The sequence below is a fragment of the Streptomyces sp. NPDC043812 genome, assembly GCF_056436245.1.
In genome coordinates this window covers 224385-281215 of record NZ_JBWKCY010000007.1, presented here as the reverse complement: position 1 = coordinate 281215, position 56831 = coordinate 224385, and the positions used below count along the sequence as shown (strand labels likewise).

Below are 56831 nucleotides of genomic sequence, written 5' to 3'. Positions count from 1 at the left end.
GACGGTGCACCACCCGATCGACCAGCACCGCAGGGTCGTCGACAACGTCACGCTGCATGTGCGCCGCGGCGAGATCGTGGGCATCGCGGGGCTCATGGGCGCGGGCCGCACCGAGCTCGCGATGAGCGTGTTCGGGCGCACGTACGGGCGCTATGCGGGCGGCACCGTCCTCAAGGACGGCAGGGAGATCCGCACCAAGACCGTCCCCGAGGCGGTGCGGCACGGGATCGCCTACGTCACCGAGGACCGCAAGCACTACGGGCTCAACCTCATCGACACGATCGGCCGCAACATCTCCCTCAGCGCACTCGGCAAGGTCGCCAGGCGCGGCATCGTCGACGAGCACGAGGAGCGGCAGGTCGCCGAGGGCTTCCGCAAGAGCATGAACATCAAGGCGCCGACGGTCGCCGAGCGGGTCGGCAAGCTGTCGGGCGGCAATCAGCAGAAGGTCGTCCTCAGTAAATGGATCTTCGCGGGTCCGGACGTACTGATCCTGGACGAGCCGACCCGCGGCATCGACGTGGGCGCCAAGTACGAGATCTACATGGTGATCGACAAGCTCGCCGCCCAGGGCAAGGCCATCGTCTTCATCTCCTCGGAACTCCCCGAACTGCTCGGCATGTGCGACCGCATCTACACGATGTCCGCCGGCCGGCTGACCGGCGAGGTGTCGCGGGCGGAGGCCACGCAGGAAGTGCTGATGCGTCAGATGACGAAGGACAAGAGGTAGCAGGATGCGTACGAATCTGACGGCCCGGACTCCGGCGGACGCCCCGCTCCCGTCCGGTGACGGCGCTGGTCGCGGCAAGGCCGAGGGCGGGCTGCTGGGCCTGCTCCTGGAGGGCCTGCGCCGCAATATGCGGCAGTACGGCATGCTGATCGCGCTCGGCCTGATCGTGGCTCTGTTCACCGTGTGGACGGGCGGCGACCTGCTGCTGCCGCGCAATGTCTCCAACCTGGTGCTGCAGAACAGCTACATCCTGATCCTCGCGATCGGCATGATGCTCGTCATCATCTCAGGCCACATCGACCTGTCGGTCGGCTCGCTCACGGCCTGCGTGGGCGCGGTCGCGGCGGTCCTCATGGTGCAGCATCATGTGGCCTGGCCGATCGCGGTCGCCCTGTGCCTGGCCCTCGGCGCGGCCGCGGGCGCGATGCAGGGCTTCTTCATCGCGTATCTGGGCATACCCTCCTTCATCGTGACGCTGGCGGGGATGCTGCTCTTCCGCGGCGCCACCGAGATCGTCCTCAAGGGCCAGACGCTCGGCCCCTTCCCCAAGGGCCTGCAGACCATCGCCAACGGCTTCCTGCCGGAGGTCGGCCCGGACAGCAACTACCACAACCTCACCCTGCTGCTCGGCTTCGTCCTGATCGCGTTCGTCGTCATCCAGGAGATGCGCGACCGCAGGCGGCAGCAGGAGTTCGCGCTCGATGTGCTGCCCGCGAAGATGTTCGCACTCAAACTGACCGCCCTGGTCGCCGCCTTGCTGACCGTCACCTTGCTGCTCGCCAGCTACAAGGGCGCCCCCGTGGTGCTGCTGATGCTGGCTCTTCTGGTCGTCGGCTTCGGCTATGTGATGCGCAACGTGGTCATCGGCCGCCACGTCTACGCCATCGGCGGCAACCTGCCCGCGGCGAAACTCTCCGGCGTCAAGGACAGGAAGGTCACCTTCCTGGTCTTCCTGAACATGGGCATGCTGGCCGCCCTCGCCGGGCTGGTCTTCGCGGCCCGCTTCAACGCCGCCTCCCCCAAGGCCGGCACCAACTTCGAACTCGAGGCGATCGCCGCCTCGTTCATCGGCGGCGCCTCGATGAGCGGCGGCGTCGGCACCGTCCTCGGCGCGATCATCGGCGGTCTGGTCCTCGGTGTACTCAACAACGGCATGAACCTCGTCGGCGTCGGCACGGACTGGCAGCAGGTCATCAAGGGCCTGGTCCTGCTTGCGGCGGTCGGCTTCGACGTGTGGAACAAGCGCAAGGTCGGTTCGTAGGCAACGCAGAGGTATCCCACTCCCCCTTCTGGAGCCACGCATGGAAACGAGCAGACGCACTGTGATGGCAGCGGCCGCGGCGGCGGGACTCGCCGCGACCACCCTCGGCACCACCACCGCACACGCGCACGCCCCCGCTTCGCACGGCGGCCGGCCCGTGAAGGAGCTGTTCGGCAAGCTCGCCGACGGTACGAAGGTCTATCGCTGGTCGCTGGCCAACGGCGGCACCCGGCTGAAGGTGCTGTCCTACGGCGGCATCGTGCAGTCCCTGGAGACACCCGACCGGCACGGCCGGTACAAGAACGTCTCGCTGGGTTTCGACACCCTCGAGGAGTACGTCGCCTCCAGCCCGTACTTCGGCGCGCTCATCGGCCGCTACGGCAACCGCATCGCCCGGGGACGGTTCACCCTGGACGGCAAGGCGTACCAGCTGTCCGTCAACGACGGCGAGAACAGCCTGCACGGCGGGTCCAAAGGCTTCGACAAGCGGGTCTGGGACGTGGAGGCCTTCACCTCCGGCTCGGACATCGGCCTGGTCCTGCACCACACCAGCGGCGACGGCGACATGGGCTACCCGGGAACCCTCAGGGTCAAGGTGACGTACACCCTGACCCGGCAGGGCGACTGGCGCATCGACTACGAGGCCCGCACCGACAAGGCCACCGTCGTCAACCTCACCAGCCACGTCTACTGGAACCTGGCGGGCGAGGACAGCGGCACCATCCACGACCACGAGCTGAGCATCGCCGCCTCCCGGTACACCCCGGTCGACTCGGGCCTCATCCCCACGGGTGAGCTGGCGAAGGTCGCGGACACGCCCTTCGACTTCCGCCGGCCCAAACGGGTCGGCGAGGACATCCGGGTCGCACACCAGCAACTCCTGTACGGCAAGGGCATCGACCACAACTGGGTGTTGGACAAAGGCAGCACCAACAAACCGGAGCACGGCGCGATGCTGCGCGACCCGTCCTCGGGCCGCGTCCTGAGGATCGCGACGACCGAACCGGGCCTGCAGTTCTACTCCGGCAACTTCCTCGACGGAACGCTGGTCGGCACGGGCGGCACCATCCACCGCCAAGGCGACGCCCTGTGCCTGGAGACCCAGCACTTCCCGGACTCCCCGAACCAGCTAGCCTTCCCGTCCACGGTGCTGCGGCCCGGCGACACCTACCGCTCGACGACGGTGCACAGCTTCTCGGTGCGCTGACCGGACCGGCCCTCCGGGCACACGCCACCGCCGTGTGCCCGGAGTACAGGCCCGGCGCCTGGCGCGCCGACAGCAAAATCGCGAGGGAGGACTGCGCGGGTGAGCGTCACCAACTGGGCAGGCAACATCACCTTCTCGGCGGCGGATGCACATCGCCCCGGGACGCTGGACGAGCTGCGGGCGCTGGTCGCGGCCGGCGATCAGGTGCGGGTGCTCGGCACCGGGCATTCGTTCAACACCATTGCCGACGTGGACGGCCCGGAGGGGACGCTGCTCTCGCTTGCCGCGCTTCCCGCCTCGGTCGACGTCGACACGGCTGCGCGCACGGTGCGCGTCAGCGGCGGGGTCCGGTACGCGGAGCTGGCGCACCTGATCCACCGCCGAGGGCTCGCGCTGCCCAATATGGCGTCGCTCCCGCACATCAGCGTGGCGGGTTCGGTGGCCACCGGAACACATGGCTCGGGCAACGCGAACCAGTCGCTGGCCGCTGCGGTGCGCACGCTGGAACTGGTCACCGCCGACGGCTCCTCGCGCACGCTGAACCGCGGCGACGACGGCTTCGACGGGTGCGTGGTCGCGCTCGGCGCGCTCGGCGCGCTCGGCGTCGTCACCGCGCTCACCCTGGACCTGGAGCCCGCCTTCGAGGTGAGCCAGCACGTGTTCACCGAACTCCCGCTGGCCGCACTCGACTTCGCGGCGGTGAGCTCGGCCGCGTACAGCGTGAGTCTGTTCACCGACTGGCGTGCCCCGCGCTTCACCCAGGTGTGGGTCAAGCAGCGCTGCGACGGGCCGCCGCCGGCCTTCCCGTGGGCGGCGCCCGCCACCGAGCAGCTCCACCCGGTGCCGGGGATGCCGGCCGGCAACTGCACCGCCCAGCTGGGCGAAGCCGGGCCCTGGCACGAGCGTCTCCCGCATTTCCGGCCGGAGTTCACCCCGAGCGCAGGCGCCGAGCTGCAGTCGGAGTACCTGCTGCCCCGTTGCGACGCGCTCGCCGCGCTGCACGCCCTGGACTCGGTGCGGGACGCGATCGCGCCGGTGCTGCAGGTCTGCGAGGTACGTACGGTCGCCGCCGACACCCAGTGGCTCAGCCCGGCCCACGGCCGCGACACGGCCGCCGTCCACTTCACCTGGGTGCCGGACGCCACCGCTGTTCTGCCCGTGGTCGGCCTCGTCGAGGAGCGACTGGCGCCCTTCGGTCCTCGTCCGCACTGGGGCAAGGTGTTCCGCGTCCCGCCTGCCGAGCTCCGGACACGATATCCGCGGCTCGACGACTTCGCGGCGCTCGCCGACAGAGTCGATCCGTCCGGGAAGTTCCGCAACGCATATGTGCGCCGGGTCCTCGGCGCACTCGACTGAGCCGGCCCGCGTCCCGGCCGGCTCGTCGCCGCTCGCGGACCGCTCCCCGTGCCGCGCATATCACGCAACACCCGGTACTGCGGCGGACCGCGGGACGCAGTCGAGGATCACGTGGCCGAGTGCGGTCGTGTGCACATCGGCGACGTGCAGCCCGCTGTCGGAAGCCAGGGCTGAGTAGTCGTCCAGGCTGCGCTCCCGGCCACCCGCGAGCACCAGAGCGCTCCCACTGGTTCAAGGCTTGATGCTCACCACCACCCCCTCGCACCATCACCCTTCGCATAGCCGCAAGGAGGAACGAACCCGCGCCCCCGGAGGAAGACGCGCACCGGACGGCTGTCATGGACCGCCGCGCTCTCGGCCTCGACCGCCCGGGCCGGGCCGACGCGTCGCGTCCTAGCAGGCGGAGGTGTCACCGTCCCCGTTGGACGGGCGCAGGACGTGCGTGACGAGGTGTGCCGCTATCACTCTTGGCCGCTCATTACTCCCGGAGTAATCGACCGCCCCCCCTCTCCCCCGGCAGGATCGAGCACATCGACGGGAACCCCCGTCGGGATCCGGCCGCAGCTGCGAGGAGAGCACCATGTCCGTCAAGCCCACCGACACCACGGCGAGTTCAGCCACCACCGCGGGTTCCGTCGCCGAGGCAACCCGGGCAGCCGTACAGGAATTCCTTGCCGCCCGGCTGGCCGGGGACACCGGGCGGCTCGTCGCGATCTTCGCCGACGAGGTCGACTGGCTGCTCGCCGAGAACCCCGCCGTCCCGTGGATCCGCCCTCGGTCGACCGCCGCCGAATGCGCCGCCCAGTTCACGGAGCTGATGGAGCACACCGTGCCCGAGGAGGCGCGCGCCTCCGTCGACACCTTCCTCGTCGACGGCACCGACGCCGTCCTGATGGGACACGTGTCGGGGACCGTACGCGCCACGGGAAAGTCCTTCGACGGCCCGTTCGCGCTGCACCTCACCGTCGAGGGCGGCCGGATCACCCGGCACCACCTCTACGAGAACAGCCTGTCGATCGCCGAGGCCTGCGCCCCGTGAGCGTGCGGGCGGGCCCCCGGCGCCGCTGGCCGCCCCCGTCGAACACGGCTTCGCCCACCTCAAGAACTGACGCACACTCACCAACCTCCGCGCCGACCCCGCCCGCGCCACCCAGCTCCTGCGCGCACTGCTCGGCCTGACGAACCTCGAAGTCCACCGCTGACAGCCGACAAATGACCTTCAGCGCAGACTGCCGCCCACGACCAGCAGGAGCACCCCGACCGAACCTCACGGAAGAGAGGTTGACCAGCGACTTTCAAGATGGCGCACCCTCACTGGATCAGTTCGATGCGCGGATGGTCCGGGGACGCAGGGCAGGTGTGGAGTTGCAGGTTGTTGCCGCCGGCGATGCCGATGTTGGTGGGATTCCAGGGCGAGATGCCCAGGAGACGCGGGGCCGGGGTCGTCCGTTCCTCCTCGGCGATCCAGGTCTCGCCGGCGCCGTCCCATTCCCAGGAGGCGATGGTGAGGAGCGGGACCGCCTCGGTGCCGCACTCGGGGCAGGAGCGGTCGACGGGGTCGGTGGGGCTCCAGCGGGTCCAGCCGCCGGTCTTCCAGCCGGGGGCGTGGCAGAGGTTGTTCACGTAGAGCTCCTGCGGGTCGTCCGCGTACGAGCTGTACAGCGCAGAGTCGACCGTCTCCCAGCCTCGCCGTGCGCGCCAGCGGGGCCAGCTGAGGGAAGAGCACGGTCACGTCGACCGGCCGCGGTGGGGTGGTGGAACTCATCCGGGCTCCCGTTGGCGCGTACTGGGTGGAGTTTTCCTCGTGTGAGCTGTTGACAGGACAGGTCGGATCTCACCGGCAGGACGGTTTCCGACGTGGATGAGGTGCGCAGGCGGCGGAGGCGGATGAGGCTGCAGGCGAGTTCGAGCAGACCCTGATGGAGGTCGGCGCGTCGCTCGTAGCGGATGCGGAGCCGTTGGAACTGGTGCAGCCACGCGAAGGTGCGCCCGGCCACCCAGCGGACCTTGCCCAGCCCGGAGCCGTGGGTGGCGCCGCGCCGGGCGATCATGGGTTTGATGCCGCACTTCCACAGCAGGCGGCGGTACTTGTCGAAGTCGTAGCCCCGGTCGGCGTACAGGCGCCGGGGCTTGCGGCGAGGCCGTCCCCGCATGCCCCGGATCGTCGGGACCGCGTCCAGCAGTGCCACGAGCTGGGTGACGTCGTGTCGATTCCCGCCGGTGAGCGTGACGGCGAGTGGGCTTCCGTGGCGGTCGACGATCAGCCCTCGCACCCGGACCCCACCGGAGTGCTCGCCCGATCGCCCTGCGAGCAGCACGCACCATTGCGGGTTCACGCTCGTTGTTGCTTACGACAGCCGAACCGGCCATGACCACACCACCCGTCGGCAATCCTGCCGCGGAGCACGTCGAGCACCATGTCTGCCGCCACCGCCGGACCGCCCAGGACCCGCCATGAAATGCCCTCCCCCACCGGGGATCTGTGAGGAATACGCCCTTGCCGTGTCAGACAACACGCACCGGCCGTACCCTGCATCACAACACCGGCATTGCTCAACACCACATCCCCCACGCACCAGGAGCGCAACATGACACCGACAGCCAGCCCGGAGAGCAGCATCGAAGCGGCAACCGCCCTGCTCCGAGCCGAACTCCCACAGCTCGAGGACCAGCAGCAGGCCTTGGAGGAGGAACTTGCTGCCGTGTCCGAACGCCTGGAATCCGTACGGAGCGCCCTCACCGCCCTCAGCGCGCTGTCCGCCACAGCAGTCCCACAGCCCCGCACTCCCGCGGTGGAGCACCGAACACTCACCCCCACCGCGACCGAACATTCCCTCCAGACCACTGCGGAGGAGGATCCAACGCCCGAACCCGCACCGACAGTTGTCGCTGAGACCGCTCCGCAGAACACAACCGCACCTCGCAAGACACGTACGACCGCTGGCGGAACCAAGAGGAAGACTGCCCCCAAGGTCCCTGCCGCACGAACCTCCACACGTCGGCCGGCGAAGAAGGCCGCCACCGCCGTGACCAGAAGGAAGAAGACCGCCGCCGCGCCCGTCCCGGACACCAGCGGCCTCACCGACCAGGTCATCGCTGTCCTGCACCACACCCCCGACACCCCCCTGCGCGCACGCGACGTCGCCCAAGCCATCGGCCGCGACGACACAACAGGAAGCATCAACACCGTCCGCAGCACCCTCGACCGCCTCGTCGCCACCTCCCGTGCGCACCGTGCCGGCCGAGGCCTCTACCAGGCCCCCACCACCTGAACCCAGGCCCGCGAACGGCCGCTACCGATGCTCGGCTGCAGAACGGCAGCCACTTCACGCGCACACCAGGGCGCGACGCACAGTGCCGTAGCGAGGGTGTCCAGGTCGGTCGACACAAGCCGACTCCGGACACCCACGCCCCGTCTGCGCAGTCAATTCACCAACGGCGAGCGGGACATGCCGAGTCCCACCACCCCCGGCCGTTCATCCACTGATCGTGAGCCCCTTGAGGCGCGCCGTCTGTTCTTCCTGGACCCGGCGGGCTGTCTCCAGGAAGTCGATGATCGCAGCGAGCTGCTGCTCGTCGTAGCGCCGCAGCGCCGTCATTCCCGCCTCGCCGACGGGCCCGTACACCTCGCGCTCGGCGGCGCGGGCGGCCTCGGTGGCGGTGACCAGAACCCGCCGCCGGTTGACGGAGTCCCGGCTTCGGGTGACGTAGCCCGCTCGTTCGAGACGGTCGATGACGGTCGTCGTCGCCGCCGGGCTGAGCTTGGCCGCAGTGGTGAGCTCGCCGGCTGACACGGGCTCGTCGGCCAGGATCAGATCCAGGCAGCGCAGGTCGGTGCGGTTCAGCCCCAGCACGGCCGCGGCTGCTTCATCGAAGGCGTCGAAGCTCTGCTGGAGCTTCCTCATCCGCGCGGCGACGTCGGCCACGCCATCATCTTTCGACATTCGAAGCTTTCTGTTAGCGTAAGATTCGACAGTCGAAATGATAGCTCTCGGAGGACACCATGCCCACCAGCGACGAGCAGATCACGCAATTGTTCAAGCAGTTCATGCAGGCGTGGACCGACAATGACGCCGCCGCCTTCGGCGCCTGCTTCACCGACGACGCCGACTACGTCTCCTACGACGGCACCCGGGCGACCGGCCGACCGGCCCTCCAGGACAACCACGACCGCCTCTTCCGCGGCGTGTTGGCCGGCTCGGCGCTCGTCGGTGACCTGGAGACGATCCGGCACGTCGCCGCAGGCGTCGCCCTCGTCCACGGGACGGCATCGGTGCTGATGCCCTGGCGCTCCGAGCTGCCCAGGCGACGGCTGTCGCGGCAGACCCTCGTGGTCGTCCGCACCGAGCTGGGCTGGCGGATCTCCGCCATCCACAACGGTCGCGTGCGGCCGGTGACCATCCCCGCCCCGGACTCCTTCCCGTCCCGCATGTCACAGGCGATGAGCCGGATCGGCCGCCGCCTGGGTTTGGGCCGCCCCTCTCCCGGCACCCCGCGGACAACCTTGTCCGCCACCCAAGCCTGACACCGCGACGGACCGCTCAGGCCTGGACCACGCCGCCAACGTGGCCCACCGGAGCGGGCCCTCCAGGTGCCGGCGTCAGCCGACCCGCCGGGCCAGCACCTGTCCCGGCCAGGCCCCGGACAGGAAACGGTCGGTGGGGGCAAAGCCGTTGCGCTCGTAGAACGCGACCAGTTCGCCCCCGCCGCCCGCCCAGCAGTCGACCCGCAGCAGTTCCACTCCGGCCCGCCGGGTCTCCGCTGCGGCATGGGTCAGCAGCGCCGCCCCGACGCCCAGACCGGCGTACCGTCGGTCGGATACCAGCAGCCGGACGTACCGCTCGGGTTCCTCGGCCGGCGCGATCGGCATCTGCGGACTGGGCCCGGAGTCCAGCACCAGGGCTCCGACAGGTGTTCCGTCCAACTCCGCGATGTACGGGGCGTTCTCGGTCGTGTACCGCTCGACCCGCGCCACCCCGCCGGGCTTCTGCGAATACGGTGTCGTGCCCCACTGCTCGGTGTTTCCGCGGTCGTTCATCCAGGCCACTGCGCCGTCGAGCATGTCCAGAATGGCCGGTGCGTCGGCCAGGCTGCCGGGCCTGATCCGTATCCCATGTGTGGTGTCGTTCACGGCGGAAGCTTAGGCATGGCCAGCGGACCACGTGCGGAGAGCCCCCGAGTGGACCGAGGCCCGTGTGGTGCGCCGGAGTGGTCGCCCTCCACGGGGAACTGCCGGTCCGGCAGCTAGAGTTCCGCGTCGAGGACGTCGAGCCACGCCGTGCCGTCCACGCTCCCGTCGGATCGCGGCAGCGACAGCTCCGCCCAGATGACCTTCCCCCGGGGGGTGTAGCGGGTGCCCCAGCGTTCGGCCATTTGCGCGACGAGGAACAGGCCGCGGCCTCCTTCGTCCATCGTGGCCGCGTACCGCAGATGGGGCGACGTGCTGCTTCCGTCAGCCACCTCGCAGGTCAGGGTGCGGTTGCGCAGCAGTCGCACCCGGACAGGTGCGGTGCCGTAGCGGATAGCGTTGGTGATCAGCTCGCTGATCACCAACTCCACGGCGAAGGCGAGCTCGGACAGATCCCATTCGTCCAGCTTCTCGGCCACGGCGGCGCGCATCCCTGACACGGCGGCGGGATCGAACGGCATGTCCCATACAGCGACATGGTCGGGTGGTGTCGCCCGTGTGCGGGCGATGAGGAGCGCCACGTCGTCCTTCGGCCGGTCGGGCAGGAGCGCGTCGAGCACCGCCTGACAGCTGTCCTCCGGCGGCCGCTCGGGATGGGACGCCAGGGCCTGACGCAGCATCTCGATCCCGACGTCGATGTCCCGGGTGCGGTCCTCGATGAGCCCGTCGGTGTACAGGACGAGTTGCGTTCCCTCCGCCAGTTCCAGTTCAGCGGTCTCGTACGGCATACCGCCCAGGCCCAGGGGCGGTCCGGCCGGGATGTCGGGGAACGACACGCTCCCGTCAAGGTGGACCAGTGCGGGCAAGGGATGTCCGGCCCGCGCCATGACGCAGTGGCGGGAGACCGGATCGTAGATCGCGTACAGACAGGTGGCGCCCATGACCGCCGCACCGGCGGCCGCCTCCACCTCCTCCTGGTCGATGCGCCCGACCAGGTCGTCGAGGTGGCTGAGGATCTCGTCGGGCGGCAGGTCGAGTGTGGAGAAGTTGTGCACCGCCGTGCGCAGACGTCCCATCGTGGCGGCCGCGTGCAGGCCGTGGCCGACAACGTCGCCGACGACCAGCGCCACGCGAGTGCCCGGCAGCGGGATCACATCGAACCAGTCGCCGCTCACCCCGGAGAGCGCGGGCAGGTAGCGGTAGGCAACGTCCAGGGCACCCTGCTCCGGCAGGGCACGCGGCAGCAGGCTGCGCTGCAGAGTCGCGGCCAGGGTGTGCTCACGGGTGTAGCGGCGTGCGTTGTCGATACTGACCGCCGCCCGGGCGACCAGTTCCTCGGCCAAGGACAGATCGTCCTCCTCGAACGGCTGGGGCTCCTCCGAACGCCAGAAGTTGGCCATGCCCAGGATGACGCCCCGTGCCTGGAGGGGCACCGTGATGAGCGAATGGATGCCGTACTCGACGATCATCCGTGTCCGCTCCGGGTCCTGGGCATGCCAGCCGGTCGCGGCGGACAGGTCGGGCACCAGCTCCGACCGGCCGCTTCCGAAACCCCGTGCCTGCGGTGTGGAGGGGAGGAAGTCGATCAGGCGGTCGCGTTCATAGAGGGGATGGTCGTCCCGGATTCCGTGGACGGCGGTGCGGCGCATGTCCGTGCCCGCACCGGCCGGCTCCTCCCCGCGCAGCACCGGGTCGGAAAGATCGACGGTGACGAAGTCGGCGAACCGGGGGACGGCGACCTCCGCCAGTTCCTCGGCCGTGCGCACCACGCCGAGGGTGGTACCGATGCCCAGACCGGCGTCGTAGAGCAGTTTCAGGCGCTCGCGGGCCGTCTCCGCCCTGCCGGACAGCGCCCGCAGCTCCGTGGAGTCACGCAAGGTCGCGACCGTCCCCTTGGGGCCACCGTGGCGATCCGTGGGCCGTTGGTTCACCGCAAGCAACCGCTCCCCCGCCGGATGCACCTCGTCCGTGGCCACGCGGCCCGAAGCCAGCAGCTCCACCGTGCCGGGATCCAGGCTGTGCAGCTCCGAGACGTGGCGCCCCTCGGAGTCGGGGGGCAACTCCAGAAGCCGCCTGGCCTCGTCGTTCGCCAGCAGAAGCCGACCGTCGCTGCCGACGATGAGCACACCTTCGCGGACGGCGTGCAGCACTGCGTCGTGATGCTCGTACATACGGGTCATCTCGGCCGGACCCAGACGGTGGGTCTGCCTCCGCAGCCGCCGGGCCACCAGCGCCGTCCCTGCCGTGGCCAGGGCGAGAGCGGCCGCTCCGGCACCGAAGATGATCGGCAGCTGCCGGTCCACCACATTGGTCACGTTCTTGACCTTCAAGCCGGCGGACACCAGGCCCACGACCTTGCCCCGGCGATCCTGGACGGGAACGACCGCCTGCACCTCGTGGCCGAGCGGGCCGTCGACACTCTCTGTGTACACGCGGCCGGCCACCGAGGGCTCGATGGTGCCGACGAACCTCTTCCCGATCCGGTCCGGCTGGGGATGCGTGTAGCGGATCCCCTTCGTGTCCATCACCACGATGAAGTCGACCCCGGCCGCCTTCCGCCCCGCCTCGGTGAGGGGCTGGAGCACCTTGGAGGGATCGGGGGTCCTCAGCGCGGCCAGGACGCCCGGCGAGTGCGCGAAGGTCTCCGCGACGGCGATGGAACGGTGCTTCGCCTCCGTGCTGCTGTCGTGCCGGGACTGCAGCACCAGCGCCAGCACCGCGATCGCCACAAGCAGTACCACCACAGCCACCTGCAGGGCGAAAACCTGTCCGGCGAGGCTCCGGGGATGCTTGTCGGTCAGTGACCGAACCGGTGCGCTCCGGAATCGGTCGAAACGTGTGACCACATTGACCTTTCTAACACCGCGAGGTGCTCGGCGGCCAAACTGACAACAGCACGGCAACAACCGCCGCGAGACCCGGCACAGCCGCCACAGCGAGCCCGAACCACCGACCGGGGCTTCCCTGCCCCGCCGCGAGGCCTGGCTTGGTCGCTCGCCGGCCGCACATGTCCGCCCGCGGCACGCGGCTGCGAGATTCGGTGCAGCCGTCCAAGGCCGAACCTCCTGGTCACCCTCCTATGACATCTGAAGGAGATGAGTTCACCCAGGTCAGTTCGCCCGAATGCCCCACGTCCGAACCCTCACCCCCGCCGGCGGGCGCCTGGAGGGTGGGCAACGGCGGCAGCGTCGGAGTCGGTGCCGTACCAGCCGCGACGGAACGAGGTGCCGATGTTGACGGCGCTGACGGTGGTGAGCGCCTTGATCCGGTAGCCGGTCACCGCCGCGTTGGCGCTGTGCGTTCGAGCGGTGGGCGCCGGCGCGTCTCGGGTGGCAGACGCAGCTCAGTCCCACCAGCTCTCGCCGGCCTGCCACCGCTGTACCCACTCCAGGAAGCCCCAGGGCTTGTCCGCAGGCACCGGGATCGCGCCGACGTCCGCCACCATCCACACATTGCCGCGCTGCGGCCCTTTCGTCACCAGGAGCCAGAACGACTGGCTGTCCTCCGCGCCGAGCACGATCGATCCTTGCGAGAAGACGGCGTCGATCCTGGAGTCATCGTCGTCGGCCGAGTCGTCGTCGGCCGAGTCGTCGTCTTCCCAGAGCCATGCCTCCTCCAGTGGAAAAGGTGCTCCTGGTTGTCTTGGCCCGCCCTCGGGCCAGGACGAGGGTATTCGGCCGAGCGGCTGCAGGCCGCCGTCCCCGGCAGGCCCGATGCTGCATCCGTTACTGATCTCGGCGATGAAGGACCGGTACGGCTCCGGGAGGTTCACCTCGTTCTCCTGCTCCCATACCGCGACCGCTTCATTGCCGAGTGCCGGCTCGCGCCACTCGCCGGGGAACGCGGAACGCAGGAGGTCGAGAGTGGCGTCGTCAGGGCGCTGATCAGGTGTCACGGTCACAGCGGCATGTTCGCAGGAGCGACTGACGCCACGGTGCCGGGGTGCCCACAGTGCTCAACTCGCCCATTGAGGATGTCGCACTCCCGGACCCCACGCCCGAGCACGGCGGGCACCTCGTGACGTATCCCGCCCTGCCCTGCGCCCAGTTCACAACGCCGCCCAGCAGTAGGGCAGCGAGCATCACGCAGGCGAGCACCGTCGCCGGCACGGAGTGGTGGTCAGGAGGACGGTCCGGCTGCTGATGCGCATCCCCGGTCGGACGGTCCGGCGACCGATGTACTGCGCGAGGTGGGACTCGCGCTCGCGGCGACGCGCGTCCCTACCGCAGGTTTCGTTCGAGGGCGGCGATGTATGTCTTCATCAGGTGGTCCCGGACGCCGTCCGAGGCGGGGGCGAGCAGGTCGGCGGTGAAGCCCTTCGCCCGGTCCAGCAGCCCTCCGACCAGAGGCATCCTGTCGCGGACGGTGCCGCTCGCGTCGATGTAGCGCAGGGCATTGACGTGGTGGAAGGCCGGCTCCGGGGGGAGTTGGGCAACGATGTCGTTGTTGTTGACGAAGCGGTACATGCGGTCGGCGAAGGCGGTGTCGTAGGCGCGGGCCAGCATCCGGTCGCAGGTGCGGGGTTGACCGAATGTGTAGACGCCGTCGGCGGTCGTGTTGGGTTCCTCGAAGTGCAGGCGGGCGGCGGCCAGCATGGCAAGCGCGCCGCCGAGGCTGTGCCCGGTGAACCACAGTGTCTGGTCGTTGTCGCGGAGATCGTCGAGGGCGCTGCGGACCTGGGGCCAGACAGCGTCGAGGGCCTCGCCGAAGCCGTAGTGCACGAAGCCCGTTCGGTTGGGGCCGGGGACCGGCGGCGTGGTGCCGTCCGACAGCCAGTCCCGCAGTTCCTCCGGCTGGGTTCCGCGGAACGCCGTGACGATCATCCGTGGGCTGGCCATGGTGTAGGCCTGTGTGTCCTCGAGCGGAAAGGGGGGACGGAAGGTGGTGTGGTGGTGGCGGATACGGTCGAAGCCCCATGACCGTGCAGTGGCTTCGATGGTGGGCTCGTCCTTGTAGGCCAGTTCGGCCGCACGGGCCATGCCCAGCGCGTGGCCGATGCTGTAGCCGGTGGAGGCGTGGTCGATGACGGCAGTCGTCATGACGAGGGTTCCCTTCAGTACGAGTGACTCCATGATCACCAAGCGTGACCATAGGCGACTCACGAGCGCAGGAGGTGGACCGACCTCTCACCCGTGTCGCCGATCCCCCCTTCTGCCGCGCGGCTTCACCGCAGCCCGTGACACCGACGGCCGCCTCGTCGAACGCGTTCCTCGACTGCGCGGCACGCATGAACTTCAGCGACGAGGACGGCGGACCGCGGGCCACCTGGCAGGACCCCGAGCCGGGATTGACCGCTGCGACTCAACGCCACTGCACCGAGCACGAGATCCATCACGTCGCCCGCAGAATCTGCGGCTCATCGGCATCGTTGCCTTGCGGCCGATGCGGTCTTCATCGCCGTGCATCGGTCCCGGTGCACCGGGACGCTTCCCCTCAGCCGACGGCGGCAGTGGACGGCTGAAACCCGTCGCATGCCGTTCAACTCGTAGCTCCCCAACGGTCCGTCGGGCTGTCGCCAGGAGTATCCTGGGACTTACCGAGAACACTTCGTACACCGGCTTCCAAGCTCGTGTCGTTCTCGGCGATTCACAAGTCCGGGCCGGCCATGACCGGCCCGGGGCAGGGTCGGCGTCATGACCGCGACCATTCTTTATTCGCCAGCGGCCGAGGACCGGCCCTCTTCCTCTGTCCTGCCGCTCCGCCTCACGCTGGCGCCGGCCGGCTCCGCCCCTGCGCTGATCGATGGCGCGTGGTGGCCCCGATCCCGCGATCTGGCGGCCGAGCTTCCTACGCTGACGGCCGTACTGGACCCGCTGTGGGGGCGGATCACACGCGTCACGGTGAACCCCACCTTCTGGCCGACCGTCCCCCGCAAGGTGCCCGTCGCCGGGCGTGTGGTGCACGTGGGCTGGTTCAAGGCCGAACAGGACCCCCACAAACTGCTCCTCCTCTCCTACACCACCGGCCGCTGGGACCTGCTCGTGATCCCACCTGAGACGAGCCCCGGCACAGCCGCCCACTTGATGGCCACAGCAATTGACCCGGCGCGGAGTCTCACTGCGAGCGGCCTGATCCAGGAGGCAGAGTTCTTCCGGATCGCGGCCGAGGCCGACTGGGACTCGACCCGGGAGAGAGTCTGGGATTCCGAAGGCGGCCATGACGACGCACGCCGCACGGCTCCTCGTAGTCCTGTCGGCGCAGCCACCGGCCACGCCCCCGTTCCGGCGGAAGGAATGTGAGGGGCGTGGAGTCCTTCGCAACGGTGATGGTGCTCCTCGCGATGATCGCCCTGGGCGTGCTCGCGATCCGCCTGTTCACCGCGCGCAACGACGATCCCACAGCGACCTTGCCCTCGGACCGTTCGCGGCCGCTGGGCAAGGGTTCGGGACGGGCCACCGATTCGGGACGGGCCACCGCAGCACGCACCGCGACGGGCAGGCTGTGGCACCGCCGGTCGCGGCATCGCGCCGAGGAGATCCCGCCGAACAACCGGTCAGGCAGCGGGGGTCCGCACGAGGGTGGGGCGTCATGACTGGCGCTCCACCGCTTCCTGCACGGCTCCTGGACGACACGAGCAATCAGCCAGTGGGTCCGGGTATCGCTGTGCTGAGGATGGGTTGCACCTCGGCAGAACAAGGCCTCACTGACTCCGGCGTCACCCCCGCCCGATGAGCGTCCGCCACACCGGCTGCATGGGCGCGCTGCGCAGCCGAGGCCCCCCGACCGCCACAAATCGCCGCGTTCCCGTGTCCCGCTGCAGACCGTCCACCGGCAGGGATCCCATCCCGGTATGCCGGTCAGCCACCCGGCCGGCAAACGGCCGCTTCTGCCCGTCTCTTTCCCCCGGGCCGCGGACTATGCTGCAGAGAGACGTCGACGGTCCCGATCCCGACGCGCACTGCTTTGGCACAGATGCCTGCGGGCTGCGGACTCCCGTCCGGCCACCCGGCGCATCCCCCGAGGAACCAGCTGGACCTCTGCCTGGAACACAGGCTGCTGGACCGGCCGTTCGCCTGCCTGCATGAGAGTACGACCGTCCACGGAACGCGCAGAAGCAGCCGGGAATCCGGTACCTCATGCGCGGCCCGGTCGGTCTCCTGAACCGAGGCGCTATGTCCCTTCCACAGCTGACCCTCTTCCGGCACGACAAGAACAGCCGAGCGTTGATCACCCTGACCGGTGAGATCGACCTGGCGACGGTGCACCTGGTCCGCCACTCGCTCGGGCAATGCCTGCACGACGGCATCCGCACCATCGACGTCGACCTCACCACTCTCACCTTCTGCGACGTGACCGGCCTCAACGCCTTCCTCGACGCGTCGCAGGAAACCGCCAGGGCCGGCGGTTCTCTGCGGTTGCACCACCCGCCCCCCGTGCTGGCGAGGCTCCTCGCCGTCACGGGCACCGGCACCCTGCTCCTCGGCCTCCCGGACGTCCTCCGCGAGCGGCCGCCGGTCCTGCCACATGTGTCCGGCTCGCAGCCCATGAACCGGAACGCTCCCGTCCTTCCGGCGGGTGTGCTGTGAGGGAACGGTCCCAGTCAGGGCGGCAGCAGAAACCCGATGCCCGCGAGCCGTACGCCATGGATGCGGTACGCCTACGTCGACTGAACCGCTGGCAGGCCGATGGCGTGAGGGAGGACCTGGCCGACCTGTACGTCGAGTCCTCCGACACGGCCGCCGGTGAGGAGTACCGCAACCGCCAGGACTTCCTGCGCCGTCTCACGGACGATGTGCGCAGGCCCGGGTTCGCCATGCTGATCGCGGAGGCGACGGCCCTTGCAGGATGCGCCTTCGGGTTCCCTCTGCAGCGGGACAGTTCCTGGTGGCGCGGCTTCGACGGCGCGTTGCCGCGGAACATCGAGCAACTCACCGCATCCGGGCACGTCTTCGCCATCACCGAAATCGTGCTCCACCCGCACGAGCAGGACCGTGACCTCGCCCGCCGCCTGCAAGAACGACTACTCGTCGACAGCCATGCGTCACTCGGCGCCACCCTGGTGCCTGCGGCCGACCGTGCAGCCCACGCCGCCTTCCGGTCCTGGGGCTGGCAAGACATCGGAGAAGTACACAGGCCACCCGGCCGGGCAGTGTTGCGGGCAATGGTTTTGCCCCTCGGAAAGCGAACAGCCTCCACCCCGGACGGCCTCGCGCACAATGCCCGGACGCAGCGGCCCGAATAGCCCGGCGGGAGCGGCTGGTGCGCAGCGGTCGGAGCGCACGGACGAACCGGTGGGACGGGGCCGCTCGGACTGTGCGATCGGGACCCGGGATCGGGGGCATCGGAACCGAAGGCCAGGGTCCTGACCGGGTGTGACATGCCGCCTTTGGAGTAATGGGTTCGATGGTCCGGTCGGCGGTGTCAGCCTGTGCGGGTCAATCGCGGTCGTGGCAGGAGCCCTCGGTGTACGGATCACGTGCGTGGACCCTCGAGCGGATCCTTCGGTGACCGCCGGAGGGACCGAGTGCGTGTCGGGGCGTACGTCGAGTCTCGGGGACACGGGGAGCCGGGTCACCGACCGAGGCGTTGACAGCGTCGACTCCTCCCGGCACACGACTCCCGCAGCCGAACCTGAGGCCGCCCGATGAGTTCCCGAACCGGCCCGGGACGAAGGGATGCAGGCAGCGACGATGGAAGGTGAGCGAAAGCCGAACAGGATCGGAGTGGACCGATCGGAGGGATTCGGTGAACGGTTGCTGGGCGTGCTGCTGGACCGGGCACACGAAATGCCGCCGCATCTGATCGCCCCGCTCGTCGCGGAAGAAGTCGCCAGGGTCGGTGGCCGGAACGTCTCCATTCTCCTGCAGGACTACGAACAACTGCTGCTGGTACCCCTGCCGGGCCGACGGCTGTCAGTCGGGGACCCCGAACCGATCGAGGGCTCCCCCGCCGGCGATGCGTTCCTGAACCGCAGGGCCGTAGAGGTGCCACAGGACGGCAGTGCGCGGATGTATCTGCCGCTGCTGGACGGCAGTGACCAGATCGGGGTCATGGTCGTCACCCTCGACAGCGTCGACGACGACGACCGGCGGCTGCTGCGCAGACTCGCAGGGCTGGTCGCCGACATGATCGTCACCAAGGACGCCTACACCGACCAGTTCTTCCTGGCGCGCCGCCGCGCCCCGATGAACGTGGCCGCCGAGATCCAGTGGTCGCTGCTGCCCCCGCTGTCGATGACCGTCCCGCAGGTCGAGGTGGCCGGAATCCTGGAGCCCGCCTATCAAGTGGCCGGCGACAGCTTCGACTACGCCCTCAACGACGAAATCCTGCACGCGGCCATGATCGACGCGATGGGCCACGGCCTGGACGCCGCGACCATGGCAACCGTGGCCATTGGCGCCTACCGCCACACCCGACGCGCCAACACCGATCTGTCCCAGGTGTATACGTTCATGGACCGGGCCATCAACGAACAGTTCGGGCCCGATCACTTCGTCACCGCCCAGATGATGCAACTCGACATCGCCACTGGCCATCTGCAATGGGTCAACGCCGGCCACCCGGCACCGCTGCTGATCCGCGACCGCGCCGTGGTGGACCGGCTGGAAAGCCCCACCACGCTGCCGGTCGGCTTCGGCGGCGAACAGCCGCAGGTCAGCGAGCGGATGCTGCAACCCGGCGACCAACTGCTGTGCTTCACCGACGGCCTGATCGAGGAACACCAAACCGGCGGGAATCAGTTCGGCGAGGAACAACTCATCGACTGCACGAACCGCATCGTCCGTGACCACACAGCAGTACGCGCGATCGTGCGCAGCCTGTCCCACACGCTGAAACAGGAACGCGACGGCATCACCAGCGACGATGCGACCATCTTCCTCATCGAGTGGCGCGGCGGCGACGCCGATCACCTCGCCACCTTCGACTGATCGCGGTCCGGGGTGGCCGCCCAGGAGGTTCAGGAGGCGCAGGCGGTCGTGGTAGACGGTGCTGATGGTCGGCCCACCACGTACGGAAGTCCTCGTCCTGGACGGACCGCTCACCGAGAAGCTGAGCCAGAACCCGAAATGACGGCATGGCGTCGGCACCGCTGCCGTGCAGGCGAGGACCGTTCGTTGTGCCCGCTGACCTGGGGCCAGTAGGTTTGTGCCGTCGAGGATCAAGCGGTCTGGAGTCTGCGCACGATGCGAGAGCACGCACGATGACGAGTCCAGCCTCTGGGGTCGGCGGGTTGGCCGGCTCACCGGAATCCGAGCAGGCAACCGGCGAGATCATCTTTTTGAACGGCACGTCGAGCTCGGGCAAGTCGAGCATTGCCAGGGAGCTTGTCGGAGTCCTTGATGAGCCGTGCTTTCACATGCCCGTGGACGCGTTCCATGCCATGCGATCAGGACCTGAGATGACACCGAACCAGCTCAGTGTCGTGCTCAAGCGCACCTGGATGGGGTTTCACCGCGCGGTGGCGGGCATGGCGGCGGCGGGCAACATCGTCGTCGTGGACCACGTCTTGAGCGAGCCGTGGCGCCTCCACGACTGCCTGGCTCTGTTTTCCCCTCGGGACGTCGTCCTCGTCGGAGTGCGTTGTCCTTTGCCGGAGCTGGAACGCCGGGAGAAGGCGCGTGGTGATCGTCCGGCAGGGCTGGCTGCCCGCCAGTTCGAACGCGTCCACGCCCACGGCATCTATGACATCGAGTGCGACACGGGCAGTTCGAGCCCGGCCGAGTGCGCTCGGGAGATCAAGGATTTCCTTCTCCGACGGACGATCCCCACGGCGTTCGAACGTATGAGGCCAGGGAGTCTCGCCCGACCCGCAGTTGGACGAGACCAAGCGCCTTTGTCGTCCTGACCAGTCGCTTGTGAGAGCCGTGAGCCGCCGCCCGGTGTCCCTGATGTGAGTCGGCTTACGGCCTGCTCTTCGGATCGTGCGCGTGTGGTGGCGAGCGCCTGTCCGCTCTGTCCGGGACCGTCGCTGTACGAGAACTGGACCGGGAGTCCGCCTGAGGGACGGGACATGCGCTTCGCTGACAGAAGGTGTCAGTGAACCTCCGGACACTCGTGCCATGATCCTCAGTCACCACCCCCGCCGGGACGAGCGGTTGCTCGTATCCGCTGCCTTTGCCACCGCCCTTGGGAACAATGTCCAGCTCATCGTCGGTGCACTGCTCATGATCAGGGAGCAGCAGACCATGATGGCCGTCGGCTGGCTCTTCATCGCCGTCGCCGGTCCGCAGGCGCTGCTGTCTCCCTTCTTCGGACGACTGGCCGACCGCTTCGACCGGCGGACCCTGTGGATCGGCTGCGATGCCACCAGTGCGGCGCTGGCCCTCGGGCTGCCGCTGTGGCTGGCCTGCGGTGGTGCCGCGGGGCACGGGATCTACGGCGCCAATCTGGGTCTGGCCGTCGTCAGCGCCCTGTTCTTTCCGGCCAGCTCCGCCCTGATCAAGGAACGGGTCCCGGCGGACCGGCTGCGGCGGTTCAACGCGCGCTACGAGATGGGGACCCAGGCGGGGATGCTGCTGTCGGCGACGGTCGGCGGGCTGTCCGTCCAGGCGTTCGGTGCCGTGCCGCTTCTGGTCCTCAACGGCGGGACCTTCATGGTCTCGGCGCTCTGCGTCGCCGCGATCGCCCGCCGCCCGGAACGGGCGGCGGATGCCACCACCGACGGGGAGCAGGCGCCCGTCCCGGCAGCGCCGCGCGGGCCGCTGCGTGTACGCCGCTTCATCCTGCTCTACGCCCAAGGCAGCGTGGTGGTCACGGTCTTCAACGCGCTGCTGCCCACCGCCGTCATTGGCGAACTCCACCTGGGTGCAGCAGCGTTCGGCGCCGTGGATGCCCTCGGCTGCCTCGGATTCCTGGCGGCCACCGCTGCCTACCGGATCGTCAGCAGGCGAAATCCGGACGTTCGCATCGCCGTCGTGGGCTTTCTGCTCTGCAATGTCGGCCTGGTGCTGCAGAGTCAGTTCGGGATCGTCGGCTACCTCGTCGGGGTGCCGCTTGGTGCGTTCTTCTTCGGGCAGGCCAGGATCGCCTCCCGCACCATGCTGATGTCCTCGGCCGACGATGCCTCGGTGGGCAGGGCGTTCGGGCTGGCGAACGGTGGCGGGCTGGCGGCCACGGTCGGGGTGATGGTCCTGGTCGCGACGGTCACCGACCACAGTGACACGCGCTACGGCTTCGCGGTCCTCGCCGCCCTTGCGCTGCTGGCGACCCTGTCAGCCGGACTACTGCTGAGGGCGCCGGCCTCCGCCCGTCCGTATGCATCCGCCGGGCGGTACCGGTCGAGCACGGCCGCCGCCGCCTCCGCAATCCCGCGGCGCAGCTCCTCGGGGGCGAGCACCTCGATGTCCGCGCCCAGCGACAGCAGCGTCGGCACCGCTTGGTCGACGGACTCGAGCGGTACCGTCGCCGTCACCCAGCCGGCGGCGTCCGGCGGCCCCGCCGAGGATTCGACGGCGCGGACGAGTGCCGCGTCCAGGCGGTCCGGCAACGCGGACAGCAGCGCCGGAGCGATCCGGACGGAGACCTGAAGCCGCAGTCTGCGGGCGTCGTAGGCGGTGAGGTAGTCCCGCCAATGGGCGGCCAGGTCGAAGCCGTCGGGGCGCTCGAAGCCGTCAGCCCCGACGTCCAAGCGGAGGATCGACGACACCCGGTAGGTCCTCACCGCGCCTTCCACCGCTGCGACGAGGTACCAGACGCCCGCCTTGAGGACCAGGCCGTAGGGGTCGAGTTCGCGCTCGACCTCCTGCGGTTCGGCCCAGCGGCGGTAGCGCACCTGTATCCGCCGCTGGTTCCACACGGCATCGGCAAGCACCGCGAGAGCGGACGGTGAGTCCTGCTCCCGGTACCAGCCAAGAGCGTCGAGGTGGAACCGCTCACGGATCCGGCCGACCCGGTCCCGCAGCGGGGCCGGCAGGGCCGCGGTCAGTTTCAGCTGCGCGGCCGCGAGCACCTCGCCCAGTCCCAGGTCGGCCGCCGCGTCCGGCAGCCCGGCGAGGAACAGCGACTCCGCCTCGTCGGCGTGCAGCCCGGTGAGCCGGGTCCGGTAGCCGCCCATCAGCTGGTATCCGCCGCCGTGCCCGGCATCCCCGTAGACCGGGATGCCCGCGCCGTTCAGCGAGTCGATGTCCCGATAGACGGTCCGGACCGAGACATCCAGCTCGTCGGCGAGCTCACCGGCCGTCAGCCTGCCGCGGTTCTGCAGCAGGAGGACGAGGGAGAGGAGCCGGGCCGCACGCATGTACCGATCATTCCAGGTCCGCGGGTCGGTTCCCTCGCTTCCGCACAGCGAAGTGACGTGCTGCTGCATTCGGAGTTCTGGACGTCAGCTCCGGTCGGGACGGCCCGCGGGTTTGCGGTTCGCCGCAGGAGGCTGTGCGTAGGATCCGGGAAATGATCGAAAACGGCGGACCGGTGGTCGCATTTCATACCGTGAACCACACGGGCAGCGGACATGTTTCTCGGCAGACGGCGCTGGCGCGGTATGTGCGGCAGCGGCACGCGGATTCTTCAAGTGCAGCGTGGCGGCATCGGTGTCCCCGATCTGCTGGGCTGCGCCGATGTGGTGCTGTGCCGGGGCGGCTACGGTTCGATGAACGAGACCGCAGCGAGCGGCGCTCGGGTACTGGCGTATCCGGCGGATCGCGGCATTGACGATCAGGGTGAGCGGGTCAGCCAGTTCACGGAGCGGGGCGTGTGCGAGATGATCGTGAGCCTTGACCCGGCAGCGCTGGGAGCGCAGATCGCCACAGCCATCGGTACTGACCGAAGGAAGACAACTGCGCTGCCTTCCGACGGGCTTGCACGCCTGGCAGACCGTATTGCTCAACTCGCCCACTGAGGAGGTCGGTCTCCCGGGCCCGAGGCAACTCCTGCACTGCGTAAGGCAGTCCATGATCGGGTTCCCGGAGATACGGAGATACGGACCAGTGCGGTCCGGGCTGTCGCTGCACCGAGAGCCCCGCGCCCGGCCTGGCACCGCGATGGCGTACGCGGAGTAGGACATCGAAGCCGCCCTACCGGAATCAGGCGAACGGCGAAATGCGGTTCCCGAGGTGACGAAATGGTCCGCACCCCTGAGTTCGCGGGGCGGCCACCACGGGAGCTGTCCCGTCTCATCGACCTCGCAAGCACGAAGCGTCGATTCCGATGAACCAGTCAGCCTTCGGTGACCTCGGTCAAGGTTCGACGAGATGGGACACGTGCTGCACGTTGTCATCCGACGCGGTCGACAAGCGCGCAGGGGGCGGGATCACGACCGACGATGCGATGCTCCGCCTGATCGGGTGGCGCGGCGCCACCGCCGATCGCGTGACTGCCTGTGAACCAGCACCAGCGGATCCCCACGTGCACGGCCGGGTGCCCGCGGTCCGGTCGTCGCCCCAGCGACGGCAGCTGATGATGGAGGTACGGTCAAGCGCGCGGAGCTGATCATGACGGGTTGGTTTATCAGGGACTACTCCCAGGACGATCTCGAGGCGGTGATTCGCGTCGATTCGGAGAGCGGCACCACCGGAGAGCCTCCGCTCTTCCAGCTCTCCGACGCGGTGACGGCTCTCCAAGCCGCTCATCCTGCCGTGGTGGCGGTGGCGGACGAGGTGGTGGTCGGGGCCGCGGTGAGCAGGGTGGAGGGCGACAGGGCGTGGATCCTGCGCATCTGCATGGCGCCCACCTGGCGGCACAGGGGGTTGGGCAGTGCCCTGATCACAGCCCTGGAGCACCGGCTCTTCGCCGAGGGCGTGCACACGGTGCACGCGGTCCTGCCCGAGGCGGAGACCGGTGCCGATGCTCTGCGGAACAGCGACTTCGACGCCCGATCGGGCCTGGTCTTCTTCGAAAAGCGCGGGCCGGTGACCCCCCAGGCGATCAGCATGCTGTCCTCCCTCGGAGCGGAGCTGCCACCCGGGGGGCTGTGGCAGAAAGTCGCGGGCATGCAACGGGAGAAACAGCTCATCGAGCGCCGCCTGGTCCTGCCGCTGGCCCATCCCGAATTGGCCGCCCAGCACGGAGTGGAACCGCCGCGCGCGGTGATGCTGTTCGGTCCGCCCGGAACAGGCAAGAGCACCTTCGCCCACGCGATCGCCAGCCGCCTGGGGTGGCCCTTTCTCGAACTGTTCCCCGCACGCCTCGCCGCCGAGTACGGGCTGGCGGCCGGGCTGAACCGACGCTTCGACGAGATCGCCCAGCTCGACCACGTTCTGGTCTTCATCGACGAGGTCGAGGAGGTCGCCGGCGCACGCAGCGGCGCGGACGCGACCGCGGTCGGCATCGTCAACGAGCTGCTCAAGGCGATCGTGCGGTTCCGAAGCCAGGACGGCCGGCTTCTCGTCTGCGCCACCAACAACGTGACCACGCTGGATTCGGCTTTCCTGCGGCACGGCCGCTTCGATTACGTACTGCCCATCGGCCCTCCCGACCACAGCGCCAGGACAGCCCTGTGGGAGAGCTACCTGTCACGATCGGGCGCGGAGGCCGACAGCGCGGCACTCGCATCCGCCAGTGAGGGGTTCACGCCCGCCGATATCGCCCACGTCGCCCGAACCGTCTCGCAGGGTCAGTTCGAGCGCACCTTCGACACCGGAACCCGAGCCCACCCCACCACCGACACCTACCTCGAAACCATCGGCAAGACGCAGCCCACGGTCAGCAGCGGCATGGCCCAGGAGTTCGCCGACCAGAGCGAGAGGTTCGCCCGTATCTAGCGTCCCGGTCTCGGAGCATCAGTCACATCCCGGGAGCGCGTGGCCCCGGCGGAAGAGGTCGTGCCGTGTCGGTGCCGGCCGCGTGCTGCGTGCTCCCGTGCCGTCCGACTCGGGCAAGACGGTCCACCGGTCTTCGCTTCCAGCCGCCGCGAAGCGTTCTTCGCGGGAGCGGCACGACGCCGCGTGACTCGGGTACGCGCGGCGGGTCCCCTCGGCCACGCCTACCTGTCCGGCGGATCTTGTGGTTTCGAGTGATCGGTTCGTTGCAGTTCACTCGCTGGGCCGCACTATCAGCTCCGTTCGCTAAGGTCTGCGGCCATGACTGAGACCACAGCCGAAGCCTGGCCGGAACCTCCGCTTGCAGGCACCGAGGCAGCAGCCATCCTCGGCGCCCTCGAACGCCAGCGGGCTACGCTGGCCTGGAAGTGCTCTGGCCTGGATGCTTTTGGCCTTCAAGCCACAGTCTGCGCATCCACCATCACTCTGGGCGGCCTGCTCAAACACCTGGCGCACGTAGAGGACAGCCACTTTGCCCGGCTGTGGCTCGGCTCTGCCGTCGGCGCTCCCTGGGACACGGTCGACTGGGACAGCACCCCCGACTGGGACTACCGCTCCGCTGCCGAGGACACCCCCGAGCAACTGCTCGCTCTCTGGGAGGAATCAGTCGCCCGCTCCCGTGCCATCGTTGACAAAGCACTCAGCGCGGGCGGGCTGGACCAGCTCGGTACCTACACCACCCGTAGCGGCGAGCGCCCCAACCTCCGTCGTATTCTCCTGGACCTCATTGAGGAGTACGCCCGCCACGCCGGTCACGCCGACCTCATCCGCGAATCCGTCGACGGCCTTACGGGCGAGGACCCGCCGAGGTGAACCGAGGTACCTCGTGGCGGGATGTTCTGCCGTCATCATGCTCACCGCTGATAAGGGCGAGTTCCTGCCGAGTGAGGAGCCATAAGCGGATCGCGGCAGTGGCCACGGTGCCGTGGAAGACGAGGGCCCTCTTGTCGTAACGGGTGGCGACGGCCCGGGAGTTCTCGATTCGGTTGATCGTCCGCTCGACCTCGTTGCGGCGTTTGCAGATCTCGCTGCCGAAGCCGGTGGGCCGGCCGCCCTTGCTGCCGCTCCGTTTCCGGTTGGCCCGCTGGTCCTTCGGTTGTCGAGGCATCCGATCGGTCATCCCGCAGCCCTCTCACCAGAGAGAACACCGCCTCCGGCGAGGTCGGACAGGCGGCCGCCCGCCCACTTTCGATGCGGTGGCATACAAGCAACGCAACGCTGTTGAACGCTGCATCAACCGTCTCAAGCAGTGGCGCGGCCTCGCCATGCGGACGGACAAGCTGGCCATGGCCTACGAAGGCGCGCTCCACCTCGCAGCCATCCGGATCTGGACACGGCCACGCAAAGTCGAGAGTGCCTCCGGGCTCGGCGGCGTCGCTCGTGGTCACTCGCCGATGGCCTGTATCTGCTCCCAGTCGGTGGGAGTACCCGGGCCTCCTTAGGGCTCGACGTACTGGCAGAGCGTGCCGTCCGCAGGACCTTTGGGCGGGGCGTCACCGAACCATGCGGCATCACATTCGCGGCAGACCCACAGGCGACGGCAGTCCTTGATCAGTCGGAATGCCGACATGTTGCCTACATTGCACCGAGTGCACAGAGCCACCAAGTGCTTCCCTTCAAGCGACTCACGCTGCCGCGCAACTATCGCAGGAAACCAAGAACCCGCTGTCATAGGCCTCCGTCAGTTGCACAGCTAGGGCGTGTTCTCTCCAGCCAGGCGGGGCATCGAAAGCCCTGGCTCGGCGCCGATTAGTCCGAGGAGAGGGCGCGCCCGAGTCCGTTGCTCATCGGCGCGGAGGACGCGAACGGCCCCGACGCAGCCGGGGCCGGCGCGTTCTGGGCCGTGTGGCTCCGGGCGGGTGCGTGCCTCCCGGTGCTCGAAGCCGGGCTGGAACCTCCGGGGTCACGCCGTCGGGAAGAAGGCCAAGGGGAGAGAGACGCCGGCGCGGTCACCGTCGTCCTTGCGGTCTGCTGGACAGCGGCACTTGTCCTTGCGGTCAGGGCGGTGACAGCGGCACTCGTCCTTGTTCGATTCCGTCCCTACCGCCACGTCGCTGGGGCTGAGGCCGACGGGGACGGTGTCGACGACCGTATTGTCGTCCGGGTCGATCACTGACACCGTGTTGCCGTTGCCGTTGACCACGTAGACGCGCTCACCGTCCGGGGTCACCGCCACATCGGTGGGGGCGTCGCCGACGGGGATGGTGGCGTCGATGGTGTTGTCGTCCGTCTCGATCACCGACACCGTGTCGTCGTTGAGGTTGGTGACGTAGACGCGCTCACCGTCCGGGGTCACCGCCACCCCAATGGGGCGGTCACCGACGAGGAGGGTCGCGACGACTGTGTTGTCATCCGTGTCGATCACCGACACCGTGTCCTCCTCGGCGTTGGTGACATAGACGCGGTCACCGTCCGGGGTCACCGCCACACCGTGGGGGCTGTCGCCGACGGGGACGGTCGCGACGACCGTGTTGTCATCCGTCTCGATCACCGACACCGTGTCGTCGCTGAAGTTGGTGACATAGACGCGGTCACCGTCCGGGGTCACCGCCACCCCAATGGGGCCGTCGCCCACAGGGACGGTGGCAACGACCGTATTGCCATCCGTCTCGATCACCGACACCGTGTCGTCGCTGGTGTTGGTCACATAGACGCGCTCACCGTCCGGGGTCACCGCCACACCGTTGGGGAAGGTGCCGACGGGAACGGTGGCGACGACCATGTTGTCATCCGTGTCGATCACCGACACCGTCTCATCGCCCACGTTGACGACGTAGACGAAGGTGCAGGATGGGCTCGCCGCCACACCGTTGGGAGCCTCGCCGACGGGGACGGTCGCGACGACCATGTTGTCATCCGTGTCGATCACCGACACCGTGTCGTCGCTGAAGTTGGTGACATAGGCGGCGTCGCACGTGCCGGGCCGGCTGCCGGGATCGGCAGCGGCAGGCGCGACCGCCGTGACGGGCAGGGCCAGACCGGCCAGGACCACGACAGCCCCGGCCACCAGCGGCCGTGTCCGCGCCCGCCACGACGACCTTCCTCGGCGCCCCGGCGCGCCCTCCTCCCCCGGACCACGCTCATCCCGCCGGCTCGCGCCCACGGCAATACCCGTCATGAAGGCCTCCTCCAGCAGACAGCACGCTGTACCGGCCTGCCCGGGCAGCGCAGGAACCAGACCGGCACAAGTCACCGCTGGAACCGCAACGACGTTAAGCACAGCAAGAGGCACGGAGCATTTCCAAAGCCGCAAAAAGCGGGCAGGTTGGGCCATCCCGGCGACCGCACTCCAGACACCAGCTGACGGCACGCCACAAGAGCCACGGACAACCCACGGTGTGGTCCTTCGCGGAGCGCCAGGGCCGGCCAGGCGCCCATGACAATTCCGCAGGAGAGCTACTCACATGTGACCCCACCTCCCGTACGGGATCGCTGTTACCGAACGCTTCGTGAAAACGGCGACGCCTGCCCCACGAGCAACGCACCAGCACTGACCTGGAGCTACGAGGGGCGTCCGCCCCGCGCCTCAACACAGCCGCGCCCTACGGGCGAGCCGGCCGCGTCGGCAGAGGCCGCGCGCTTCGATGGGAAGGTGCGAAGCATCACGCGGCGGATCCTGGCCAACGGATTCGGCCTGCCCAGCGGCCTGCTCGGCCGCCTCGGCGGCCGACTCATGGCCCACGGCAACGCCGACACGGAACGCCATGCCGTCGCCCTCGCCGCACCCGCCGAACAGGACGTCGTCCTCGTCATCGGCCCCGGCGTCGGCCTCGCAGCCGCCGCAGAACACTCCGCCCACGTCATCGGCATCGACCCCTCCGACGTCATGCTCGCCATGGCCCGCCGCCGCTGCGCACCCCTGATCACACGCGGCCGCCTCCGCCTCTCCCCCGGCACCGCCGCCTGCACCGGCGAACCGGACGCCTCGGTCGACCTCGTGATCTCCGTCAACACCCTCCAGCTCTGGCCCGACGTCCCCGCCGCCCTCGCCGAACTCCACCGCGTGCTGCGCCCCGGCGGGCGCATCCTCCTCTCCACCCACGAGAAGTGGCTCCCCACCGACGTCCCCACCCTTGCGGCCACGGTCCACGCCGCCGACTTCACCTCAGTCCGCACCTGGACGTGGGAGCCCCCGACACGCATGGCGTCGACGGCGGTGCAGCTGAGCGCGGTGCGCACCTAGGTTCCCGAGCAAGTCCCCACGTTCACGTGTGAGCCTGAGAGGGTGAGTCCGGGTAACCGCGCGACGTCGATACGATCACCGGATGAACGAAACACGCAGCGGCGATGAATCGGCCGTGCGCATGCCCGACCGGGCCACCGATGCGCAACTCGCTCTGGAAGCCGCGCAGATAGCCGTCGGATGGGTGTCGGCCAACAGTCCCTTGACAGAGCAGCAAGGCCGGCAGCTGGTCGGCATGCAGAACGCGGGGTCGGCTCAGGGCGAGATGGTCGTATGGGGCAGAGTCCACGCCTGGGAACGGGAACTCGTAGCTGTCCTGGCCGATGCCGACGAAAGCGACGAGGGCCGACGCCGGGTGGCAGAAGCGAAAGCCGCAGCGACGCAGGCCATGCGCGACATGATGCTGCGAGCCCTCCCGAGCGGGGACGAGAAGTGGCCCATCGGCTACGGCCCGCGCGATGTGCTCCGGTGGTTTATCGAAGGCAACAAGCTGCAGGAGACGCCGCCCTCGGCATGACGCGCAGGGCTTCCGCCGCTTGCGCCCCGTGGACGGTCGACGGACGGCCCGCGCGTCGGCAGGGCCTACCGATGCACTGACGACTGGCACCGGCGGTCGGTGATCCTGGGGCTCGCGGCAGTGGCCGTTGCGTTGTCTAGCGAATCACGGTGATGTCCGGCAGGGGGCGATCCCAACTGCCTGTCAGCTCGATCAAGAGCCGGCGTGCCAGCAGCCTGGCTTCGTTCCAGCCGGCATCCGACTCGAGGGCCTCCGGGGTCCAGCGGTGGGCTTGCTGCTGCCCGCTCATGTCCGTGAAGAGGGAGTCGATTGCCCTCAGGCGTGCCATGACGTCGGCATCGAGCCGCCCGTCCTCGGCCAGTGGGGCGGCAGTCCGGAGTGCGTGCTCGAAGTCCAGCGCCAGGTCGTCCGTCTCGACGCGATACTCCTCGATCCACGCCTGCTGGGTGACGGACTCGGCCGCGAGCGTGGTCAATGACGCAGTCAGAAGTCGCCAGCGGATGGAATCGTCCGGGGTGGTCACGACGAGATCGTCGCATGAACTACCTGGTGAGGCGACGGAAATCGATCCCGGGGATGCATGGGTGTTGGTCATCGCTGCTCACGTCCTGAAAAGGATGCGGAGGAGTCGAGTTCGGCTCGGCCGTATCCGGCCCGCTTGTTCAGCTTGAACCTCGTGACCCGACCCGAGCTCCAGCGACGACCCGCAACCGTGACCGGTCCAACCGAAAGCCGACTGACGCTCTGCTCCTCACGCGCTCCCACATCTGCGGCAACTGGCCCCGCCAGGGGGCGAAGTCGACGGCGGAGCGGCTCGTCGACCACCTCGGACCGAAGCTCGCGCTCCAGCCGCCGCGGCGCCGCTTCTGCACCGCAGCCGTGCTGATCGTGGACGGCGGGTACTTCTTCGGCTGACATGCGCCGGCGACGGGGAGACGCAGGTCACATTCGTCCATGTCACAGGGGGCCGGGCTACCCCGTCTCAGGGGTGTAGCCAGTGACGACCACAGAGGAGCACACCATGGACGCGCGACTGAACTTCTTCACCGACCCGACCGCCGGCAAGGTCCTCAAGTACCTCATGTCGGCGGGTAAGGCGGTCAAGGACTCGCCGCTGCCGGCCGCGACGCAGGAGCTGGTGGCGCTTCGCGTGAGCCAGATCAACGGCTGCGCCGTCTGCATCGACATGCACACCAAGGAAGCCGCCGCTGCCGGTGAGACCTCGGTGCGGCTGAACCTGGTGGCGGCGTGGCGGGAGGCGACGGTCTTCACCGAGGCCGAGCGTGCCGCACTGGAGCTTGCGGAGGAGGGGACCCGGGTCGCGGATGCGGCCGGTGGGGTCGGCGACGAGGTGTGGGCGAATGCCGCCAAGCACTACGACGAGGAGCAGGTCGCCGCCCTGGTGATCCTGGTCTCCTTCATGAACATGGCGAACCGGCTGAACGTCATCACCCAGCAGCCTGCCGGCAACTACGAGCCCGGGCAGTTCCACTGAAACGGCATCAGTAACCGGGCTCGAGGGCCGACTGGGGCCCCCGGGCCCCAGTCTCAGGTCATTACTGTGGCCTGCCGGTGGTCCGGATGATCACCAGAAGATGTTCGCGCCGGCGAGTACGGCCGGCGGGAGGGCTTCAAGGGGAAGGGAGTCGGCGTGAGCAAGGTCGAGGAGTTCGAGGAGCTGCGGCCGCTGCTGTTTTCGATCGCCTACCGGATTCTGGGGAGTGTGGGCGAGGCCGAGGACGCGGTGCAGGAGACATGGCTGCGCTTTGACGGCTCGGCGACCCGGCCCACGTCGACCAAGGCTTTCCTGTCGGCCGCGGTGACGCGGATCTCGATCGATGTGCTGCGCTCCGCGCGGGTGCGGCGGGAGGCGTACGTGGGCCCGTGGTTCCCCGAGCCGCTGCTGAGCGATCCGTATCAGGATCCGGCGCGGTCGGTGGAGCTGGCCGACTCGGTGTCGATGGCGGCGCTGCTGCTGCTGGAGCGGCTCAGCCCGCTGGAGCGGGCGGTGTTCGTGCTGCGGGAGGTGTTCGCCTTCGGGTTCGACGAGGTCGCCGCGGCGGTGGGGCGGTCGGAGGCTGCGTGCAGGCAGCTGCTGGTGCGGGCGCGACGGCACATGGAGGCCGGGCGGCCGCGCTTCGAAGCGGTCCGCAATGAGCGGGAGGAACTGGCGTCGCGGTTCTTCGATGCCCTCCGCGAAGGTGACGTCGCCGGTCTGCAGGAACTGCTCGCCGCCGACGTATCGATGGTCGGCGACGGCGGGGGCAAGGCCCCGCAGCTGGCCAGGGCCGTCATCGGTGCCATGAATGTGGCCCGGCTGCTTGCCTCTGTCTTCCCCCGGTTGGCCCGGATCGACGTGACGTTCGAGCCGCACGAGATCAACGGCCAGCCCGGCGCAGTCTTCCGCGACCGGGACGGCAAGGTGGTCCACATCCTGGCCCTCGAAGTGCTCGACGGGCAGATTCAGACCATCCGCGGGGTGATCAATCCCGACAAGCTCGGCCACCTCGGGCCGGTCGCCGACGCCTGGGCCGTCGACCGCGAGGTGAAGCAGGCCCATCGGCAGATGAATTGACTGTCGCCGTGGCCGCCCCATTCTCTGCGAGGTTTCGCGGGTTCCAGTGGGGTCATTGGCGGCTGACCGTACGGGTCACGCCCGTGACGATCGTCGTCGCCAGGATCCAGCCGGTGATGATCAAGGCGTACGACAGCCACTGGTGCCGGCCGTCAGGGGCGAACGCCGGTTCCTGGCCGAAGTTGATGATCGGCAGCAGCAGGTCGAGGGTGTAGAAGACGGGGTTGAAGTCAGGGGCCTCGTCCGCCTTGATGGGGCGTGGGTGGTCCAGGGCGTACGCGATCGACCCGATGGTCAAGAGGGACAGCAGCCAGACGGCCGCGCGCAACGGGCGGAAGCCGTAGCCGACAGTGGCGTCCTGGACGTACCCCCACAGCCGGCCGTACCAGGTGAGCGTGGTGCGTCGGCGGCGCTGCTTGGCGAGTTGGACGAGCCGGGCCGCGTCGTCGTCACCGACGTGCCGGTAGGCCGCCGTCAACTGCTCATAGCCGTACGGCTCATACCGGTCGCCGTCCCGCTCCAGCATCGGAAGGCGGCGTTCGGCGGGCTCGTGCGGGGTGAGTACGGTGTACGTGAGATTGCTGAGATACACCTGGTCCGGCAGCATCTCCGGTTCAAGGGTCAGGATCTCTATTTGAGAACGTCGCAGATTCAGGGCGCCCTCGATGCGATCGCCTCTGCGTAGCCAGAGTTCACCGATGACACAACTGCTCGCACGTAGTGCCGTGTCGCCCGGATGCGACAGGTGGGCGTGGAACAGGTCGAGACGGCCCGATATACGCGAGCCTCGAAGCTCGATCCGGCCCTGCGCTCGTACGCACCGCGCCCGTACATGGCCTCCCACGGTGAGGTTCTGCGCGTCCAGCGCTGTGCCATCGGGCTTGTTGAACTCGGCGTCCTGAACGTTGATCCGCCCGGCGACGGAGGCGCCAGTCAGCCGTACCTGTCCGCGGGCGCGCATCTCTGGCGCCCACAAGTCGTCCCCGATCGCGGCCTGGTTGAGCTGCAGCACCGGCTCCGTGTCGTCCGGCGCCGTGAACTCCGCGCGTTCCATGAACAATGCCCCGGAGATCTGCGCCCCACCGAGCCGCACCGGCCCGCGCATCCGGCAGTCCGTCATCCGCAGCACCCCCTCGACCCGCAGGGACGCCGAGGTCAAGCCCGGCAGAACGGACTTGCTCAGGTTGAGCTGACGCAGCTGGGCTGCGTACAGGTCGGGAACATCGTCGAAGTGGCATTGGCTCAGCCGTACGGCGGCGTCGATCGTGGCGTACTTCAGGTCCAGCACGCCGGTGATCCGCGCACCCATGATCTTGAGCGCGGAGATCTCACCCTCCTGCGGAGCCTTGAGCAGCAGCGCCCGCAGCACAGTCGCCCGTACGGTCCGCTCGGCGCCCCACGTGTTGCCGAGCGCTGGATCCTCGTCGTCGGCGGCGCGGAAGTCCACGGACTCGCCTCGCGGAAAGGCACGCCATACACGAACCTCGGCCGGCGTCAGATCGTTGGTCTCGCTCACGCCGGGACTCTGACGTGCGGCGTTCGAGCTGTCAACTGCCGTACGGAGCACGCCATGCGGCCCGACGCCTGACCCCCGACCGCACGAATGGCGCCTCCCGCCGTGTGGCAGGAGGGCGCGCAAGGGAGGCAAGGGCCGCTGTACTCCCTCACCCCGCTGACACTCCTGCGGAGACGCGGACGGAGGGCGCGCAGGGCCTCTGCTGCTGCGGTCGCGCCGCCTGTGGTGATCAACAACGTTCCGACCGGCGTCACTTGACTGCCAGCGTCTCCTGCAGCCAGTCGAAGACGACCTCGCAGTGCTGCTGCGGAGCCATCGGGGAGCAGTGCAACTGCGCGCCGGTGGCCGTGGTGAGCTTCACGTAGTCCTTGGGACCTGTCAGCTTGTCGAACATCTGGCGCGGCTGGCCGGGATAGAACTGCTCGTAGTCGTAGTCGAGGACCAGCGTGGGCATCTTGATGCGGCCCACGACGTTCGTGATGCCCAGCGACTCGATGAGCTTGGCCGGGGTGTAGAAATCGGTGAACATCTTGCCCTCGCGGGCGTCGAGCATCGCCGGCACGGAGAAGGGCTCGATGCGCTTCCTCAGCGTCGCGGCCGCTGGCGGAGGCAACTCCGGGACGACCTCCTTGTTCCAGATGCTGTTGGTCTCCTCCTTGTCCGGGGTGAGGATCTTCCGGAGCTCCGGAGGAAAGCCCAGCCAGGGCGCGAGCACGCCGGGCATCGCCACCAGAGCGGCGATCCTGTTCTCGAAGGCCGCGGCCCGAGGTGCCAGGTTCCCGCCCATGCTCAGCCCGGTCAGGGCGATCTTGCCCGTGTCCACGTCCGAACGGGCGACCAGCCAGTCGACGAGCGGCGTGACCACGGTCTCCCAGCGCGGCGTGAAGACCACCTGGTCCACGAAGAGCAACTGCCCCTGGCCGGGCCCCTCGTAGACGAGTGCGTTCCAGCCGCGTTCCAGAGCGGCCTGGACGCCATAGGTCCACATGTCGACACTCTGACCGTCGCTGCCGTTCGTGAGGATCACGGTGGGACGCCGCCCGCGGGAGTCGTCCGGCCGGAAGAACCACACGGGCAGCGGTGTCTTCCCGTACGGGATGTTCGCCGTGACCGGTGCCGGGTCGCACAGCTCGCAGAACTGGTCCCAGGCGCCGCGCCCGGCCTTGTACAACAGCTCCTCGCTGCCGGGGGCGTCGGAGCCGAGTACGAAGAACAGCGCCTGGCCGTAGTACTGCGCGGCCCGCAGCGCACGGAAGCGGGTGGTCTCCGTCCCGGCCTTGCTGCCCTGGGGCGCCTCCATCAGCTGATCGCCGAGTTTCTTGAAGGTCGCGGTGTACGTCTGCGCGGAGAGGCCGGCCTTGTTGATCGCGTTCACGGCGGTGAGCACCTCGCCCACCTCACCGGCGCCGTAACCGGCCGCACCGAGCGCGAGAAGCCCGTTGAAGTTGAAGGCCGGGTCCTTGAAGAGGGTCATCACCCCGGGCGTGGGGCCGCCCGCCGGGGTGGAGGCCGACGCCGAGCGACTGGGAGTGGGGGCACTCGCGGGCAACGCGCCCGTCGGGGTGCACCCCGCGGCCAGCACGGCCCCGGCCCCGCCCACGAGCCCGGCAAGCGCCGTGCGGCGGGTGGGTCCGGATGCTCCATCGCTCGATGCGTACGTCATGCCAGGGAAACCTACGAGCCGCACGTCCGGGCCCCAGGCCGCGACACCCTCCGTTCCCCCGAACGGCTGGCCGACACAGCCCGCGCCCAGCCTCACGCCTGTCCCTCGGGGCCCTCCGAGATCCCGGACCGCTGAGGGGCCGTACGCAGGCGCTTGCCCCTCCTGCCCGTCACCAACTTGACCGGGATCAGCACCGCCCACCACAGCTTCGCGCCGGTCGGGGAGACGAATGCGAGCGGCACGGCGACGGCGAAGACCAGCACCGTCGAAGCCAGATCTGCCACATCGTTGCGCGCGACGGGATCGGGCAGCGCGGCACTGCCCAGCCAGGGGCGCTTCCACAGTACGACCGCCAGCGCGAGCTGCGCCGCCCCTACGGCCGCGACGGCGCCGGAGTAGATGGCCACCGACTCCGGCAGGTCCCCGTACTCGGCCAGCAGGGTGGTGGGGAAGGGCATCAGCGCGATCAGCCCCAGGCCGAGCAGCCCGACGGTGAGGACCGTCCCGTCAACTTCCCGCGCGTAGCAGAAGATCTGGTGGTGGCCCCGCCAGAACGCCGCGATGACCAGAAAACTGAGGGCGTACGCCCACACGTTGGGCACCACATCCGCCAGCGCCTGCTCGAAACCGGCGGGGCCAAGCCCGGCGGGCAGCGCGATGTCCAGCGCCAGCAGCGTCATCGCGATGGCGAACACGCCGTCCGACAGCGCGAGGAGTCGGGTCGCGCTGCCCTCGGTGTCCCGCACTCGCTGGTGACCGTTCACAACGCCACTCTAGGGTCAAAATGTTCTTGAAACTCCCGATTTGATCGCTTGAACGTGTCAAGCCGCCGAGAAGTCTGCGGTGGAGGTCGTCGTGGAGGGCAGCCAGGCTTTTGCTCGCCGACGGTGGAGGCACATCACGAGCCCACGCCTCGATGGGCAGGTCGTTGAGTAGTGAGCCGCGACGGATCAGCAACCATTCGCGCAAGCGATGCACGGGCCCGGAGCGACGAGGGGTGCGCTCCGGGTCGGTGCCGGAGCCGTCGGCGTCTCAGGCCCGTTCGGCGTCGACCTGTCGCCAGAACGCGTCGACCCTTGCGTCGAAGAGGTCCGGGGACTCCTGGAAGGGCTGGTGTGCCTCACCCGGCAGCACCTCGAAGACGCCACCCGGGATCGCCTCGGCGACGATCCGGCCCAAGCGCGCAGGGACGGCGATGTCGAGCTCGCCGGCCAGGACGAGGGTCGGAGCGGTGATCCCCGGCAGACGGTCGAGGGTGTCGTGCGTGACGAAGGCTTCCAGCTGACGCTGGAAGGCCTGTGCGGACTGCGGAGGCGGGAAGGCGAGTGTCTCGTCGATGACCCGCTCCACCATGCCGTTCTCGTGCGCCCGGGGCGTGTAGATCCAGAGCAGGAACGCCTCGAGCATGGCGCGCTCGTCCGGTGCGTCGGTGACGAGCCAGTGCCAGAAGCGGGCCATGGACCGGAAGTACGCCTCCGGCCGGGCCCACGTGCTGACGAGGACCAGGCTGCGGACGAGTTCCGGGTGGCGCAGCGCCAGCTCCTGCGCGATCATGCTGCCGCCGGAGAAGCCCGCCACGTGCGCGTGCTCCACCTCGAGCGCCCGCAGCAGCGCTGCGGCGTCGTCGGCCAGCATCGGCAGGGACAGCGGGGCGTCGGGCAGCGGTGTCCGTCCCGATCCACGGTTGTCGTACGCGGTGAGCCGGTAGCGGTCCGAGAGCCCGTCGAGCTGCGCCTGCCAGGCTTCCGCGGGGTCGCTCAGTCCGGCGACCAGAAGGACGTCCGGCCCCCGGCCCCGGCGCTCCACCCGGGGGCGACAGCGACACACCATCTGCCACTGACTCGGGGAGCCGGGCGACCGCCCTCGCCACCGCGCCGTCGAGCCGCTGCTTGACGCCGGAGCCACTGCGCATGGACGCGATCTCCTCCGTCTCCGACCACGTCGCGCTGAACGAGTACTACCGCTCGCCATCGGGGTTCAGCACCGCCTCGGCCATGGCCATCGACCGGCAAGGATCCCGAAGGGTCAGGAGGTCAGGAGGTCAGGAGGTCGGGAGGTCGGGAGGTCGGGAGGTCGGGAGGCGAACGGGCAACATCATGAACAGTCATGGGCGCATCGAAGCCGACGCCACTGACGCTCTGCGCCCTCTGAACTTGGCGAAACGACCTTCACGTACAGTGCGGCCAAGACTCGCCCTTCGGCAACGGCTGTTGCCCTCTGGACGCCGTGGTCAGCGACGGGAAACGAGGTAGAGATTCGGATGCAGGCGATGGTCGACGGCGCTGGGATGCTGTCCGATGCGCGTCTGGCTGCGTACAGCACCGTTTCCACGTCCCTGGCCCTGCACAGTGATCGAGGACTGCGCGAACTTGTGGACACCGCTGCACCGCTCGGTTCCGGTATCGGTGGCAGTTCGGCGCTACTGGAGATTGCAAGTACGCCGGTCTTCGTGAAACGGGTCCCCCTGACTGAGGTGGAGCTTCGGCCTGACCATGTCCGGTCCACGGCGAACGTGTTCGGGCTGCCCGTCTTCTGTCAGTACGCCATCGGTGGGCCAGGCTTCGGGGCGTGGCGGGAGGCTGCCGTCCACACCATGACCACCAACTGGGTGCTCGCAGGGCAGTATCAGGGGTTTCCGCTGATGTATCACTGGCGAGTGCTGCCGGACACGGCACGGGCTCTTCCGGAGGAGCTGGCCGACGTGGACCGGGTCGTGTCCTTTTGGGGAGGCGGGCCGGAGATACGTCGTCGACTCGAGGCCCTTGCGGAGTCCCCGGCGAGCCTCGTGCTGTTCCTGGAGTACATCCCGCAGACGCTGCATGAGTGGCTCACCGAGCAGGTACGAGTCGGCGACGAGGCGGCCGGTCGCGCCTGTGCCCTCGTGGAGAGGGAACTGGAGGCAGGCACCTCCTTCATGAACGACCGCGGTCTCCTGCACTTCGATGCCCACTTCGAGAACATCCTGACTGACGGCCGGCGCCTCTATTTCGCCGACTACGGCCTGGCTCTGTCGTCCCGCTTCGACTTGTCCCCCGCCGAGGCCGACTTCTTCGACAGGCACCGGACGTACGATCGCGCGTACACACTCAGCTACTTGGTGAACTGGCTGATCACCGGCCTGTACGGGCACGAGCGGGCGGAACGGGTGGCGCTGATACACGCGTGTGCCGAAGGGGCGCGGCCTCCTGCGGGTCCGCCGGATGCCACGGCGATCCTTGCCCGTCACGCACCGCTTGCGGCACTCGTGACGGACTTCCACGCGAGGCTGCAGCACGAGAGCCGTGAGACTGCTTACCCGCTGGCGGCAATCCACCAGATCCTCGAGTCGCGCCACGGCTGAGAGCGCCGAATGTCGCCTGCCGAGCCCGCCGGTCTCGGTGCGTTGGCGTCTCATCGCATTTCAGGGAGCCGATGAACGTCGCCGATCAGTAAACGTAGACGTACTGATTGAGGACGTTGAACGAAGGCGACGGATGACTCTTGGTGGTGCCGTTGGGGTGCACCCAACGCGACAGATGTGTCGCAGGCGTGGAGCCCACTTGGATGTACCGAGGTAACGATCACTCCGCTGATCTGGGGTTTTTGCGCTGGTTGGCATTGAAGCGCGCCTTCTTCTGACGATTCCCACACGTGTTCATGTCACACCATTTGCGAGTGCGACTTTGGCTGGTGTCGAAGAAGGCGGCTTGGCAGGTCGGTGATGCACACAAGGCCAATTTTCCGTCTCGTTCGCCTGCGATGATGCTGATCGCGTCGGCGGCGATCACGCTGAGGGCATCTTCCACGCAGGAAGGCGAGCTGAGCCGCCATCGCCGCTTGCCCTCGGGCGTCAGGATCGCCGCGGCCCGACCCTGAGCGCTGCAGTCATTGATGACTTGGACAGCAGACGCAGGGAGAGCGTCCTGGATCGCGGCCGCTGTCGCGGCGGCGTGAATCGACTCCCTCAGTTCCCGAGCGAGGTCGAGCTGGGCAGTGGTGCAGGAGTCCACGGCGAGGCCGTTCACTGCCAGCCAGTCGACGAGTCGGTGCGGCGTGGGAATGCGCTCCACAGCATCGCCATGACGCTCCGACAGAGTCCCCGTGAAGCTGGTCGCCAGCACGTTACCGAGGCGGAAGTCAGGGAAGCCAGCACGCATGGAACCACCTTAGCTGGTTGCAGCGCGGCTCGAAGAACTGCTAGAACCGTCTTAGCCGGTTCTGAAACGGTCGTAGCCGGTTCCACAACGGCCAGGAGGTCTCATGCCCCGTCCCACCAGCGACGTGCAAGCATTTGAAACCCACGCACCCGACGCCGACCTCGACGATCTGCGCGCGCGACTGGCCGCGGCACGGCTACCGGAGGCCGAGACGGTCTATCGCGCCGCGCCCGACCCTCGCCGATGGGAACAGGGCGTTCCGCTCGCCGACCTCGTCGATGTCGTGAACTACTGGCGCACCGGGTACAACTGGCGGTCGTTCGAAGAGCGCCTTGACGGTATCGGCCAGTTCCGCACGACCATTGATGATCTGGGAATCCACTTCCTGCACCGCCGATCCGCGCGCGCAGATGCCACTCCGCTGCTCCTGACGCACGGCTGGCCGGACAGCATTGCTCGGTTCATCGATGTCGTAGACGAGCTGGCAGATCCGAAAGGTGCAGACGCGCCGGCGTTCCACGTCGTGGTCCCGTCGCTACCCGGCTTCGGCTACAGCGACAAGCCGACCACCACCGGTTGGGGAACCGAAAAGATCGCAGCCGCATGGGTGGAACTGATGGGACGGCTCGGCTACCGCAAGTTCGCAGCCCACGGCGGTGACTGGGGAGGCAATATCACCACGGTCCTCGGCGGCAGGTTCCCGGAGCACGTTCTCGGCATCCACACAACGTTCGCGGAGGGACCGCCCGGGCTGACAACGGACGGGCTGACTGCGGCCGAGCGCAAGTGGACCGAGGAAACCCGCGATTTCTGGCACCACCGCGCGGCGTACGCGAAGCAGCAGGCGACCCGACCGCAGACCATCGGCTACTCGCTCGTCGACTCACCGGTCGGGCTTCTTGCCTGGATCCTTGACAAGTTCGCTGAGTGGACGGACACCGAAGACAGCCCGTTCGAGACGATTTCCAGAGACAGCGTTCTTGACAACGTCACCCTGTATTGGCTGACGCGGACCGGCGCATCGTCGGCCCGCATTTACTACGAAAGCCACAACTCACTGGACCCCGAACTTCGGGTCGACGTCCCGTCGGCAATCAGTATGTATCCCCGCGACATCGAGAAGTGTCCGCGCCCCTGGGCACAGGAGCGGTACCGACAGATCGTCCGATGGAGGTCGCCCGAAATCGGGGGACATTTCCCGTCGCTGGAGGTTCCCGAGTATTTCGTCAAAGATCTGCAAGAGGGCCTCGCGGCAGTGCTGGCCGCCAATCGGTGAACCCGGCTCGGCGACCCGGCACTCGATTCACCGCCTGATCCGGCTCAAGGCGTTGCCCGACGGCTTCCAGACCGAGTTCATCGAGACGGCAGAACGTGGTCAGACAGGGCGCGGCGAAGACAGCGTGGAGCATGTCGAGGTCTTTCGGATGGGCAGTGCAGGAACCTCCATCCTGGAAGGCCTCCACGCCTACCCGCCAACACCCCCGACTACACCCTCAACTGCGAAGAGCCGCGTTGGCCAACCCATAAGGGGTGACGGTGTGTCAGGTCTGGTGGGTGGCAAGGTAGTCGGACCAGCCGTCTCCTGCGAGCCGTGCCCAGCGGTTGGCGGTGACGGGGCTGATGCCGACGAGGTCGGAGACCACGATGGGCCGGGGGGCGGACCGGATCGTGACGGCAGCCGCCCCGGCCCCGTCGGGGGTGGGGGAAACGGGGGCGGCCAGGTCATGCGTCGCGACCGGGTGTCAGCACCAGGCGACGGAGTCGGCGGGGTCCTTGCCGACGTTGACGTTGCCGCCCCAGACCCACGCGGTCCGGTACGTTGCGGGGGAAGCGCTGTCGAAGACCGTGCCCCTGTACCAGATGTCGGTGGTGTAGCCCCCCGCCGTGACACGGTCGCCTTCCAGGTAGCAGACGCCGTCCATGTAGAAACGGTCCACGGTGGGTCCGGTGTTGGCGACCACCTCGGCCCGGAGGAAGGGGCCGGTACGGATGTTGCTGTTCGGCTGCAGCGACACGTAGAACCCCGAGGCCCCGGCGTGGGCGTTCCCGGTGGCGACGCCGGTCAGGGTTGCGGCCCCGATGAGCGCGAGGCCGGCGGCGGCGAGGCGGGTGCGGTTCTTGGGCACGGGTGCTCCTTGATGTGTCATACGTGGCGAGGACGTGCTGCTTCGTCCGGGAGACGGCCCCCGCACGCCCGGGCGTATGAGCGTCGGCTCGACGAATTCGTTCCGGCTTCCGAGCAGGGGGCGCTGTTGCTGTTGGCATGATGCGGTGCGAGTAGCAGGGTCCATCCGGGCCCGCGTCACAGGAAGGCAGTGCCGTGACCGTTCTCGACTCCCCGATCCCCCGGTTCCACCTGGCCATGCCGGTCGACGACCTGGCCGCCGCACGCCGCTTCTACGGAGAGGTGCTCGGGCTGGAGCAGGGCCGCAGCGCGGAGACCTGGGTGGACTGGAACCTGCACGGCCACCAGTTCGTGACCCACCTCGCGCCGGAGCGCGCACAGCGCGTGCACAACCCGGTCGACGGCCACGACGTCCCGGTGCCGCACTTCGGGCTGATCCTGACGATCCCGGAGTTCCAGCAGCTCGCCGAGCGGCTGCGCGCGGCAGGCACGGAGTTCGTCATCGAGCCCTACGTGCGCTGCGAGGGACAGCAGGGCGAGCAGCGAACGATGTTCCTCCTCGACCCGGCCGGCAACGCCCTGGAGTTCAAGGCATTCGCCGACGACTCCCAGGTCTTCGCCACCTGACACCGGCGTTCCGCACCCTTCTCCCCCGTCCCCTTTCCGTGGCTCAGGCGCGGTGCCCGCCGCAACACGGTTCTCGGATCAGTTCACTCAATCGGCAGATCTCGGCGTGCACGGAATCCGCATACGGGGATGTCACCCCTTGGCGTCACCTGACCGAACACGTGACACGGCACGCGTCATCGCTGTCAGCCGGCTCGGCCTCCCCACCATCTGCGGCCACGTCGCCGTGCGCCCTGGTGGCCGACCGCTGTTCGGCAGGCGCGTGCGGGCGTGCTTCCTCGGGCCATGCTGTACGGCGCGCCGCGCTCTTCCTCCCGAGCGGCCCCGGTGGCGCGCGCCCCGGATCGCTGATGTCTGTACGAAGGAGGTGCGGAGAGAAAGCGAGAGACCATGGAGCAGAAGCGCGAGCGCCTCGGGACACCCCGGGCAGCCGGGATCGCCGGGGTCGTGTTCGCGGTCCTGATGGCCGCGGCGATCGTCCTGATGCGCATCGCCCTGCCCGGCGGGGCCGACGGGGACGACATCACCGTCGACTCCGGGCAACGGAGCGCCGTGCGGACGGCCCTGGCGCTGCTCCCCTTCGCCGGAATCGCCTTCCTGTGGTTCATGGGCGCCCTGCGCGAGCAGAGCGGCGAGGGAGAGGACCGGTTCATCGCCACCGTGTTCCTCGGCAGCGGCCTGGTCTTCGTCGCCACTCTGTTCTGCAGTGCCGCGGCGGCGAGCACCGTACTCGACGAGGGTCAGCAGCCCTCCCCTTTCGGCCGCCACTTGGCCTACACCCTGCTGACCACGTACGCGATGCGGATTGCGGCGGTGTTCATCTTCACGACCTCGGCCATCGGCCGACGACTCGGCGTCTTCCCGCGCCCCCTCGTCATCCTCGGCTACCTGGCGGGCCTGGCGCTCCTCGTGCTGGGAGCATCCGCGCCCTGGTCCGAGCTCGTCTTCCCGGCCTGGGCGCTGGTCCTCAGCCTGTACATCCTGTGGGGCCGGCGGCCCGTCGGCTCACGGCCCGCCACACCGACCTGAGCCGGCCGTACCGCTCACTCCAACGGACTCTCCCTCGTCGCCGTGGCCCCTCCGGCCACCGAGGGTGGTCCAAGGGAGTTGACCGGGCCATTGGAGAGGACCGATCCGTTGGTAAGGGTTGTCGTCGATCTGAACCACTGTCAGGGATACGCGCAGTGCGCGTTCCTGGCCCCCGAAATCTTCGCCATGCACGGCGAGGAGGCGCTGCTGTACAACCCGGAGGCCGACGAGGCACAGCGCGAGAAGCTGGCCCAGGCCGCCGCAGCCTGCCCCGTCCAGGCCATCCTGGTCGACGCGGTGGACACCCCGGCCGAGGCGGTGTCCGGTGAACGGTGACGGATCGCTGGAACGGCTCAAGCGCGAAGGCCGCATCGTCGTCGTCGGCGCCTCGCTGGCGGGCCTGCGGGCTGCGGAAACCCTGCGCGACAAGGGCTTCGCCGGTTCCCTGACAATGATCGGCGACGAGCCGTACGAGCCGTACGACCGACCCCCGCTGTCCAAGCAGGTGCTGCTGGGCAAGGCGACCGCCGACCGCACCGCGCTGCCCAGGCGCCGGTCCGTCGACGCGACTTGGCGGCTCGGTGTCCCGGCCACCGGCCTGGACATGGCCGCCAAGCGGGTGCGGCTGGCCGACGGCGACGAAGTGCCGTACGACCGGCTGCTGATCGCCACCGGGGTACGGGCGCGACCGTGGCCGCGCGAGGCCGAGGCGGAACTCGACGGCGTCTTCGTGCTGCGCACCCGCGACGACGCAGCCGCGCTCGCACGGCGGCTAGACGAGGCACCCAAGCGGGTCATGGTCATCGGCGCCGGGTTCACCGGCTCGGAGATCGCCTCCGCCTGCCACGAACGCGGCCTCCCCGTCACCGTCGCCGAGCGCGGCGCGGCCCCTCTGGTCGGCGCACTCGGCGGGGTGGTCGGCGCGGTCGCCGCCGAGCTCCATCACAAGCACGGCGTGGACCTGCGGTGCGGGGTCATGGTGACCGCTCTGGAGGGCGACGCCTCGGGACGGGTGCGCGCCGCGCATCTGTCCGACGGCTCCACGGTGGAGACCGACGTGGTGGTCGTCTCGCTCGGCGCCACCCGCAACACCGGGTGGCTCGCCGGATCCGGACTCGGGGCGGGCCCCCGCGGGATCGCGTGCGACGCCGGCTGCCGCGCGTTCGACATCCGCGGAATCGTGACCGACGACATCTATGTGGCGGGCGACGTCGCCCGCTCCCCGCACGCCCTGTTCGGCTACCAGTTCCTGTCCCTGGAGCACTGGGGCAACGCCGTCGCCCAGGCCGATATCGCGGCGCACAACATGCTGAGCGAAAGTACCGACCGCCTCCCCCATTTGTGGATGCCGGCCTTCTGGTCCTCGCAGTTCGGAGTCAACATCAAGTCGGTCGGGGTGCCGTCGCTGGGGACGGAGATCCTCATCTCGCAGGGTTCGCTCGAGGGGGGCCGGTTCGTCGGCGTCTACGGCTACCAGGGGCGCGTCATCGGCGCGGTCGCCTTCGACCATGGCCGGTGGATGCCGTTCTACCAGGAGTTGATCGAGACCACCGCGCCGTTTCCGCTGCCGTTCCCCACGGTCGACCGGCGCACGGAAGGACAGCAGCCGATGGACGCCGACTTCCCCGACCCGTCGGTCCCCACTCACGGCCCCACCGTGACCCTCAGCGGATACTCGCCGGCCGACCGCCGGATGACGTTCACCCCTGCGCACTGACCCGCACGGCCACGAGGACTCGCCATGACGCAATCCCCGCTGCACCAGATCCTGGACTACGCCAACCGCGCCAATCCGTACCCGATTTACCAAGAGCTGCGGAAGACGCCGGTCCACCACGAAGAAGACGGGCCGTACGTTGTCAGCACCTACTACGAGATTCGCAGCCTCCTGCACGATCCTCGGATCAGTTCCGACGCCCGCAATCTGGCCTCGACCGCCCGCGACCCGCTGGCCGAGTCCTCCCAGGAGGAGGAGACTGCACTGCCGCCCAGCTTCCTGCGGCTCGACCCTCCGGAACACGACCGGCTGCGACGTATGACGAACCGGCCCTTCGGCCCGCCGCACTCCCCCCACCGGGTCGACGGGATGCGCGGAGAACTCCATGGCATCGTCTCCGGCCTCATCGACGGCATCGCCGACCCGGGCCGGATCGACCTGGTGGACCAGTTCTCGTACCCCTTCCCCGTGACAGTGATCTGCCGGCTGCTGGGGGTGCCGCACGAGGACGAGGCGCGCTTCCACACCTGGGCGGACACCATCGCCGCGAGCCTGGACCCCGACCCGGACGCGGATCCCACCGAGCGGGGCAAGACGTCGCACGACGCCCGGATGCAACTGGGCATGTACCTGGCCGGCCTGATCGAGGAGCGCCGCAAGAAGCCCGGGAACGACATGCTGTCCGAGCTGGCGACGGCCAAGGGCGAAGACGGCTCGATGACCACGATGGAACTGCTCAGTACTGCGGCGCTGTTGCTGATCGCGGGGCACGAGACCACCGTCAACCTGGTCACCAACGGAATGCTGACCCTGCTGCGCAACCCCGATGTCCTTGAGCGGCTGCGTGTGGATCCACAGCTTGCCGTGCCCATCGTCGAGGAGTTGCTGCGCTTCGAGCCGCCGGTGCAACTGGTGCCGCAGCGCACCACCCTCGCCGACATCGAGGTGCGGGGCGTCACCGTCCCCAAGGGTGCCTCTCTTTGGCTGGTTCTGGCGTCCGGCAACCGCGACCCCCAGCGCTTCGAGGATCCGGACCGCTTCGACCCGGACCGCCGGGACATCCAGCATCTCGGCCTGGGCAGCGGCATCCACAGCTGTTTCGGCGCACCGCTCGCCCGGCTGGAGGCCCAGTTCGCCCTGGCGGAACTCGCCCGCAGGCTGGAGAACCCCCGTCTGCTGGAGGACCCGCCCCCGTACCGGCAGAACGCGGTGCTGCGCGGGCCCCGGCATCTGCCCATCGCCTGCGACGGGATCCGTCCCTAGTCTTCTGAGTCAGGAATTCTGTTCAGATATGAGGCGAGGCGTTCGAGGATCTCGTCGGCAGTCTTGGTCCAGATGTAGGGTTTCGGGTCGGTGTTCCAGGCTGCGATCCAGTTGCGGATGTCCTTCTCCAGGGCCTGCACCGACTTGTGAACGCCTCGTCGTATCTGCTTGTTGGTGAGTTCGGCGAACCACCGCTCGACGAGATTCAGCCAGGACGAGCCCGTCGGTGTGAAGTGCAGGTGGAACCGGGGATGGGACAGCAACCACTTCTTGATGGCCGGGGTCTTGTGGGTGGCGTAGTTGTCGGTGGCCAGGATCCGGTTGACGCTTCGCATCAGACCGGCGGCCTTGCGCAGCCGCTTGTTGTAGCCGGGCTGCTGGGGCAGGTAGGGGAAGAGGTGGCGCAGGTGGGCACGGGCATGGCGGAGCCATTTGGCCTCGGAGGTGTAGCCGAGTATGGCCTGCATCGTGGCGAGGGTGACCAGTTCGGCATCGCTCAGGCGGGGCGTAATGCCGACCGGCGGCGCCACGACGCCAGGTCGGGATGCTCCTTCAGCATGTCGTCGGTCGTCGCATAGAGTGCTGTCGCGAGGGTGTCCACGTCGTTTGTCATAAAACGATCTTGGACACCCTCGTTCTCGTCTCCGCAGGCACCCCTTGGACCACACCACCAGGAGGAACCAGTGTCATACCCGCAACTGCTCACCCCCGAGGAGAAGCTCGCCGACGCGAAGAAGCTGTTGAGCCTCCCGCGTATCGTCGTGATCTGCGGCTCCACCCGCTTCATGACCGAGATGACCGAGGCCGATCTGCGGGAGACCAAAGCCGGAAAGATTGTCGTCAAACCGGGCTGTGACATGAAGTCGCCGCACGAACTTTGGTCCGATCCTGTCGAGGCCGAGGCGCTGAAGGTTCGACTCGACGATCTGCACCGGGCGAAGATCCGGCTCGCTGATGAGGTGCTCGTAGTCGGCGACTACATCGGAGACAGCACCCGAGCCGAAATCGCCTACGCCCGGTCGCTGGGCAAGCCCGTACGGTTCACGCACCCCGAAGTCGCCCCTGACGCCTGACCGCCCGCTGCCACCTCGACAACCAGGGCCGGCAGCCCGCCGCCTGACCGTCTCGCGGTGGCTTCGGCCGCCGCCCACCCCACACCCTCCGCAGGCATCCCTTGGAATTGATCATCTAGGTTGGGTACGTGCATACGGAACACTGGGGGCGGGGTCATGAGCTGGTACGTGCTGGTGGAGGCCAACGGGCCGCATAGCGACGACAAGTGGGAACTGGTGGCAAAGATCCCCGTCGAAGGCGGAAGAGAAGCAGCCCTCGCCCAGGCCGAGGAGATGAGCCGCACCTATTTGCGGGGGAACTACCCCGACAAACAGGGCCGCCTCGTGTTCCGTACGTCTCCGACGAGCTGGCTCGTGGAGCAGTCCCGCTTGATGCGGCTCGAGCGCTCCACCGACCCCGTCCCTCTCACTTCGCACATGCGTATCTGCGTCGCCGAGCTGGTGATGGCGCGGGAACCGGCTCCCCTCGATCCCCCCAAGAAGGGCTGGCTGGGTAGGTAACCGACCGTGGTCTGACCGAGTCGGCCGTCCGCGTTCTTTGAGGCCTACGGTCACTGAACACTGCGGAATGACTCGTCTAGCCGGGCAGGAGCACTTCAGGGGCTGAGTGCTCGTCCTGCCGCCGGTCCTGCCCCGAGACGAATTCGGTTGCGGCAGGATCGGTGCGCCCGGCGAGGATACGTCCATGGACGGCGCAACAGGCGAGGTGGACCAGGCGATCGCGGGCGAGTTGCAGCTCATGGATCCGCGCGTGCGGATCTCGCGGGAACGCGCCGGGCAACTCCTCGACCCGGAGTTCGTGGAGGTCGGCGGGTCGGGGCGGCGGTTGACGTATGAGGCCATGCTTGCCGGACTGCCCGACCATCCCGGCAGTTCGCTCGACGCTCCCCGCTTCGAGCCCTCGCAGATCTCAGGGGTGCTGCTCGCGCCGGGTCTGGTGCATCTGACGTTCGAGACCATGCTGGGCGAGCGCAGGACCAGGCACAGTTCGATCTGGCGCAAGGGGGACGGAGCCGCGGGTTGGCGGATGTACTACACCAGGCGACGCGCGTGCCGCCCGGTGTGGACTGAAGCGTGTTGCAGAAGTGCTGATCCAGGACGCCTCGAGATGGTCCAGGACGGCCTGGGACAGTCGCAGCGGCGGCGGCCGATGTTCCCAGCCGGCCGGGGGCCGGACGTGCCTCGATCGCCAGTACGTGTGGCCCGCGGTGCAGCGTCCCTGCCGGCCGTACCTGAGCGGGTGTCGCGCCGTGTGCGCGAGGGAGCCGGCGCTGACGAGTTTCCGCAGGGGGAGATGGCGACCTCGGGACGGACAACAGGCCGTCGGAGTTCCTCCCGGGCCCGACGAAACCGCCACCGCCGTAGGTGGTGCGTCGCGCCTCGCGAAGGGCTTGTCCGTTCCCCCAGCGGACGGCAAAAGGAAAGGCAAGGAGGTTACGAACTCCTTGCCACTCTCAACTTATAGCGCACCAGGGGGCTTGCGGCAAGACCCGGGGCATGCCGCAGAATCGCTTGCTCGAGGCCAGGACCTGCGGAAATAGGAGATCCACGAAGTGCGTGTGTTGTTGTCGGTCAATGGGTCACGCGGTGACGTCGAGTCGGTGAGGGGACGCGAGCTGCTGCTGCGAGCAATCGGCGCCGACGTGCGGGTGTGCGCGTCATCGGACTTCGCCGGCGCGACCTCGGATCGGGGCTGATCACATGAACTCTCTCACCACCAGCGCGTTCGACCTTCCCGAACGCCTCTCCCCCAAGGCCGACCCGATGCTGATCGCCGGCGACGAGCAGCACTTCACGGCCATCGCGGAGAGCCTCGAGCAGGCGATCGCCGAACTGTCCGACAGCCTCGATGCCGAGCGCAGAGCGCCCGGCGGCGTCGGCCGGGCAGCGATGGACCGGGACGCGGAGATCCACCGGCTGACCGGTCGCCTGCGCGCCCTGCGCCGCTTCGGTCTCGACCTGTGCCTGGGGCACATTGTCGGTACGGACGACCCCGAGCCCGTGTACATCGGACGACTCGGCCTCACCGACAGCACCGGGCGTCGGCTGCTGATCGACTGGCGCTCCCCCGCGGCCGAGCCGTTCTTCGCGGCGACCCACGGCAACCCGATGGGCCTGGCCAGCCGCCGCAGGTACCGCTGGACCCGCGGTCGGATCAGCGACTACTGGGACGAGGTGTTCACCGCCGACGCGCTCGAGGGGCACGCCGCGCTCGACGACCAGTCCGCGTTCATCGCCAGCCTGGGCAGCAACCGGTCGGCCCGGATGCGGGACGTGCTCGGAACCATCCAGGCCGACCAGGACAACATCATCCGGGCGGGATCCCGCGGCGCTCTCGTCGTCGACGGCGGTCCGGGTACGGGCAAGACCGTCGTCGCCCTGCACCGCTCCGCCTACCTCCTGTACTCCGACCCCCGCCTCGGTCACCGTCGGGGCGGCGTACTGTTCGTCGGTCCGCACCAGCCGTACCTGGCCTACGTCGCCGACGTCCTCCCCAGCCTCGGAGAAGAGGGCGTGCAGACCTGCACCGTGCGGGACCTCGTCGCCGAGGGAACCGGAGCAGCGCTCGAGACCGACCCGGACCTGGCCCTCCTGAAGTCGTCCGCGGACATGGTGAAGGCGATCGAGACGGCCGTCAGGTTCTACGAAGAGCCGCCCACCCAGGGGATGACGGTCACGACCTCCTGGTCCGACATCTGGCTGAGCGCCGACGATTGGGCCGAGGCGTTCGAAGCACCAGGACCAGGTACTCCGCACAACGAGGCGCGCGAACAGATCTGGGAAGAGCTGGTCACGATCCTGATGGACAAGCACGACGGCGACGTCTCGCCCGAGCTGTTCCAGAAGTCGCTGCTGCACGACAAAGAGCTGGTCAGGACCCTCAACAGCGCGTGGCCGCTGCTCGATGCGGCCGATCTGGTCGGAGACCTGTGGTCGGTACCCGCCTACCTGCGGATGTGCGCTCCGTGGCTCAGCCGCGATGAGGTTCGGAAGCTGCAGCGCGCGGACGCCCATGCCTGGACGGTGTCCGACCTGCCGCTCCTGGACGCGGCGCGGCAGCGGCTCGGCGACCCGGAGGCGTCACTGCGCAAGCGTCGGCACAAGGCGTCTCTCGCCGCCGAACGCGAGCGCATGGCCGGCGTTATCGACAACGTGCTCGCGGCCGACGACGACGGTGAAGGTGCCGTGACCATGCTGCACGGAAAGGACCTGCAGGACAGCCTGATCGACGAGAGCGCGCTGCCCGGCACCGAATCGGACCCTCTCGCCGGCCCATTCGCGCACATCGTCGTGGACGAGGCTCAGGAACTGACCGACGCCGAGTGGCAGATGCTGCTGCTCCGCTGCCCGTCCCGGAGCTTCACCATCGTCGGGGACCGCGCCCAGGCCAGGCACGGGTTCACGGAGTCGTGGCAGGAACGGCTCGAGCGGATCGGGCTCGACCGGATCGACGTGGCCTCGCTGAGCATCAACTACCGGACGCCGGAAGAGGTCATGACGGAAGCCGAGCCGGTCATCCGGGCCGTGCTCCCGGATGCCAATGTGCCGACCTCCATCCGCAGCAGCGACATCCCCGTCGTACACGGATCGGTTTCGGATCTGGACTCGGTCCTCGACACCTGGCTCGCTGCGCACGCCGAAGGGACCGCCTGCGTCATCGGCGATCCCACGTTCCGGGCGACGTCCCGCGTCCGGTCGCTGACCCCGGAGCTGTCGAAGGGGCTCGAGTTCGACCTGGTCGTCCTCGTCGACCCGGAGGCGTTCGGCAACGGCATCGAAGGAGCGGTCGACCGCTATGTCGCGATGACCCGCGCGACCCGGCAACTCGTCATCCTCACGAGCTCCTGACGTCGGCCGGCACAGCGTGATCGTCGCCCGACGGTCATGAGGACCGCAGCCGAGGGTGTCCGACTGGGCTTCGCGGCCGGCGCCCCGGCCGAGTCGGGCGCCACCGACGATCCGGGCGCCGGCGGGCGCAGTGGCCCGTGGCGCGAGGACCGGCCCTGATTGCGGGCTCGTCGACAGTCCCGCGCATCTGGGTGCCGGGACGAGGGGAGGGCGGTGGCAGCACCCCGTGGGGCCGACATGGTCCGGTGGGACCGTAGGCTCTGCGCATGGTGGAAATGCAGCCGCACGGGACGGTACGGGGGCCGGGGCGACCGAGGGAGGAGCGGGTCACAGGGGCCGTGCTCAAAGCGGTTGTCGACCTGGTCACCGAGCAGGGGATCGGGGCGGTCACGATGGACGCCGTCGCAGCGCGGGCCGGGGTGAGCAAGCCTGCCATGTACCGGCGGTGGCCCACCAAGCAGGACCTGATCATCGCCGCGGCCGAGACCCGCATCGGCGCACTGGCGGTGCCGGATCTGGGCGACTTCCGGGCCGAGCTCCGCTTCGTACTCACTGCCCGCCTGGAGGCCTACCGGCTGCCGGGTTCGGACCGGCTGATCGCGGGCCTCATCGGAGCGGCCGCCGAGACAGGTGCGGTGCGGGGCCAGTACGCGGAGTACACCGAGCGGATCACGAGCGAGACGAGGCGCATCCTCGAGCGTGGGATCGCGCGCGGCGACGTGGGGCCCGACACCGATGTCCGGGCCGCGGCCACCCTGGTGGCCGCTCCGCTGCTCTTCCGGCTGATCGGCGAGCAGGAGCTGCCCGACGCCCGCTTCGTGGACACGCTGGTCGAGCTCGTGGCCCGAGCTGTGGGCCCGACCGGCTGACGCCTGGCAACCGCGGCTTTCCGGCTCCATTTATTTGTGCTGCCAAGCCTCTTGCCTCACCACCCCCTAATAACGATACTTCCGGTAACGATTTCCCGGCCGTTACGGAGGACTCATGGACAGCGTCGTCACCGCCCCCGCCCCCACGCTCGACAAGCCCCTGATGCACTACGGGAAGCGCGTGCTCGAGCGCATCGCGCCGGGCATGGCGCAGCCGGACTACCGGCTCCTGGACATCTGCCCGCTCACCCCGCACATCGGCGCCGAGGTCGAAGGCGTCGACCTCTCGCGCCCGATCGGCGAGGACCTCGCCGACGAGATCAGGCAGGCCCTGCTGGAGTGGAAGGTGCTCTTCTTCCGCGACCAGCACGCCTTCAATCCGGAGTCCCAGCTCGCGTTCGCCGCCCTGTGGGGCGCCCCGGAGCCCAACCCCTTCTTCCCCAAGGCCGACACCGCCGGCGTCTCCCGCCTGGCCAAGGACGCCATGGCCATCGGCACCGAGAACATCTGGCACAGCGACCACTCCTTCATGGCCGCGCCGGCACTCGGGTCCGTCCTGCGAGCCGTCGAGGTCCCGTCCGCCGGCGGCGACACCATGTGGGCCGACATGTCTGCCGCATACGACAACCTCTCCGAGTCCATGAAGGCCCGGATCGAGGGACTCACCGCAGTGCACGACTGGGTGCCGAGCTGGGGCTGCATGATGACCGAGAGCCAGATCGCCGCGCACCGCGAGAACCTGCCGCCCGTCGAGCACCCCGTGGTCGTCCGCCACCCGCGCACCGGCCGCAAGCTGCTCTACGTCAACGAGCCCTTCACCACCAGGATCGTCGGGCTGTCGGACCCGGAAAGCCGCGAACTGCTCGACGAGCTCGTCCTCCAGGCCCGTGTCCCCGAGTACCAGGTGCGCTTCCGCTGGCAGCCGGGCTCCGTCGCGATGTGGGACAACATCGCCACCCAGCACTACGCGATCAACGACTACTTCCCGCAGCGCCGTGTCATGGAGCGCATCGCGATCGCCGGCGAACAGCTCTCCTGAACAGGCTCCGGAATCCCCTCCCCATCCAGTCTCCGCGGAGCCCTTGTGACCGACACCGATGTCGCACCCGCTGTGCCCGCCCGCCTCCCCAAGGAGACGAGCAGGTCGAATCGCCGCGCGTGGACCGTCACCGCGCTGCTCGTCGTCTTCATGATGATCAATTTCGCCGACAAGTCGGTGCTCGGCCTCGCGGCCGATCACATCCGCAAGGATCTCGGCCTGTCGGCGTCCGAATTCGGGCTCGCCAGCAGCGCCTTCTTCCTGCTGTTCTCGATCTGTGGCGCCGCGGTCGGATTGCTCGCCGACCGCATCCGGCCCAAGTGGCTGCTGCTGGCGATGGCCGTTCTGTGGTCCGTCGCTCAGGCTCCTCTGGCCGTGGGCGGAGGGCTCGCGGTGCTGATCGCCTCACGTGTTCTCCTCGGCGCCGCCGAGGGGCCCGCGTTCCCCGTGGCCCAGCAAGCCACCCTGTCCTGGTTCCCCAACCACCGGCGCAACCTGCCCGGGGCGCTGATCGTGCTGGGGGTCACCCTGGGAGTCCTGGTCGCCGCTCCCGTACTGACATGGGTGATCCACGACCACGGTTGGCGCGCGGCCGTCGCCGCGGTCGCGCTCGCCGGTGTGGTGTGGTCCCTGCTGTGGATCTTCCTCGGCGGAGAAGGGCCGTACGCCGCCGAGACAGTCGACGGCTCACCGGCCCCGGCCAGCTCCGCCGACGGGACGGGGACGGGTAACGGGACAGGGACGGCTCAGCGCAGGACGCCGTACCGCCGGATCCTCGCGACCCGTACCTGGATCGGTGCCACGGCCGCCTATTTCGGCACCTACTGGGTCATCGCCTTCGCCCTGGTCTGGCTCCCCTCCTACCTCCAGGACGGGATGGGCTACTCCTCGGCCGGGTCCACCCAGCTGCTGATGCTGTTCTGGGGTCTGAGCGGCGTCGTCGTGCTCGGTCAGGCCGGCCTGACCGGATGGCTGCTGCGCCGCGGGGTCGCGAGCCGGTGGGCCCGCGGCAGGGTCGGCGGCATCGCTCTGCTCATCGGCGCCGCAGCATGCCTCGCCCTGCCGTCGGCCCCGGCCGGCGCCGCGTCCGTCGTGCTCCTGATCGCCGGATTCGGGCTGGGCGGAGCGATGGCCAGCGTCGCCGTCAACACTGTCACCGAACTGGTCCCGGCCGATCGCCGTGGCGGCGCCCTGGGCATCATGAACGCCGTGGTGACCACCGCCGGTCTGATCGCCCCGACGCTGATCGGGCACCTCGTGGACACCCACGGAGCGGGCGGTTACCAGCACGCGTTCCTGATCACCGGTGCCCTGCTCCTGCTGAGCGGTATCGCCGCGGTCACGCTGATCGACCCGGACCGCGACGCGCGCCTGCTGTCAGCCTGACGACGCGCTCTCGTCCCGTAACTCCGGGCGCGGGCCTGCTCCTCACACAGCGTACGGAGCAGGCCCCGCTCTCCCGACACCCGACCTTCCGGCAAGGAATGACGTGAACACCAGCGCCCTCGACACCTCCTTCCTCGACCGCATCGTGGCCGAAGTACGCGGCAAGGCCGAGTCCTGGTCCGCGACCCCGCTCACCGAACGCATCGCCCTCCTGGAGCGGCTGCTGCCCCGTGTGGTCTCGCGTGCTCCCGAGCTGGCCGCGGCCGGTGCCCGTGCCAAGGGGTACGCACCCGAGTCCCCTTGGGCCGCCGAGGACTGGATCGGCGGACCGTGGGCCCTGGCGCAGAACGCCGCAGCGTATCTGCACGTCATGCGGCGGATCGCCGCCGACAAGGACCCGGTCGATGCCAAGGCCGTCCACGAGGAGAACGGCCGCACCTGGGTCGATGTCTTTCCTGCCACGGGCTGGGACACCCTCCTGCTCAACGGCTTCACTGCCCAGGTGTGGATGAGCCCCGGTACCACCGCCGACGAGGCACGCGACCGCGCGGCGGGCGAGTACCGCGGGCGGCCCGGGCGCCCGGCCGTCGCCCTGGTCCTCGGTGCGGGCAACGTCGCCGCCATCACCGCGCTCGACATCCTGCACAAGCTCTATGCCGAGGGCCAGGTCGTCATCGCCAAGATGAACCCGGTCAACACCTATCTGCGCCCGCACTTCGAGCACGTCTTCGCCGAGTTCGTCGAACGCGGCTGGGTGCGCTTCGTCGACGGCGGTGCGGCCGAGGGGAGTCATCTCACCCGCCACGACGACATCGACGCCATTCATGTCACGGGCAGCGACCGCACCCACGACGCCATCGTCTGGGGCACCGGAGAGGACGCCGATCAGCGCCGCCGCGACGACCGGCCGCTGCTCGACAAGCCCTTCAGCAGTGAGCTGGGAGGCGTCAGTCCGTGCATCGTGGCGCCGGGCCCGTGGAGCGACGCCGACTTCCGCTTCCAGGCCGAACACATCGTCACCAGCAAGATGAACAACTCCGGCCACAACTGCATCGCCAGCCAGATCCTTGTACTGCCGCGTGACTGGGACGGCACCGAGCGCCTCCTGGACGAGATCCGGCGGGTCATGCGCGAACTGCCCCCGCGCACCGACTACTACCCCGGCGCCGCCGGGCGTCTCGCCTCCGTTCTCGCGGCCCATCCGCAGGCGGAGACCCACGGCGAAGGCTGCCGGCTGCTCGTCCCCGACATCCGGGACCACGACGACATCCTGATCACCGACGAGGTCTTCAGCAGTGCCCTGGGCGTCGTACGCCTGCCCGGAGCCGCTCCGGCCGAATTCCTTCGTCACGCCGTCGACTTCGCCAACAACACACTGCCCGGCACCCTCGGCGCCACGCTGATCGTCCACCCGAGGACCGAGAAGGCCCACCGGGCGGCAGTGCGAACCGCCATCGCGGACCTGCGCTACGGCACCCTGGGCGTCAACTGCTGGTCGGGGGTCGGCTTCCTGCTCGGCTTCACCCCCTGGGGCGCCCACCCCGGGCACACGCGCCAGGACATCGGCAGTGGCATCGGCTTCGTGCACAACGCCTTCATGCTCGAGGACATCGAGAAGACCGTGCTGCGCGCTCCGTTCACGCCCGCCCCGCGCGGTCTGGTGACCGGCGACCCGTCGCTGTCGCCCCGCCCGCCGTACTTCGTCACCAACCGCACCTCACTGGCCACCGTGGAACGCCTCACCCGCTTCACGGCAGCGCCGAGCCTGAGCAAACTGCCCGCTCTCTTCGCGTCCGCCTTGCGCGGCTGACCCCCGCCGCGCCGAGCGCACGCACCCGCTCGGCGCAGCGCACCCCGGTGCCTGCCGCACTGTCCATGCCGTGATGC

The 56831-nt window shown here is 68.8% G+C and carries 53 protein-coding genes and 7 pseudogenes (1 of these 60 only partly in view); 39 read left to right on the top strand and 21 right to left on the bottom strand.

Annotation, left to right across the window (positions count from 1 at the left end; translation table 11 throughout):
- The 4 genes from mmsA to AC067Z_RS13730 all read left to right on the top strand — a co-directional run.
- A protein-coding gene (mmsA, locus tag AC067Z_RS13745; protein ID WP_478789677.1) for a multiple monosaccharide ABC transporter ATP-binding protein crosses the window boundary here: on the top strand, positions 1–730 show its end. Its footprint begins 812 nt before the window's first position; 730 of the gene's 1542 nt are visible here — the last part of the coding sequence; the start codon falls outside the window, past its left edge; its stop codon occupies positions 728–730.
- A gap of 4 nt (positions 731–734) precedes the next feature.
- Positions 735–1991: a multiple monosaccharide ABC transporter permease gene (gene mmsB, locus AC067Z_RS13740; RefSeq protein ID WP_478789676.1), complete on the top strand. Its 1257-nt coding sequence runs from the start codon at positions 735–737 to the stop codon at positions 1989–1991.
- A gap of 40 nt (positions 1992–2031) precedes the next feature.
- On the top strand, positions 2032–3198 hold the full coding sequence (locus tag AC067Z_RS13735; protein WP_478789675.1) for an aldose epimerase family protein: 1167 nt from the start codon (positions 2032–2034) through the stop codon (positions 3196–3198).
- Between the two features lie 99 nt (positions 3199–3297).
- The gene (locus AC067Z_RS13730) at positions 3298–4554 is read left to right on the top strand and encodes a D-arabinono-1,4-lactone oxidase (protein ID WP_478789674.1); all 1257 of its coding nucleotides are present in this window, start codon (positions 3298–3300) and stop codon (positions 4552–4554) included.
- Between the two features lie 60 nt (positions 4555–4614).
- On the opposite strand, the gene AC067Z_RS13725 is transcribed toward AC067Z_RS13730, so the two are convergent.
- Positions 4615–4767, bottom strand: a complete 153-nt coding sequence (locus tag AC067Z_RS13725; protein WP_478789673.1) for a hypothetical protein — start codon at positions 4765–4767, stop codon at positions 4615–4617.
- A 367-nt stretch (positions 4768–5134) separates the two neighbouring features.
- Here AC067Z_RS13725 and AC067Z_RS13720 point away from each other — a divergent pair, with 367 nt between their 5' ends.
- Entirely contained in the window at positions 5135–5593 is a 459-nt protein-coding gene (locus AC067Z_RS13720) for a nuclear transport factor 2 family protein (RefSeq protein ID WP_478789672.1), read from the top strand.
- 272 nt (positions 5594–5865) lie between these two features.
- Here the strand turns inward: AC067Z_RS13720 and AC067Z_RS13715 are convergent, their stop codons facing one another.
- A complete protein-coding gene (locus tag AC067Z_RS13715; protein WP_478789671.1) occupies positions 5866–6177 on the bottom strand; it encodes a hypothetical protein in 312 nt (103 codons plus the stop codon).
- A 242-nt stretch (positions 6178–6419) separates the two neighbouring features.
- Positions 6420–6857: pseudogene (locus AC067Z_RS13710) on the bottom strand (IS5 family transposase); the annotation flags it as partial.
- Between the two features lie 285 nt (positions 6858–7142).
- Here AC067Z_RS13710 and AC067Z_RS13705 point away from each other — a divergent pair.
- Positions 7143–7826, top strand: coding sequence for a hypothetical protein (locus AC067Z_RS13705; RefSeq protein ID WP_478789670.1), 684 nt, complete (start codon positions 7143–7145; stop codon positions 7824–7826).
- A 204-nt stretch (positions 7827–8030) separates the two neighbouring features.
- Here the strand turns inward: AC067Z_RS13705 and AC067Z_RS13700 are convergent, their stop codons facing one another.
- Positions 8031–8498 (bottom strand): MarR family winged helix-turn-helix transcriptional regulator, encoded by a 468-nt coding sequence (locus AC067Z_RS13700; protein ID WP_478789669.1) that lies wholly within the window; start codon positions 8496–8498, stop codon positions 8031–8033.
- Between the two features lie 59 nt (positions 8499–8557).
- Here AC067Z_RS13700 and AC067Z_RS13695 point away from each other — a divergent pair, with 59 nt between their 5' ends.
- Complete coding sequence (locus tag AC067Z_RS13695) at positions 8558–9079, top strand: SgcJ/EcaC family oxidoreductase (protein WP_478789668.1); 522 nt, start codon at positions 8558–8560, stop codon at positions 9077–9079.
- A gap of 75 nt (positions 9080–9154) precedes the next feature.
- On the opposite strand, the gene AC067Z_RS13690 is transcribed toward AC067Z_RS13695, so the two are convergent.
- From AC067Z_RS13690 to AC067Z_RS13670, 5 genes are all read right to left on the bottom strand, one after another.
- Positions 9155–9685, bottom strand: coding sequence for a GNAT family N-acetyltransferase (locus tag AC067Z_RS13690; protein ID WP_478789667.1), 531 nt, complete (start codon positions 9683–9685; stop codon positions 9155–9157).
- A gap of 113 nt (positions 9686–9798) precedes the next feature.
- Positions 9799–12483, bottom strand: a complete 2685-nt coding sequence (locus AC067Z_RS13685; RefSeq protein WP_478789697.1) for a SpoIIE family protein phosphatase — start codon at positions 12481–12483, stop codon at positions 9799–9801.
- Positions 12484–12824: 341 nt separating this feature from the next.
- On the bottom strand, positions 12825–12962 hold the full coding sequence (locus tag AC067Z_RS13680) for a hypothetical protein (RefSeq protein ID WP_478789666.1): 138 nt from the start codon (positions 12960–12962) through the stop codon (positions 12825–12827).
- Positions 12963–13025: 63 nt separating this feature from the next.
- Complete coding sequence (locus tag AC067Z_RS13675; RefSeq protein ID WP_478789665.1) at positions 13026–13583, bottom strand: SMI1/KNR4 family protein; 558 nt, start codon at positions 13581–13583, stop codon at positions 13026–13028.
- Between the two features lie 319 nt (positions 13584–13902).
- Complete coding sequence (locus AC067Z_RS13670) at positions 13903–14721, bottom strand: lipase family protein (protein ID WP_478789696.1); 819 nt, start codon at positions 14719–14721, stop codon at positions 13903–13905.
- A 594-nt stretch (positions 14722–15315) separates the two neighbouring features.
- Here AC067Z_RS13670 and AC067Z_RS13665 point away from each other — a divergent pair.
- The 7 genes and pseudogenes from AC067Z_RS13665 to AC067Z_RS13635 all read left to right on the top strand — a co-directional run.
- Positions 15316–15921: a DUF5994 family protein gene (locus tag AC067Z_RS13665; RefSeq protein WP_478789664.1), complete on the top strand. Its 606-nt coding sequence runs from the start codon at positions 15316–15318 to the stop codon at positions 15919–15921.
- A gap of 5 nt (positions 15922–15926) precedes the next feature.
- Positions 15927–16214 carry a hypothetical protein gene (locus AC067Z_RS13660; RefSeq protein ID WP_478789663.1) on the top strand — a complete coding sequence of 96 codons (288 nt, stop codon included), beginning with the start codon at positions 15927–15929 and terminating at the stop codon, positions 16212–16214.
- Positions 16215–16794: 580 nt separating this feature from the next.
- Entirely contained in the window at positions 16795–17208 is a 414-nt protein-coding gene (locus AC067Z_RS13655) for an STAS domain-containing protein (protein WP_478789662.1), read from the top strand.
- 104 nt (positions 17209–17312) lie between these two features.
- Positions 17313–17864, top strand: coding sequence for a hypothetical protein (locus AC067Z_RS13650; RefSeq protein WP_478789661.1), 552 nt, complete (start codon positions 17313–17315; stop codon positions 17862–17864).
- A 448-nt stretch (positions 17865–18312) separates the two neighbouring features.
- Positions 18313–19551 carry a PP2C family protein-serine/threonine phosphatase gene (locus tag AC067Z_RS13645; protein WP_478789660.1) on the top strand — a complete coding sequence of 413 codons (1239 nt, stop codon included), beginning with the start codon at positions 18313–18315 and terminating at the stop codon, positions 19549–19551.
- Between the two features lie 272 nt (positions 19552–19823).
- Entirely contained in the window at positions 19824–20468 is a 645-nt protein-coding gene (locus AC067Z_RS13640) for a chloramphenicol phosphotransferase CPT family protein (RefSeq protein WP_478789659.1), read from the top strand.
- A 214-nt stretch (positions 20469–20682) separates the two neighbouring features.
- Positions 20683–21708, top strand: a pseudogene (locus AC067Z_RS13635) (MFS transporter); the annotation flags it as partial.
- A gap of 80 nt (positions 21709–21788) precedes the next feature.
- Here AC067Z_RS13635 and AC067Z_RS13630 read toward each other — a convergent pair.
- Positions 21789–22859, bottom strand: a complete 1071-nt coding sequence (locus AC067Z_RS13630) for a helix-turn-helix transcriptional regulator (RefSeq protein WP_478789658.1) — start codon at positions 22857–22859, stop codon at positions 21789–21791.
- 213 nt (positions 22860–23072) lie between these two features.
- Between AC067Z_RS13630 and AC067Z_RS13625 the strand changes: the two genes are divergently transcribed.
- From AC067Z_RS13625 to AC067Z_RS13615, 3 genes are all read left to right on the top strand, one after another.
- Positions 23073–23459 (top strand): glycosyltransferase, encoded by a 387-nt coding sequence (locus tag AC067Z_RS13625; protein ID WP_478789657.1) that lies wholly within the window; start codon positions 23073–23075, stop codon positions 23457–23459.
- A gap of 592 nt (positions 23460–24051) precedes the next feature.
- Entirely contained in the window at positions 24052–25320 is a 1269-nt protein-coding gene (locus tag AC067Z_RS13620) for an ATP-binding protein (protein WP_478789656.1), read from the top strand.
- Between the two features lie 318 nt (positions 25321–25638).
- On the top strand, positions 25639–26190 hold the full coding sequence (locus AC067Z_RS13615) for a DinB family protein (protein WP_478789655.1): 552 nt from the start codon (positions 25639–25641) through the stop codon (positions 26188–26190).
- 76 nt (positions 26191–26266) lie between these two features.
- On the opposite strand, the pseudogene AC067Z_RS13610 reads toward AC067Z_RS13615, so the two are convergent.
- Positions 26267–26476 (bottom strand): annotated as a pseudogene (locus AC067Z_RS13610) (IS5/IS1182 family transposase); the annotation flags it as partial.
- 1 nt (position 26477) lies between these two features.
- On the opposite strand from AC067Z_RS13610, the pseudogene AC067Z_RS13605 reads away from it, so the two are divergent.
- A pseudogene (locus AC067Z_RS13605) lies at positions 26478–26747 on the top strand (IS5/IS1182 family transposase); the annotation flags it as partial.
- Positions 26748–27280: 533 nt separating this feature from the next.
- Here the strand turns inward: AC067Z_RS13605 and AC067Z_RS13600 are convergent.
- Positions 27281–28651, bottom strand: a complete 1371-nt coding sequence (locus AC067Z_RS13600) for a beta-propeller fold lactonase family protein (RefSeq protein ID WP_478789654.1) — start codon at positions 28649–28651, stop codon at positions 27281–27283.
- 318 nt (positions 28652–28969) lie between these two features.
- Between AC067Z_RS13600 and AC067Z_RS13595 the strand changes: the two genes are divergently transcribed.
- Together AC067Z_RS13595 and AC067Z_RS13590 are read left to right on the top strand one after the other, a co-directional pair.
- Positions 28970–29560, top strand: a complete 591-nt coding sequence (locus AC067Z_RS13595) for a class I SAM-dependent methyltransferase (RefSeq protein ID WP_478789653.1) — start codon at positions 28970–28972, stop codon at positions 29558–29560.
- A gap of 82 nt (positions 29561–29642) precedes the next feature.
- A complete protein-coding gene (locus tag AC067Z_RS13590; RefSeq protein ID WP_478789652.1) occupies positions 29643–30077 on the top strand; it encodes a hypothetical protein in 435 nt (144 codons plus the stop codon).
- 136 nt (positions 30078–30213) lie between these two features.
- Here AC067Z_RS13590 and AC067Z_RS13585 read toward each other — a convergent pair whose 3' ends face one another.
- A complete protein-coding gene (locus tag AC067Z_RS13585; protein WP_478789651.1) occupies positions 30214–30600 on the bottom strand; it encodes a hypothetical protein in 387 nt (128 codons plus the stop codon).
- Positions 30601–30869: 269 nt separating this feature from the next.
- Between AC067Z_RS13585 and AC067Z_RS13580 the strand changes: the two are divergent.
- The 3 genes and pseudogenes from AC067Z_RS13580 to AC067Z_RS13570 form a co-directional block, all read left to right on the top strand.
- A pseudogene (locus AC067Z_RS13580) lies at positions 30870–30974 on the top strand (IS5/IS1182 family transposase); the annotation flags it as partial.
- A 124-nt stretch (positions 30975–31098) separates the two neighbouring features.
- Positions 31099–31572 (top strand): carboxymuconolactone decarboxylase family protein, encoded by a 474-nt coding sequence (locus AC067Z_RS13575; protein ID WP_478789650.1) that lies wholly within the window; start codon positions 31099–31101, stop codon positions 31570–31572.
- Positions 31573–31728: 156 nt separating this feature from the next.
- A complete protein-coding gene (locus AC067Z_RS13570) occupies positions 31729–32652 on the top strand; it encodes an RNA polymerase sigma-70 factor (protein ID WP_478789649.1) in 924 nt (307 codons plus the stop codon).
- Positions 32653–32704: 52 nt separating this feature from the next.
- Here AC067Z_RS13570 and AC067Z_RS13565 read toward each other — a convergent pair whose 3' ends face one another.
- The 4 genes from AC067Z_RS13565 to AC067Z_RS13550 form a co-directional block, all read right to left on the bottom strand.
- Positions 32705–34168, bottom strand: a complete 1464-nt coding sequence (locus AC067Z_RS13565; protein WP_478789648.1) for a membrane-associated oxidoreductase — start codon at positions 34166–34168, stop codon at positions 32705–32707.
- Positions 34169–34418: 250 nt separating this feature from the next.
- A complete protein-coding gene (locus AC067Z_RS13560; protein WP_478789647.1) occupies positions 34419–35642 on the bottom strand; it encodes an alpha/beta hydrolase family protein in 1224 nt (407 codons plus the stop codon).
- Positions 35643–35923: 281 nt separating this feature from the next.
- Positions 35924–36595 carry a TMEM175 family protein gene (locus AC067Z_RS13555; RefSeq protein WP_478789646.1) on the bottom strand — a complete coding sequence of 224 codons (672 nt, stop codon included), beginning with the start codon at positions 36593–36595 and terminating at the stop codon, positions 35924–35926.
- A gap of 268 nt (positions 36596–36863) precedes the next feature.
- On the bottom strand, positions 36864–37637 hold the full coding sequence (locus tag AC067Z_RS13550; RefSeq protein WP_478789645.1) for an alpha/beta fold hydrolase: 774 nt from the start codon (positions 37635–37637) through the stop codon (positions 36864–36866).
- Positions 37638–38424: 787 nt separating this feature from the next.
- Here AC067Z_RS13550 and AC067Z_RS13545 point away from each other — a divergent pair.
- A complete protein-coding gene (locus tag AC067Z_RS13545) occupies positions 38425–39171 on the top strand; it encodes a protein kinase family protein (RefSeq protein WP_478789644.1) in 747 nt (248 codons plus the stop codon).
- A gap of 220 nt (positions 39172–39391) precedes the next feature.
- Here AC067Z_RS13545 and AC067Z_RS13540 read toward each other — a convergent pair whose 3' ends face one another.
- Positions 39392–39967: a CGNR zinc finger domain-containing protein gene (locus AC067Z_RS13540; RefSeq protein WP_478789643.1), complete on the bottom strand. Its 576-nt coding sequence runs from the start codon at positions 39965–39967 to the stop codon at positions 39392–39394.
- A 103-nt stretch (positions 39968–40070) separates the two neighbouring features.
- On the opposite strand from AC067Z_RS13540, the gene AC067Z_RS13535 reads away from it, so the two are divergent.
- Positions 40071–41243: an epoxide hydrolase family protein gene (locus tag AC067Z_RS13535; protein ID WP_478789642.1), complete on the top strand. Its 1173-nt coding sequence runs from the start codon at positions 40071–40073 to the stop codon at positions 41241–41243.
- 466 nt (positions 41244–41709) lie between these two features.
- On the opposite strand, the gene AC067Z_RS13530 is transcribed toward AC067Z_RS13535, so the two are convergent.
- Complete coding sequence (locus tag AC067Z_RS13530) at positions 41710–42093, bottom strand: hypothetical protein (protein ID WP_478789641.1); 384 nt, start codon at positions 42091–42093, stop codon at positions 41710–41712.
- A 194-nt stretch (positions 42094–42287) separates the two neighbouring features.
- Here AC067Z_RS13530 and AC067Z_RS13525 point away from each other — a divergent pair, with 194 nt between their 5' ends.
- The 5 genes from AC067Z_RS13525 to AC067Z_RS13505 all read left to right on the top strand — a co-directional run bounded on the left by AC067Z_RS13525 (position 42288) and on the right by AC067Z_RS13505 (position 46728).
- A complete protein-coding gene (locus tag AC067Z_RS13525) occupies positions 42288–42719 on the top strand; it encodes a VOC family protein (protein ID WP_478789640.1) in 432 nt (143 codons plus the stop codon).
- A gap of 390 nt (positions 42720–43109) precedes the next feature.
- Complete coding sequence (locus AC067Z_RS13520) at positions 43110–43748, top strand: hypothetical protein (RefSeq protein ID WP_478789639.1); 639 nt, start codon at positions 43110–43112, stop codon at positions 43746–43748.
- A gap of 90 nt (positions 43749–43838) precedes the next feature.
- The gene (locus AC067Z_RS13515) at positions 43839–44084 is read left to right on the top strand and encodes a ferredoxin (protein WP_478789638.1); all 246 of its coding nucleotides are present in this window, start codon (positions 43839–43841) and stop codon (positions 44082–44084) included.
- Complete coding sequence (locus AC067Z_RS13510; protein WP_478789637.1) at positions 44074–45465, top strand: NAD(P)/FAD-dependent oxidoreductase; 1392 nt, start codon at positions 44074–44076, stop codon at positions 45463–45465. Before AC067Z_RS13515 ends, AC067Z_RS13510 begins: the two co-directional genes overlap by 11 nt.
- 24 nt (positions 45466–45489) lie before the next feature.
- Entirely contained in the window at positions 45490–46728 is a 1239-nt protein-coding gene (locus AC067Z_RS13505; protein ID WP_478789636.1) for a cytochrome P450, read from the top strand.
- On the opposite strand, the pseudogene AC067Z_RS13500 reads toward AC067Z_RS13505, so the two are convergent.
- Together AC067Z_RS13500 and AC067Z_RS13495 are read right to left on the bottom strand one after the other, a co-directional pair.
- Positions 46725–47042: pseudogene (locus AC067Z_RS13500) on the bottom strand (transposase); the annotation flags it as partial. The gene AC067Z_RS13505 and the pseudogene AC067Z_RS13500 sit on opposite strands and share 4 nt — an antisense overlap.
- Positions 47031–47341, bottom strand: a pseudogene (locus tag AC067Z_RS13495) (IS982 family transposase); the annotation flags it as partial. The pseudogenes AC067Z_RS13495 and AC067Z_RS13500, both read right to left, overlap by 12 nt.
- A gap of 70 nt (positions 47342–47411) precedes the next feature.
- On the opposite strand from AC067Z_RS13495, the gene AC067Z_RS13490 reads away from it, so the two are divergent.
- From AC067Z_RS13490 to AC067Z_RS13450, 9 genes are all read left to right on the top strand, one after another.
- Positions 47412–47801, top strand: a complete 390-nt coding sequence (locus AC067Z_RS13490) for a hypothetical protein (protein WP_478789635.1) — start codon at positions 47412–47414, stop codon at positions 47799–47801.
- 156 nt (positions 47802–47957) lie between these two features.
- Positions 47958–48302, top strand: coding sequence for a hypothetical protein (locus AC067Z_RS13485; protein ID WP_478789634.1), 345 nt, complete (start codon positions 47958–47960; stop codon positions 48300–48302).
- 184 nt (positions 48303–48486) lie between these two features.
- A complete protein-coding gene (locus tag AC067Z_RS13480) occupies positions 48487–49266 on the top strand; it encodes a DUF4440 domain-containing protein (protein ID WP_478789633.1) in 780 nt (259 codons plus the stop codon).
- A 236-nt stretch (positions 49267–49502) separates the two neighbouring features.
- On the top strand, positions 49503–51650 hold the full coding sequence (gene helR / locus AC067Z_RS13475; RefSeq protein ID WP_478789632.1) for an RNA polymerase recycling motor ATPase HelR: 2148 nt from the start codon (positions 49503–49505) through the stop codon (positions 51648–51650).
- 36 nt (positions 51651–51686) lie between these two features.
- Positions 51687–51809, top strand: a complete 123-nt coding sequence (locus AC067Z_RS13470; RefSeq protein ID WP_478789631.1) for a hypothetical protein — start codon at positions 51687–51689, stop codon at positions 51807–51809.
- A 107-nt stretch (positions 51810–51916) separates the two neighbouring features.
- Positions 51917–52519 (top strand): TetR/AcrR family transcriptional regulator, encoded by a 603-nt coding sequence (locus AC067Z_RS13465; protein ID WP_478789630.1) that lies wholly within the window; start codon positions 51917–51919, stop codon positions 52517–52519.
- 115 nt (positions 52520–52634) lie between these two features.
- Positions 52635–53558 (top strand): TauD/TfdA dioxygenase family protein, encoded by a 924-nt coding sequence (locus AC067Z_RS13460; protein WP_478789629.1) that lies wholly within the window; start codon positions 52635–52637, stop codon positions 53556–53558.
- Positions 53559–53603: 45 nt separating this feature from the next.
- Positions 53604–54944, top strand: a complete 1341-nt coding sequence (locus AC067Z_RS13455) for an MFS transporter (RefSeq protein WP_478789628.1) — start codon at positions 53604–53606, stop codon at positions 54942–54944.
- 103 nt (positions 54945–55047) lie between these two features.
- Positions 55048–56754, top strand: a complete 1707-nt coding sequence (locus AC067Z_RS13450; RefSeq protein WP_478789627.1) for an aldehyde dehydrogenase family protein — start codon at positions 55048–55050, stop codon at positions 56752–56754.
- Positions 56755–56831 lie beyond the last annotated feature (77 nt).

Coding starts and splice junctions, on each gene's coding strand:
- mmsB (WP_478789676.1), top strand. CDS start 735: ATGCGTACGAATCTGACGGCCCGGACTCCGGCGGACGCCCCGCTCCCG.
- AC067Z_RS13735 (WP_478789675.1), top strand. CDS start 2,032: ATGGAAACGAGCAGACGCACTGTGATGGCAGCGGCCGCGGCGGCGGGA.
- AC067Z_RS13720 (WP_478789672.1), top strand. CDS start 5,135: ATGTCCGTCAAGCCCACCGACACCACGGCGAGTTCAGCCACCACCGCG.
- AC067Z_RS13705 (WP_478789670.1), top strand. CDS start 7,143: ATGACACCGACAGCCAGCCCGGAGAGCAGCATCGAAGCGGCAACCGCC.
- AC067Z_RS13700 (WP_478789669.1), bottom strand. CDS start 8,498: ATGTCGAAAGATGATGGCGTGGCCGACGTCGCCGCGCGGATGAGGAAG.
- AC067Z_RS13695 (WP_478789668.1), top strand. CDS start 8,558: ATGCCCACCAGCGACGAGCAGATCACGCAATTGTTCAAGCAGTTCATG.
- AC067Z_RS13670 (WP_478789696.1), bottom strand. CDS start 14,721: ATGACGACTGCCGTCATCGACCACGCCTCCACCGGCTACAGCATCGGC.
- AC067Z_RS13665 (WP_478789664.1), top strand. CDS start 15,316: ATGACCGCGACCATTCTTTATTCGCCAGCGGCCGAGGACCGGCCCTCT.
- AC067Z_RS13655 (WP_478789662.1), top strand. CDS start 16,795: ATGTCCCTTCCACAGCTGACCCTCTTCCGGCACGACAAGAACAGCCGA.
- AC067Z_RS13645 (WP_478789660.1), top strand. CDS start 18,313: ATGGAAGGTGAGCGAAAGCCGAACAGGATCGGAGTGGACCGATCGGAG.
- AC067Z_RS13640 (WP_478789659.1), top strand. CDS start 19,824: ATGACGAGTCCAGCCTCTGGGGTCGGCGGGTTGGCCGGCTCACCGGAA.
- AC067Z_RS13630 (WP_478789658.1), bottom strand. CDS start 22,859: ATGCGTGCGGCCCGGCTCCTCTCCCTCGTCCTCCTGCTGCAGAACCGC.
- AC067Z_RS13625 (WP_478789657.1), top strand. CDS start 23,073: ATGTTTCTCGGCAGACGGCGCTGGCGCGGTATGTGCGGCAGCGGCACG.
- AC067Z_RS13620 (WP_478789656.1), top strand. CDS start 24,052: ATGACGGGTTGGTTTATCAGGGACTACTCCCAGGACGATCTCGAGGCG.
- AC067Z_RS13615 (WP_478789655.1), top strand. CDS start 25,639: ATGACTGAGACCACAGCCGAAGCCTGGCCGGAACCTCCGCTTGCAGGC.
- AC067Z_RS13600 (WP_478789654.1), bottom strand. CDS start 28,651: ATGGCCCAACCTGCCCGCTTTTTGCGGCTTTGGAAATGCTCCGTGCCT.
- AC067Z_RS13590 (WP_478789652.1), top strand. CDS start 29,643: ATGAACGAAACACGCAGCGGCGATGAATCGGCCGTGCGCATGCCCGAC.
- AC067Z_RS13575 (WP_478789650.1), top strand. CDS start 31,099: ATGGACGCGCGACTGAACTTCTTCACCGACCCGACCGCCGGCAAGGTC.
- AC067Z_RS13560 (WP_478789647.1), bottom strand. CDS start 35,642: ATGACCCTCTTCAAGGACCCGGCCTTCAACTTCAACGGGCTTCTCGCG.
- AC067Z_RS13545 (WP_478789644.1), top strand. CDS start 38,425: ATGACCACCAACTGGGTGCTCGCAGGGCAGTATCAGGGGTTTCCGCTG.
- AC067Z_RS13540 (WP_478789643.1), bottom strand. CDS start 39,967: ATGCGTGCTGGCTTCCCTGACTTCCGCCTCGGTAACGTGCTGGCGACC.
- AC067Z_RS13535 (WP_478789642.1), top strand. CDS start 40,071: ATGCCCCGTCCCACCAGCGACGTGCAAGCATTTGAAACCCACGCACCC.
- AC067Z_RS13520 (WP_478789639.1), top strand. CDS start 43,110: ATGGAGCAGAAGCGCGAGCGCCTCGGGACACCCCGGGCAGCCGGGATC.
- AC067Z_RS13505 (WP_478789636.1), top strand. CDS start 45,490: ATGACGCAATCCCCGCTGCACCAGATCCTGGACTACGCCAACCGCGCC.
- AC067Z_RS13485 (WP_478789634.1), top strand. CDS start 47,958: ATGAGCTGGTACGTGCTGGTGGAGGCCAACGGGCCGCATAGCGACGAC.
- AC067Z_RS13480 (WP_478789633.1), top strand. CDS start 48,487: ATGGACGGCGCAACAGGCGAGGTGGACCAGGCGATCGCGGGCGAGTTG.
- helR (WP_478789632.1), top strand. CDS start 49,503: ATGAACTCTCTCACCACCAGCGCGTTCGACCTTCCCGAACGCCTCTCC.
- AC067Z_RS13470 (WP_478789631.1), top strand. CDS start 51,687: ATGAGGACCGCAGCCGAGGGTGTCCGACTGGGCTTCGCGGCCGGCGCC.
- AC067Z_RS13465 (WP_478789630.1), top strand. CDS start 51,917: ATGGTGGAAATGCAGCCGCACGGGACGGTACGGGGGCCGGGGCGACCG.
- AC067Z_RS13460 (WP_478789629.1), top strand. CDS start 52,635: ATGGACAGCGTCGTCACCGCCCCCGCCCCCACGCTCGACAAGCCCCTG.